General features: G+C 71.5%; 48 protein-coding genes and 1 riboswitch (1 of these 49 running past the window's edge). Of the genes, 31 read left to right on the top strand and 17 right to left on the bottom strand.

Features of this window, described 5'->3' with window-relative positions; genetic code table 11:
- Positions 1 to 210: 210 nt before the first annotated feature.
- The 4 genes from QFW96_RS12440 to QFW96_RS12455 all read left to right on the top strand — a co-directional run bounded on the left by QFW96_RS12440 (position 211) and on the right by QFW96_RS12455 (position 6,040).
- On the top strand, positions 211 to 1,098 hold the full coding sequence (locus QFW96_RS12440; RefSeq protein ID WP_281455761.1) for a mycobacterial-type methylenetetrahydrofolate reductase: 888 nt from the start codon (positions 211 to 213) through the stop codon (positions 1,096 to 1,098).
- A 608-nt stretch (positions 1,099 to 1,706) separates the two neighbouring features.
- A complete protein-coding gene (locus QFW96_RS12445) occupies positions 1,707 to 3,056 on the top strand; it encodes a wax ester/triacylglycerol synthase family O-acyltransferase (RefSeq protein ID WP_281455762.1) in 1,350 nt (449 codons plus the stop codon).
- Between the two features lie 3 nt (positions 3,057 to 3,059).
- Positions 3,060 to 4,571 (top strand): carboxylesterase/lipase family protein, encoded by a 1,512-nt coding sequence (locus QFW96_RS12450; RefSeq protein ID WP_281455763.1) that lies wholly within the window; start codon positions 3,060 to 3,062, stop codon positions 4,569 to 4,571.
- A gap of 68 nt (positions 4,572 to 4,639) precedes the next feature.
- Positions 4,640 to 6,040, top strand: coding sequence for an FAD-binding oxidoreductase (locus QFW96_RS12455; RefSeq protein ID WP_281455764.1), 1,401 nt, complete (start codon positions 4,640 to 4,642; stop codon positions 6,038 to 6,040).
- 146 nt (positions 6,041 to 6,186) lie between these two features.
- On the opposite strand, the gene QFW96_RS12460 is transcribed toward QFW96_RS12455, so the two are convergent.
- Positions 6,187 to 7,035, bottom strand: coding sequence for a DMT family transporter (locus tag QFW96_RS12460; protein WP_281455765.1), 849 nt, complete (start codon positions 7,033 to 7,035; stop codon positions 6,187 to 6,189).
- A gap of 61 nt (positions 7,036 to 7,096) precedes the next feature.
- Here QFW96_RS12460 and QFW96_RS12465 point away from each other — a divergent pair, with 61 nt between their 5' ends.
- Positions 7,097 to 8,473 carry an aminotransferase-like domain-containing protein gene (locus QFW96_RS12465; protein ID WP_281455766.1) on the top strand — a complete coding sequence of 459 codons (1,377 nt, stop codon included), beginning with the start codon at positions 7,097 to 7,099 and terminating at the stop codon, positions 8,471 to 8,473.
- A gap of 25 nt (positions 8,474 to 8,498) precedes the next feature.
- Positions 8,499 to 9,953, top strand: a complete 1,455-nt coding sequence (locus tag QFW96_RS12470) for a carboxylesterase/lipase family protein (protein WP_281455767.1) — start codon at positions 8,499 to 8,501, stop codon at positions 9,951 to 9,953.
- On the opposite strand, the gene QFW96_RS12475 is transcribed toward QFW96_RS12470, so the two are convergent.
- Genes QFW96_RS12475 through QFW96_RS12495 form a run of 5 tightly spaced genes read right to left on the bottom strand, consistent with a single transcriptional unit; the run spans position 9,943 to position 16,927 of the window.
- The gene (locus tag QFW96_RS12475) at positions 9,943 to 12,126 is read right to left on the bottom strand and encodes a thiamine pyrophosphate-dependent enzyme (RefSeq protein WP_281455768.1); all 2,184 of its coding nucleotides are present in this window, start codon (positions 12,124 to 12,126) and stop codon (positions 9,943 to 9,945) included. The genes QFW96_RS12470 and QFW96_RS12475 overlap by 11 nt on opposite strands.
- The gene (locus QFW96_RS12480) at positions 12,123 to 13,037 is read right to left on the bottom strand and encodes a LysR family transcriptional regulator (RefSeq protein WP_281455769.1); all 915 of its coding nucleotides are present in this window, start codon (positions 13,035 to 13,037) and stop codon (positions 12,123 to 12,125) included. The genes QFW96_RS12475 and QFW96_RS12480 overlap by 4 nt, the downstream gene beginning before the upstream one ends.
- A 9-nt stretch (positions 13,038 to 13,046) precedes the next feature.
- Positions 13,047 to 14,198 (bottom strand): Glu/Leu/Phe/Val family dehydrogenase, encoded by a 1,152-nt coding sequence (locus QFW96_RS12485; protein WP_281455770.1) that lies wholly within the window; start codon positions 14,196 to 14,198, stop codon positions 13,047 to 13,049.
- A gap of 12 nt (positions 14,199 to 14,210) precedes the next feature.
- Entirely contained in the window at positions 14,211 to 15,347 is a 1,137-nt protein-coding gene (locus QFW96_RS12490) for an NAD(P)/FAD-dependent oxidoreductase (protein ID WP_281455771.1), read from the bottom strand.
- Positions 15,347 to 16,927: an aldehyde dehydrogenase family protein gene (locus QFW96_RS12495; RefSeq protein WP_281455772.1), complete on the bottom strand. Its 1,581-nt coding sequence runs from the start codon at positions 16,925 to 16,927 to the stop codon at positions 15,347 to 15,349. Before QFW96_RS12495 ends, QFW96_RS12490 begins: the two co-directional genes overlap by 1 nt.
- A 167-nt stretch (positions 16,928 to 17,094) precedes the next feature.
- Here QFW96_RS12495 and QFW96_RS12500 point away from each other — a divergent pair, with 167 nt between their 5' ends.
- From QFW96_RS12500 to QFW96_RS12515, 4 genes are all read left to right on the top strand, one after another.
- Positions 17,095 to 18,033: an ornithine cyclodeaminase family protein gene (locus QFW96_RS12500; RefSeq protein ID WP_281455773.1), complete on the top strand. Its 939-nt coding sequence runs from the start codon at positions 17,095 to 17,097 to the stop codon at positions 18,031 to 18,033.
- Between the two features lie 102 nt (positions 18,034 to 18,135).
- Positions 18,136 to 18,336, top strand: coding sequence for a hypothetical protein (locus QFW96_RS12505; protein WP_281455774.1), 201 nt, complete (start codon positions 18,136 to 18,138; stop codon positions 18,334 to 18,336).
- Positions 18,333 to 18,842: a DUF6879 family protein gene (locus QFW96_RS12510; RefSeq protein ID WP_281455775.1), complete on the top strand. Its 510-nt coding sequence runs from the start codon at positions 18,333 to 18,335 to the stop codon at positions 18,840 to 18,842. Before QFW96_RS12505 ends, QFW96_RS12510 begins: the two co-directional genes overlap by 4 nt.
- Before the next feature lie 208 nt (positions 18,843 to 19,050).
- Positions 19,051 to 19,824 carry a serine hydrolase gene (locus tag QFW96_RS12515; protein ID WP_343231379.1) on the top strand — a complete coding sequence of 258 codons (774 nt, stop codon included), beginning with the start codon at positions 19,051 to 19,053 and terminating at the stop codon, positions 19,822 to 19,824.
- On the opposite strand, the gene QFW96_RS12520 is transcribed toward QFW96_RS12515, so the two are convergent.
- From QFW96_RS12520 to QFW96_RS12530, 3 genes are all read right to left on the bottom strand, one after another.
- Positions 19,785 to 21,965 carry a terpene synthase family protein gene (locus QFW96_RS12520; protein WP_281455777.1) on the bottom strand — a complete coding sequence of 727 codons (2,181 nt, stop codon included), beginning with the start codon at positions 21,963 to 21,965 and terminating at the stop codon, positions 19,785 to 19,787. The genes QFW96_RS12515 and QFW96_RS12520 overlap by 40 nt on opposite strands.
- A gap of 131 nt (positions 21,966 to 22,096) precedes the next feature.
- Positions 22,097 to 23,695 carry an amidohydrolase gene (locus QFW96_RS12525; protein ID WP_281455778.1) on the bottom strand — a complete coding sequence of 533 codons (1,599 nt, stop codon included), beginning with the start codon at positions 23,693 to 23,695 and terminating at the stop codon, positions 22,097 to 22,099.
- Positions 23,696 to 23,752: 57 nt separating this feature from the next.
- On the bottom strand, positions 23,753 to 24,601 hold the full coding sequence (locus QFW96_RS12530) for a hypothetical protein (protein ID WP_281455779.1): 849 nt from the start codon (positions 24,599 to 24,601) through the stop codon (positions 23,753 to 23,755).
- Between the two features lie 513 nt (positions 24,602 to 25,114).
- On the opposite strand from QFW96_RS12530, the gene QFW96_RS12535 reads away from it, so the two are divergent.
- The 3 genes from QFW96_RS12535 (at position 25,115) to QFW96_RS12545 (ending at position 27,927) form a co-directional block, all read left to right on the top strand.
- Positions 25,115 to 26,308: a Glu/Leu/Phe/Val family dehydrogenase gene (locus QFW96_RS12535; protein ID WP_281455780.1), complete on the top strand. Its 1,194-nt coding sequence runs from the start codon at positions 25,115 to 25,117 to the stop codon at positions 26,306 to 26,308.
- A gap of 311 nt (positions 26,309 to 26,619) precedes the next feature.
- A complete protein-coding gene (locus QFW96_RS12540; protein WP_145739725.1) occupies positions 26,620 to 26,823 on the top strand; it encodes a cold-shock protein in 204 nt (67 codons plus the stop codon).
- 165 nt (positions 26,824 to 26,988) lie between these two features.
- A complete protein-coding gene (locus tag QFW96_RS12545) occupies positions 26,989 to 27,927 on the top strand; it encodes an NAD-dependent epimerase/dehydratase family protein (protein ID WP_281455781.1) in 939 nt (312 codons plus the stop codon).
- A 160-nt stretch (positions 27,928 to 28,087) separates the two neighbouring features.
- Here QFW96_RS12545 and QFW96_RS12550 read toward each other — a convergent pair whose 3' ends face one another.
- The gene (locus QFW96_RS12550) at positions 28,088 to 30,985 is read right to left on the bottom strand and encodes an FAD-binding and (Fe-S)-binding domain-containing protein (protein WP_281455782.1); all 2,898 of its coding nucleotides are present in this window, start codon (positions 30,983 to 30,985) and stop codon (positions 28,088 to 28,090) included.
- A gap of 169 nt (positions 30,986 to 31,154) precedes the next feature.
- Between QFW96_RS12550 and QFW96_RS12555 the strand changes: the two genes are divergently transcribed.
- From QFW96_RS12555 to QFW96_RS12565, 3 genes are all read left to right on the top strand, one after another.
- Positions 31,155 to 32,345 carry a pyridoxal-phosphate-dependent aminotransferase family protein gene (locus QFW96_RS12555; protein WP_281455783.1) on the top strand — a complete coding sequence of 397 codons (1,191 nt, stop codon included), beginning with the start codon at positions 31,155 to 31,157 and terminating at the stop codon, positions 32,343 to 32,345.
- Positions 32,346 to 32,347: 2 nt separating this feature from the next.
- On the top strand, positions 32,348 to 33,295 hold the full coding sequence (locus tag QFW96_RS12560) for an SLC13 family permease (RefSeq protein WP_281455784.1): 948 nt from the start codon (positions 32,348 to 32,350) through the stop codon (positions 33,293 to 33,295).
- Positions 33,296 to 33,487: 192 nt separating this feature from the next.
- Positions 33,488 to 34,858: an FAD-binding oxidoreductase gene (locus QFW96_RS12565; protein ID WP_281455785.1), complete on the top strand. Its 1,371-nt coding sequence runs from the start codon at positions 33,488 to 33,490 to the stop codon at positions 34,856 to 34,858.
- Between the two features lie 48 nt (positions 34,859 to 34,906).
- Here the strand turns inward: QFW96_RS12565 and QFW96_RS12570 are convergent, their stop codons facing one another.
- From QFW96_RS12570 to QFW96_RS12585, 4 genes are all read right to left on the bottom strand, one after another.
- A complete protein-coding gene (locus QFW96_RS12570; RefSeq protein WP_281455786.1) occupies positions 34,907 to 35,074 on the bottom strand; it encodes a hypothetical protein in 168 nt (55 codons plus the stop codon).
- Between the two features lie 65 nt (positions 35,075 to 35,139).
- Positions 35,140 to 36,579, bottom strand: a complete 1,440-nt coding sequence (locus tag QFW96_RS12575) for an amino acid permease (RefSeq protein WP_425524753.1) — start codon at positions 36,577 to 36,579, stop codon at positions 35,140 to 35,142.
- Positions 36,580 to 36,743: 164 nt separating this feature from the next.
- Positions 36,744 to 37,226 (bottom strand): VTT domain-containing protein, encoded by a 483-nt coding sequence (locus QFW96_RS12580; RefSeq protein ID WP_281455788.1) that lies wholly within the window; start codon positions 37,224 to 37,226, stop codon positions 36,744 to 36,746.
- A 107-nt stretch (positions 37,227 to 37,333) separates the two neighbouring features.
- Positions 37,334 to 38,035 carry a FadR/GntR family transcriptional regulator gene (locus QFW96_RS12585; protein ID WP_281455789.1) on the bottom strand — a complete coding sequence of 234 codons (702 nt, stop codon included), beginning with the start codon at positions 38,033 to 38,035 and terminating at the stop codon, positions 37,334 to 37,336.
- A 171-nt stretch (positions 38,036 to 38,206) separates the two neighbouring features.
- Here QFW96_RS12585 and QFW96_RS12590 point away from each other — a divergent pair, with 171 nt between their 5' ends.
- The 7 genes from QFW96_RS12590 (at position 38,207) to QFW96_RS12620 (ending at position 45,839) form a co-directional block, all read left to right on the top strand.
- Positions 38,207 to 39,649, top strand: a complete 1,443-nt coding sequence (locus QFW96_RS12590; RefSeq protein ID WP_281455790.1) for an acyl-CoA synthetase — start codon at positions 38,207 to 38,209, stop codon at positions 39,647 to 39,649.
- A complete protein-coding gene (locus QFW96_RS12595; protein ID WP_281455791.1) occupies positions 39,642 to 40,991 on the top strand; it encodes a carboxyl transferase domain-containing protein in 1,350 nt (449 codons plus the stop codon). The genes QFW96_RS12590 and QFW96_RS12595 overlap by 8 nt, the downstream gene beginning before the upstream one ends.
- Before the next feature lie 177 nt (positions 40,992 to 41,168).
- Positions 41,169 to 41,954: a 2,3-dihydro-2,3-dihydroxybenzoate dehydrogenase gene (locus QFW96_RS12600; protein ID WP_281455951.1), complete on the top strand. Its 786-nt coding sequence runs from the start codon at positions 41,169 to 41,171 to the stop codon at positions 41,952 to 41,954.
- A gap of 27 nt (positions 41,955 to 41,981) precedes the next feature.
- Positions 41,982 to 43,238, top strand: a complete 1,257-nt coding sequence (dhbC, locus tag QFW96_RS12605) for an isochorismate synthase DhbC (RefSeq protein WP_281455792.1) — start codon at positions 41,982 to 41,984, stop codon at positions 43,236 to 43,238.
- 13 nt (positions 43,239 to 43,251) lie between these two features.
- On the top strand, positions 43,252 to 44,877 hold the full coding sequence (locus QFW96_RS12610; RefSeq protein WP_281455793.1) for a (2,3-dihydroxybenzoyl)adenylate synthase: 1,626 nt from the start codon (positions 43,252 to 43,254) through the stop codon (positions 44,875 to 44,877).
- A 39-nt stretch (positions 44,878 to 44,916) separates the two neighbouring features.
- Entirely contained in the window at positions 44,917 to 45,570 is a 654-nt protein-coding gene (locus QFW96_RS12615) for an isochorismatase family protein (protein ID WP_281455794.1), read from the top strand.
- Between the two features lie 32 nt (positions 45,571 to 45,602).
- Positions 45,603 to 45,839 (top strand): phosphopantetheine-binding protein, encoded by a 237-nt coding sequence (locus tag QFW96_RS12620; protein ID WP_281455795.1) that lies wholly within the window; start codon positions 45,603 to 45,605, stop codon positions 45,837 to 45,839.
- Between the two features lie 57 nt (positions 45,840 to 45,896).
- On the opposite strand, the gene QFW96_RS12625 is transcribed toward QFW96_RS12620, so the two are convergent.
- Positions 45,897 to 47,504, bottom strand: coding sequence for a beta-N-acetylhexosaminidase (locus QFW96_RS12625; protein WP_281455796.1), 1,608 nt, complete (start codon positions 47,502 to 47,504; stop codon positions 45,897 to 45,899).
- Positions 47,505 to 47,622: 118 nt separating this feature from the next.
- On the bottom strand, positions 47,623 to 48,477 hold the full coding sequence (locus QFW96_RS12630; protein WP_281455797.1) for an NAD(P)H-binding protein: 855 nt from the start codon (positions 48,475 to 48,477) through the stop codon (positions 47,623 to 47,625).
- A gap of 119 nt (positions 48,478 to 48,596) precedes the next feature.
- On the opposite strand from QFW96_RS12630, the gene QFW96_RS12635 reads away from it, so the two are divergent.
- Positions 48,597 to 49,178: a TetR/AcrR family transcriptional regulator gene (locus tag QFW96_RS12635; protein ID WP_281455798.1), complete on the top strand. Its 582-nt coding sequence runs from the start codon at positions 48,597 to 48,599 to the stop codon at positions 49,176 to 49,178.
- A gap of 12 nt (positions 49,179 to 49,190) precedes the next feature.
- On the opposite strand, the gene QFW96_RS12640 is transcribed toward QFW96_RS12635, so the two are convergent.
- On the bottom strand, positions 49,191 to 51,071 hold the full coding sequence (locus tag QFW96_RS12640; protein ID WP_281455799.1) for a propionyl-CoA synthetase: 1,881 nt from the start codon (positions 51,069 to 51,071) through the stop codon (positions 49,191 to 49,193).
- 334 nt (positions 51,072 to 51,405) lie between these two features.
- On the opposite strand from QFW96_RS12640, the gene QFW96_RS12645 reads away from it, so the two are divergent.
- From QFW96_RS12645 to gcvP, 7 genes are all read left to right on the top strand, one after another.
- Positions 51,406 to 51,651 carry a hypothetical protein gene (locus tag QFW96_RS12645; protein ID WP_281455800.1) on the top strand — a complete coding sequence of 82 codons (246 nt, stop codon included), beginning with the start codon at positions 51,406 to 51,408 and terminating at the stop codon, positions 51,649 to 51,651.
- 150 nt (positions 51,652 to 51,801) lie between these two features.
- Entirely contained in the window at positions 51,802 to 52,485 is a 684-nt protein-coding gene (clsA, locus tag QFW96_RS12650; protein ID WP_281455801.1) for a cardiolipin synthase ClsA, read from the top strand.
- A gap of 100 nt (positions 52,486 to 52,585) precedes the next feature.
- Positions 52,586 to 52,969 (top strand): glycine cleavage system protein GcvH, encoded by a 384-nt coding sequence (gene gcvH / locus QFW96_RS12655; RefSeq protein WP_281455802.1) that lies wholly within the window; start codon positions 52,586 to 52,588, stop codon positions 52,967 to 52,969.
- A 118-nt stretch (positions 52,970 to 53,087) separates the two neighbouring features.
- Positions 53,088 to 53,555: a glycogen accumulation regulator GarA gene (gene garA / locus QFW96_RS12660; RefSeq protein WP_281455803.1), complete on the top strand. Its 468-nt coding sequence runs from the start codon at positions 53,088 to 53,090 to the stop codon at positions 53,553 to 53,555.
- A 398-nt stretch (positions 53,556 to 53,953) separates the two neighbouring features.
- Complete coding sequence (locus QFW96_RS12665) at positions 53,954 to 54,430, top strand: bifunctional nuclease family protein (protein WP_093422794.1); 477 nt, start codon at positions 53,954 to 53,956, stop codon at positions 54,428 to 54,430.
- Positions 54,431 to 54,711: 281 nt separating this feature from the next.
- Positions 54,712 to 55,287: a MerR family transcriptional regulator gene (locus QFW96_RS12670; protein ID WP_281455804.1), complete on the top strand. Its 576-nt coding sequence runs from the start codon at positions 54,712 to 54,714 to the stop codon at positions 55,285 to 55,287.
- Positions 55,288 to 55,383: 96 nt separating this feature from the next.
- Positions 55,384 to 55,486: riboswitch (glycine riboswitch) on the top strand.
- Positions 55,487 to 55,650: 164 nt separating this feature from the next.
- Positions 55,651 to 57,671: the 5' portion of an aminomethyl-transferring glycine dehydrogenase gene (gene gcvP / locus QFW96_RS12675; protein ID WP_281455805.1), read on the top strand. The gene runs 865 nt beyond the window's last position; 2,021 of the gene's 2,886 nt are visible here — the first part of the coding sequence; its start codon is at positions 55,651 to 55,653; its stop codon lies off the right edge, out of view.

Genomic DNA, 57,671 nt, shown 5'->3' on the forward strand with positions numbered 1-57,671 from the left:
GTCACCGCCCTCGTGCGGTGACCACCCCCGGTTCCCGCGAAAGTCGGTGAGCCCGGGGACGTTCCACATCGGACGTTCCCGGGAACGCCGGCCTCGTCGGAAAAACCTTCCTGAAATGAAAACGGTCCCTGCCGCAAGGTGCAGGTTCGCAGGCGTGTCTAGCGAGCGCTGCGGTGACCGAAGTCGACAGAAGGAATACCTGAGGCCGACATGACCACCATCGCACTCGAACTGGTTCCGCCCGACCTCGACGGCGGTGTGCAGAGGGCCGTTGAAGAAGGACAGAAGATCGCCGAGCTCAGCCGCCAATTCGGGCTGACCGGCCGCATCCGGCACGTGATGATCCCCGGGATCATCCAGGAGGACAGCGACCGCCCGGTCGACTTCCGCCCCAAGATGGACACCATCGACTTCTGGCGCACCATCCGCCCGGAACTCGGCGGCGACGTCCGCGGCCTGTGCACGCAGGTCACCGCCTTCCACGACGAGCCCGCCCTGACCGAGCGCCTGCAGGCCCTGCGCGACGCCGACATGGACGGCATCGCCTTCGTCGGCGTCCCGCGCACCATGGCCGATGGCGAGGGCCCCGGCGTGGCGCCCGTCGACGCGCTCACCAAGTTCCAGGACGTCGTCCCGCACCGCGGCTCGATCCTCATCCCCACTCGCGAGGGCGAGCAGGGCCGCTTCGGGTTCAAGTGCGAGCGCGGCGCCACCTACGGCATGACGCAGCTGCTCTACTCCGATGCGATCGTGGACTTCCTCGAGGAGTTCGCGCGCACCACGCCGCACCGCCCCGAGATCCTGCTGTCGTTCGGGTTCATCCCCGGCGTGGAGAGCAAGAAGAAGCTCATCCAGTGGCTGATCCAGGACCCGGGCAACGCGGCCGTGGCCGCCGAGCAGGAGTTCGTCGCCCGCACCGCCGAGCTCGGCTTCGAGCAGCGCAAGCAGGCGGTCGTCGACCTCTACAAGCGGGTCATCGACGGCGTGCACGACCTCGGATTCCCGATCAGCGTCCACCTCGAAGCGCCCTACGGCTACAACGCCCCGGCGTTCGAGACCTTCGCCGCCCTGCTCGACCACTGGGAGCCCGGCGAGTAACGACCACCCGGCTGGGAATCGCGGAGCCCCGCCACCGCAGCGCGACACGCCTGCGGCGGCGGGGCTTCGTGCTGCCCGGACCAGCGTTCGAGTGAGAATCCGAAGACGTAGTCGCCACCGGGCCGGTGCGGGGCGTCATCGCCGTCCGCTACACGAGTCCACCGGAGAGACGTCAGCATCCGTTCGGGTGATCGCGAATGTCGGAACAGGTACCGAACGAAGCGATCAAAACCCTTCCGAGTTTCGGCGTGGCCGATCGCGGTCGTTCTCAACCGATCATTTCTTCGCTAAGGTCGATGCGCTGGTCAGCGGTTACCCTGACCCATTGTGCAACGGTGCACCGGTTTGCGAATAAACCACACGTGCGCCGACCCGAAAACACTCACTGCTGCGGTGATCGGTGCCCGCACGCCGACTGCCGGCAGCACCGGAAGGAACCCGTCGATGTCCTTGTCACCTGCAGGTTCGGGCCCGCTCGCGGGGTCGCCGATTCACCGGAACGTCCGATTGCGAACCGGGTTCGGATTGGATTCCAGTGCGCTGCGAGAGCAAATCGGAAACTGATGCGTAACGCGAACGACCAATTCGTCGTTGACGGGAAATAGGCGATGAACGGAACCGAAACGTCCACCCGGAGTGAACTCACACCGCTCGACTGGGCATTTCTGTGCATGGAGCAGGAGGACACGCCCATGCACGTCGGCGCGGTCGCGGTGTTCCGCGCCGACGGCCCGGTCGACCGCGACCGGCTGCGGCGGCTGCTCGCCGAACGCGCCCAGCGCATCGGCCGGCTGCGGATGCGGCTGGAACGCTCGTGGCTGCAACCCCACTGGCGCGAAGCCCGCGACTTCGACGCCGCCGAGCACGTCCACGACCACGAGGTGCCCAGCCCCGGAGGCCGCGAGGAACTCGCGGTCCTGACCTCCGAGCTGATCGCCGACCCCCTCGACCAGCGGCGCCCGCTGTGGGAGCTGCACCTGATCACCGGCCTGGCCGACAACCGGTTCGCGGTGCTGATGAAGTTCCACCACTCGCTGGTCGACGGGCACGACGCCGTCGAGGTCGGGGTGCGGCTGCTCGACGAGTTCACCGACCTCACCGACACGCCCGCGACACCCCCGGGCCACCCGATCGAGGAAGCGCTCGGACTCCTCGGCAAACCGGACAAGCTGGTCGGGGCGCTGCGCGGCACGCTGGCGAAGTCCGGTGAGTCGCTGGGCATCGCCGCCTCGGTGGTGCGCAACATGCGGATCCCGGCGCAGTCCTCCCCGATGCACGCCCCGACCTCACCGGCCCGCAGGCTCGCGCTGGTGCCCGTCGACCTGGCCGACATCCGCCGCATCCGCTCCCGGCACGGCGGCGGCACCACCAACGACGTCGTGCTCGCGGTGATCACCGGAGCCCTGCGCCGGTGGATGGCCGACCGCGGCACCGACGTCGCCGAGGTGCCGGTGCGCGTGCTGATCCCGGTGTGCCGACGGCGCCGCAACCAGCCGCGCACCGGCAACAACCAGCTCTCCGGCTACCTGTGCGGGCTGCCGATCGACGAGCCCGACCCGGGCGCGCGCCTGAAGTCCCTCCGCGACGAGATGAGCGCCAACAAGAGCGGCGGTCCGCTGCGCGGCCCGGGAGCGTTCCCGGTGCTGGCGGGGAGGCTGCCGCAGCTGCTGCACCACGTCGCCACGCCGCTGGTCTCCCAGGGCGCGCCGCTGCTGTTCGACACGATGGTCACCAACGTGCCGCTGCCGAGGTTCCACGCGGCCCTCGACGGCGCCGAGGTCACCGAGCTGTTCCCGCTCGCACCGCTGGCCGCCGGCCACTCGCTGTCGATCGCCGTCTCGCAGTTCCGCGACACCGTGCACATCGGGGTCCAGGCGAACCGGGCCGCGCTGCCCGACATGGAGAAGCTCGCCGAGGCGCTGCCGCAGGCGGTCGCCGAACTCTGCGACGGGACGTGAGAGATGGTCGAGGAGAACTCGTCCGCGTTATCCGGTTTCCAGTGGCTCTACGGTGGCGTGGACCTCATCGTCCGCACCGAGCACGGCGCCGTCCGGGGCGTCGCCGACGGCGACGTCATGGCGTTCAAGGGAATCCCGTACGCGGCGCCGCTGGACGGCCCGCGCCGGTTCCAGGCGCCGGTGGCGCCGCCGAGGTGGGACGGGCTGCGCGACGCCTCCCGGCACAGCGCGTCGGTGCCGCAGGCGCCGATCCCGCCGCTGCCCGCGATCTGGCGTCCCGGCGACGCGACCGACTGCCTGACGGTCAACGTCTGGACGCCGGATCGCGGCGGGCACCTGCCGGTGATGGTGTGGTTCCACGGCGGCGCGTTCCTCGGCGGAACGGCCTCCACCGACGGTTTCGACGGCGCGGTGCTGGCGCGCGACGGCGTGGTCGTGGTGACCGTCAACTACCGCGTCGGCTACGAGGGGTTCGGCTGGGTCGAGGACGCGCCGTCCAACCGCGGCATCCTCGACCAGCTCGCGGCGCTGCGCTGGGTCCGCGACAACATCATCTCCTTCGGCGGGAACCCGGACAACGTCACGATCTTCGGCGAATCGGCCGGGGGAGTGTCGGTGGCGACGCTGGTCGCCGGTTCCGGGCGACGCGGGCTGTTCCGCCGCGCCATCGCGCAGAGCCCGGCGGCGATGTACGTCGACGAGGACGAGGCCCGCAAGCTCGGCGAGCTCATCACCGGCCCGCTCGGGATCCCGCCGACCGCGAGCGGGCTCGCCGGGATCCCGCCCGAGGCCCTGCACGCCGCGCAGGCCCCGGCGATGGCCGAGATCAGCGCGAACCGCGAGGTGTGGACCAACAACCTGCCCTACAACGTCGTCCTCGACGGCGAGGTGCTCGCCGAACTGCCGTGGGTGGCGATGCGCGGCAGCGCGGCCCACGGCATCGACGTGATCGCCGGGTTCAACCGCGACGAGGCGACGAGCTTCACGGCCGACCTGCCCGCCGAGGCCCGCGACGTCGAGAGCTTGGCGCGCGCCCTGCACCTGCCGGGATCGACGGCCGCCGAGTACCGCTCGGCCTACCCGGGCGCGTCCGACTCCGATTTGCACACGATTCTGCTCAGCGACCAGCTGTTCCGGATGCCCGCCGTCTGGATGGCGGAAGCCGTGGCGACCGCCGGTGGGCGCGGGTTCCTCTACGAGTTCACCTGGGAGACCCCGCAGCGCGACGGGGTGCTCGGCGCGACGCACGGGCTGGACGTGCCGTTCACCTTCGGCCGGTGCGACGACCCGCTGGCGGTGCAGATGCTCGGCGAGGAGCCCGCCGGGTTCGACGCGCTGTCGGCGGAGATCCGCCGGTCCTGGACGGCCTTCGCCGCGACCGGCGACCCCGGGTGGCCGCTGTACCGCCTGGCGGAGCGGCAGACGCGGATCTTCGACGACCCGGTCTCGGTGGCCGCCGACCCGATCCGCGGGTCCCGGCAGATCTGGGCGCACCGGTTCCCCGAACTTGGTTGAGGCCTCAAGCTGTTCGGCTCGTCCGCCGGGTTAGTGTGTGGGCGGTTCGTGCAGCGGGAGGTAGAGCGATGGTGGACAACTCGGACAACGCGGCGCTGCGGGCCCTGCGGGCCGCTCTGCCGGACGAGGTGCTGCTCACCGATCCGGACTCCACCGGGCGCTTCTCCCACGACGAGGCCGAGTGGGCGCCCTACGGCAAGCCGCTCGCCGTCGTGCGCGCCCGCGGCACCGACGACGTCGTCGCCGCGGTCCGGGTCTGCGCCGAGCACCGGGTTCCCGTCGTGCCGCGCGGCGCCGGGACCGGCCTGTCGGGTGGCGCGAACGCCGTGGACGGCTGCGTGCTGATCTCGCTGGAGGGCATGAACGAGATCCTGGAGATCAACCCGCGCGAGCAGCTGGCCGTGGTGCAGCCCGGCGTCGTCAACGACGACCTGCGCGCCGCCTGCCGCGAGCACGGCGCGTGGTACCCGCCCGACCCGGCGAGCTCGCCCTGGTCGACCATCGGCGGCAACGTCTCCACCAACGCCGGTGGAGTGTGCTGCGTGAAGTACGGCGTGACCAGGGACTACGTGCTCGGTCTCGAAGCCGTCGTGGGCTCGGGCGAGGTCGTGCGGCTCGGGAGGCGCACCGCCAAGGGCGTCGCCGGGTACGACCTGTGCGGGCTGTTCGTCGGATCCGAGGGCACGCTCGGCATCGTCACCGAGGTGACGGTGAAGCTGCTGCCGGGCCTGCGCGCGCCCGAGCGCACCGTGGTGGGCTACTTCGACTCGCTGGTCGCCGCCGGGGAGGCGGTGGCCGCCGTCGCGGCCTCCGGCGTGGTGCCCTCGGCGCTGGAACTGCTCGACCAGCACTGCCTGCGCGCGGTCGACGACTGGAAGAACATGGGCCTGTCCGCCGAGGCCAACGTGCTGCTGCTGGGCCGCTCCGACACACCGGGGCAGGCGGGCGAGCAGGAGGTCGACACCCTGGTGCGCTGCTTCGACGAGGCCGGCGCGACCTGGAGCGCCCGCTCCACCGACGAGCAGGAGGCCGACGCGCTGTTCTCGGCCCGCCGCCTCGCCTACCCGGCGCTGGAGCGCCTCGGCCCGCTGCTCACCGAGGACGTCTGCGTCCCGCGCGCCCTGGTTCCCGACATGCTCGCGCGCATCGAAGCCGCGGCGCAGCGGCACGACACCCAGATCGCCAACATCGCCCACGCCGGCGACGGCAACCTGCACCCGCTGATCATCACCCCGCCCGGGGACGACGACGCCCGCCTGCGCGCCCAGCGCGCCTTCGACGACATCGTCACCGACGCCATCGAGCTCGGCGGCACGGTCACCGGTGAGCACGGCGTCGGCCTGCTCAAGCGCAAGGGCCTGCACGCCGAGCTCTCGCCCAAGGTCATCGACATGCACCACGACGTCAAGAACGCCCTCGACCCCACCGGAATCTTCAACCCCGGCAAGGTCTTCGGCGACCCCTCCTGATCCGAGGCCGCCTCACGCGAGGTGGGGCTCCGGGAACGGGACAGTTCTAGCCATAATTGACCGGACAAAAGGGACGCCAACCCCGGGTGATTCTGGCTAAAACTGTCCCCCTCCAGGAACTCCTCGCCCAGGAGCGCACCTCGGGGCTAGTGGGGGAGGCGGGTGCGGACCGAGAGGGCGGCGAAGGCCACGACCGCCAGGCCGCCGAGCAGCGTCGACCAGGTCAGCGGTTCGGCCAGCAGCAGCGCCGCCCAGAGGATGGTCATCACGGGTTGGGTGAGCTGGATCTGGCTGACCTGGGTCATCGGCCCGATCGCCAGCCCCCGGTACCAGGCCAGGAACCCGGTGTACTGGCTGACCACCGCCAGGTAGCCGAAGGACGCCCACTGGATCGGCGTCGCGGCGGGCGGCTGCTCGGCCAGCGCGGCGGCGGTGAGCGCGATCATCACCGGAGCGGCCACCACCAGGGACCACGAGATGGTCTGCCACGCGCCGAGTTCCCGCGCCAGCAGGCCGCCTTCGGCGTAGCCGATCGCCGCCGACACCACCGCTCCGAACAGCAGCAGGTCCGCGAGGTGCAGCCCGCCCAGGCCCTGCAGCGCGGCGAAGGACACCGCGGCGACCGCTCCCAGCGCGGCCAGGACCCAGAAGGCCTTCGGCGGGCGTTCGTGCCCGCGCAGCACCGCCATCACGGCGGTGGCGGCGGGAAGCACGCCGATCACGACCGCGCCGTGGGTGGCCGGCGTGGTGGTCAGGGCGTACGAGGTGAGGAACGGGAACCCGACGACCACCCCGCCCGAGACCACCGCGACCCGCGCCCACTGGGTCCCTCGCGGCAGCCGCTGCCGCAGGGCCAGAAGCGCTGCGGCGGCGAGGATCCCGGCGACGGCGCCGCGACCGGCGGCGATGAGCAGCGGCGAGAGCCCGCCGACGGCGATGCGCGTGAACGGGACGGTGAAGGAGAACGCCAGGACGCCGAGGAACCCCCAGCCCAACCCCGCCCGAGACGGTGATAGCGCCGGTGGTGCGACTGCGATAGCGCTACTATTGTTTCTCATGGTCGACGATAGCAGTGGCCGGATCGTGGCGGAACTCCGCGCGTGGATGGCGACCGCGAAACCCGGGGCGAAGCTGCCCTCCACCCGCGAGCTGGCCGCGCGGCACGGGGCTGGTCCGGTGACGGTCCAGAAGGCGCTGCGCACCCTGAGCTCCCAGGGTTTGGTCGAAAGCAGGCCGGGCGTGGGCACTTTCGTGCGCTCGACGAGAACGGCCCGACCGAACGACTACGGCTGGCAGACCGCAGCGCTGGGGTCGCCGCGGAACACGCGGCCCACGTTGCCCGCCGCGATGCGTCCCGCGCCCAACGACGTCATCGCGCTGCACTCCGGGTACCCGTGCCGCGAACTGCTACCCGAGCGGCTGGTCCGCTCCGCGTTCACCCGCGCCGCGCGCAGCGACGCGGTCGTCGACCGTCCCCCGTCAGCGGGCGTTCCGGAGCTGCAGGCCTGGTTCGCCGCCGAGCTCGGCACGGCTGTTCCCGGTGACGTGGTCGTCTTCCCCGGCAGCCAGAGCGGTTTGAGCGCGCTCTTCCGGGCGCTCGTCGGAGCCGGTCGGCCGCTGCTGGTGGAATCGCCCACCTACTGGGGTGCGATCGTCGCCGCCGCCCAGGTGGGGGTGCGGACGGTGCCCGTGCCGACCGGTCCGGACGGGCCGGACCCGGAGCAGCTGTCGCGGGCCTTCGAGACCACCGGTGCGCGCGCCTTCTACGCCCAGCCGAACTACGCCAATCCCACGGGGGTGCAGTGGTCCTCGCGGCTGGCCGAGGAGGTGCTCGACATCGCGCGCCGGCACGGCGCGTTCCTGATCGAGGACGACTGGGCCCACGACCTGGGCATCACCACCGATCCGACCCCGGTCGCCGCGCGCGACGAGGACGGGCACGTCGTCCACCTGCGGTCGCTGACCAAGACCGTGGCGCCGTCGGTGCGCGTGGCCGGGGTCATCGCGCGCGGACCGGCGCGCGAGCGGATCCTCGCCGACACGCAATCGGAGGCGGTCTACGTCAGCGGCATGCTGCAGGCCGTGGCGCTCGACGTGGTGACCCAGCCCGCCTGGCGCACCTACCTGCGCGATCTCCGCGAGCAGCTCGCGGCCCGGCGCGACCTGCTCGCCGAAGCCGTCCGCGAGCACGTGCCCGGGGCGCACCTGGAGGTCCCGGCGGGTGGGCTCAACCTGTGGGTGCGCCTGCCCGACAGCACCGATCTGCCCCGGCTCGTGCGCGACTGCGAGGACCGCGGGGTCGTGGTCGCCCCGGGTGACGAGTGGTTCCCCGCCGAGCCGACCGGGCGCTTCCTGCGCTTGAACTACGCGGGGCCGAACCCCGGGGCCTACCCCGAAGCGGCGCGGATCATCGGTGCGGCGGTGGTCGGATGACCCCGTCTGATGGTTGTATGGATACATGCAATTCGTGGTGCGGGCCGAGAGCGGGGCGGTGCAGGGCGCCGCTGCGGGTGATGTGCAGGTGTTCAAGGGGATCCCGTTCGCGGCCCCGCTGGACGGGCCTCGGCGGTTCCAGGCTCCGGCCGAGCCGGAGCGCTGGGACGGGGTGCGCGACGCCACGCGCTTCAGCCCGGCGGTCCCGCAACCGCCGATGGCCGACGGGCTGCCGTCGTCGTGGAAGCCGGGTGACGGCACCGACAGCCTCACGCTCAACGTCTGGACACCCGACCCGTCCGCGAACCTGCCCGTCATGGTGTGGTTCCACGGCGGCGCCTACCTGGCGGGCAGCCCGTCGGAGAGCAGCTACGACGGGGCGCGGCTGGCGAGCTCCGGCGTGGTCGTGGTGACCGCCGGGTACCGGGTCGGCTACGAGGGGTTCGGCTGGGTCGACGACGCGCCCGCCAACCGCGGCATCCTCGACCACCTCGCCGCGCTGCGCTGGGTGCGGGAGAACATCGCCGCCTTCGGCGGAAATCCCGACAACGTCACCATCTTCGGCGAGTCCGCCGGGGGCACCTCCATCGCCACCCTGGTCGCCGGGTCCGCGCGCACCGGGCTGTTCCACCGCGCGATCGCGCAGAGCCCGGCGGCGATGTACCGGGGTGAGGACGAAGCGCGCAAGGCCGCCGAGCTGATCACCGGTCCCGTCGGGGTGCGCCCGACCGTCGCCGAGCTCGCGAAGGTCCCGGCCGAGCAGCTGCACGCCGCGCAGCGCGACGCCGCGGCCGAGATGACCCGCAACCGGGCGGCCTGGTCCGACACCACGCCCTACGGCGTGGTCCTCGACGGCGAGACGCTCGGCGAACTCCCGTGGGTCGCGCTGCGCGGCGGCGCCGCCAGGGGAGTGGACCTCATCGCGGGCTTCACCGCGGAGGAGGCCACGCTGTTCACGGCGATGATGCGCCGCGAGCGCCTCGACCCCGATCGGCTGGCCGCCGACCTGCACCTGCGCGACGGCGTGATGGACCAGTACCGCGCCGCGCACCCCGATCTCGACGACGCCGGGCTCTACAACACGCTGCTCAGCGACAAGCTGTTCCGGGTGCCCGCGCAGTGGATCGCCGAGGCGCACGCGGCGGCGGGGGAGCGCAGCTACCTCTACGAGCTCACCCTCCAGGCTCCCAACGGGCTGGGCGCCTGCCACGCGCTGGACATCCCGTTCACCTTCGGCAACACCGACGGCCCGCTGCTGGAGCTGCTGCTCGGCGGCGTGCCGGACGGGTTCGAGGAGCTCTCCGGCGAGTTCCGCCGCTCCTGGACGTCGTTCGCCGCCACCGGCGACCCCGGCTGGGACCGCTACCAGCCCACCGACCGCCGCACCCGCGTCCTGGACATCCCCAGCTCCACCGTCTCCGACCCGATCGCCGCCTCCCGGGAGATCTGGGCGCACCGCTTCCCGGAGCTCACCGCGTGAGCTTGAGCGCGGCGGCTTCGACCGCGTCCTCGTCGAGCAGCACGTGGTAGGCCGCCGCGCCGAGCGGGATGAAGCTGTCCTCGCTGGTCACCCGACTGATCGGACCGGTGAACCCGGCGTCCACCAGTGAGGTGATCACGGGCTCGGACACGCCTCCGCTTCGGCGGGTCTCGTCGACGACGAGCACCCGGCCGGTGGCCTCGGCCGCGGCCAGCAGGTCCTCGGCGGGCAGCGGTGCGAGCCAGCGCAGGTCGAGGACGCGAGCGGCCACGCCGTGCCGCCGGAGCCGTTCGGCGACGCGCAGGCTCATCGGAACGCCGTTGCCGAAGCTCACCAGCGTCAGGTCGGTGCCGTCGCCGTAGGTGCGGGCACGGCCGATCGGGACGCGGTGCTCGCCCGGCACCGGGTAGTCGGCCAGCCAGCCGTCGTCGCCGGGTTCGTGCAGGTCGCGGGTGTGGTAGAGGGCGATGGGTTCGAGGAACGCGCACACCCGGCCGTCGACGCGGGCCGCCGCGACGCAGGTGCGCAGCATCGCCGCCGCGTCGTCGGGGCGCGACGGGGAGGCCAGGACCACGCCGGGCAGGTCGCGCAGGGCGGCGACGCTGTCGTCGTTGTGGAAGTGCCCGCCGAACCCCTTCTGGTAGCCGTAACCGGCGATGCGCACGACCATCGGGTTGGTGTAGCGGCCGTCGGAGAAGAAGCTGAGCGTGCTCGCCTCGCCGCGCAGCTGGTCGGCGGCGTTGTGCAGGTAGGCGAGGTACTGGATCTCCGGGATGGGCAGCAGGCCGGCCAGGCCGGCGCCGAGCGCGGTGCCGAGGATGCTCTGCTCGTCGAGCAGCGTGTCGAAAACCCTGCTGCCGCCGTACTTCTTGCGCAACCCCCGGGTCACGCCGTACACGCCGCCCTTGCGGGCGACGTCCTCGCCGAAGACGACGACGCGGTTGTCGCGGCCGAGCTCGTCGGCCAGCGAGCGGTTGATCGACTGCGCCAGCGTCAGCGGACCGCCGGAATCCGCGCGGCTCGGCGAGTTCTCGGCTGCTGCGGCGGCGATGGCGTCGGGGGAGTGGCGGTGCAGGGACGCCATGACCTCGCCCGCGCTGCCCAGCTTGCGGCGGCCCAGCGCCTCCTCGGCGAGCGCGTCGACCTCGGCCCGCTTGGCCTCGTAGCGGTCCAGGACCTCCTGGGCGGTGAGGGTCCCCCGTGAGATCAGTGCTCTCGCGGTTCCGAGCAGCGGGTCGCGGTCCTGGTCGCCGGTGATCTCGGTGCGCGACCGGTACGCCGACTCGACGTCGGACCCGGCGTGACCCATCAGCCGCACCGTGCGCAGGTGCAGGAACGCGGGCGCCCGGTGTTCCCGGACCCAGTCCGCCGACTCTCGCGAAACGCGAAGGCACTCAACGGGATCGGATCCGTCAGCGGTGAAGTAGCGGAGTCCCGGGCGGTTCCCGTAGGCGGTGGCGATCCAGCCGGACGGCGTGCGCACGCTGATGCCGATCCCGTTGTCCTCGCAGACCAGCAGCAGCGGCATCGGCAGGTCCTGGAAGGCGCAGTGCAGCGCCGAGTTGATCGCGCCGGTGGCCGTCGAGTGGTTCGCCGAGGCGTCGCCGAAGCTGCACACCACCACCGAATCCGCCGGCCACTCGGCCTCGACGCCGAGCCGCGCGCCCCGCTCCAGGGCGAACGCCAACCCGACCGAGCGCGGCAGGTGCGAGGCGATCGTCGAGGTCTGCGGGATCACCGCGAGGTCGCCGTGCCCGAAGACCTTGTGCCGACCGGCCGAGATCGGCTCGTCGGCAGAGGCCACGATCCCCAGCAGCACGTCCAGCAGCGGCGTGCTCCCGGCGACCTGCCGCGCCCGCTCCAGGTAGAACGCCCCGGACCGGTAGTGCAGCAGCGCCGGATCGCTCGACCGCAGCGCCGCCGCCACGGCCGCGTTCGACTCGTGCCCCGACGACCCGATGCTGTAGAAGCCCGCACCCCGCTTCCCCAGCTCACGTGCCTTGAGGTCGAGATGCCGACTCCCGATCTGCGAGTCGAACAACCCCACCAGATCCGCGGCCGAGGCCGGGTCCGACCCGATTTCAATGGAACTCGGAGATCCGACTTCCATTGAAATCGCGGTACCGAGGTCGGGGACGGTGCGGACGAAGTGCTCGTCGACGGGTTCGGTCATGACTGCTCCCACTCGGACGCGGCCGCTGTGCAGGACGAGGCCAGGAATTCCAGGGCGATCGGTAGCAGCGGGTTGGTGTTCTGCTTGCGGTAGAGGACCTTGACCCGGCGTCGCGGCTGGAAGCCGGAGATGCGGACGATGCCGGGCTGGTCCCGGGGGATGGCCAGCGCGGGCAGGACGGCGACGCCGAGCTCCCGGGAGACCAGGTCGCGGATCACGGTGTAGTCGTTGCTGCGGAAGGTGATGCGCGGGACGAACCCGGCCGCGGCGGCGAGCCGGATCAGCGACCGCGCGCCCGCGGTGTCCTCGCGGGTGCAGATCCAGTTGTCGTCGGCCAGGTCCGCCAGCTCCACGCGGTGGCGCCCGGCGAGGCGGTGCGAGGCGGGCAGGACCACGTGCAGCGGTTCGGCGAGCAGCTCCTCGGCGCACAGGTCGAGGGGCCACTGGCGCGGGTCCAGGTCGTACTCGAAGACCAGCGCCGCGTCGAGCACCCCGTCGAGGACGCCGTCGACGACCTCGTCGGGTTCGCCCTCGTCGAGTTGCACCTCGGCGTGCGGGCGCTGCGAGATCACCGCCGCCAGCACGTCCGGCAGCACCCGCGAGTTGGCGGTGGCGAACGAGGCCAGCCGCAGGCTGCCCTCGTCGCCGACGACCATCGCCCGCACCTCGCGCTCCAGCGAGTCCAGGGCGCCGAGCGCGTCGCGGCTGCGCTCGGCCAGCCGCAGCGCGAGCGCGGTGCTGCGGGCCGACCGGGCCGAGCGCTCGAACAGCGGTGCGCCGATCGCCCGCTCCAGCAGCACCATCTGCTGCGACACCGCCGAGGCCGTGTAGCCCAGCGCGCGCCCGGCCTCGGCGAACGAGCCGGTGCGCACGCACTCCTGCAGCGTGCGCAGGTGAATCGGGTTGAGCACGCCGCCTCCTCAGGCGGGGACGGGCAGCCGGCCGCGCAGCCGCATCGCCTCGCGGACCCGCTGCTCGGCCATCGCCAGCGCCGCCGCGTGCGGCAGCACGCCCTCGCGCGCGGCGGCGTCGAGCACCAGCAGGGTGTTGCGCCGGGTGCGGGCCGCGACCTCGTCGAGGATGCGGGCCGGTTCGGGCCGGAACGCGGAGCGCCGGGCGTCCATCGCGAACCCGGCCGCGATCGCCCCACCGGCGTTGGCGATGAAGTCCGGCACGATCTCCACCCCCCGCGCGCCCAGCGCCTCCCGGGCGCGCGGCGTGGTCGGCAGGTTGGCGCCCTCCACGATCAGCCCGGCCCTGATCCGCTCGGCCACCGTCGGGTCGATGACGTCCTGCCGGGCCGCCGGGATCAGCACGTCGCAGTCCACGGTGAGCTCCTCGCCCTGGGCGATCCGCTGCGCGGGTGCGGCTTTGGCGACGCAGGCGTCGCCGAACTCCGCCCGCGCGGCCAGCCACTCGGGCACGTCGAGCCCGTTCGCGTCGTGCACCGAACCGTCCACGGTGGACAGCGCGACGAGCTGGGCGCCGAACTCGTGCAGCCGCGCGGCGGTGGCCGCGCCGACCGCGCCGAAGCCCTGCACCGCGATCCGCGCCCCGGCCACCGGTTTCCCGGCGCGCTCCAGCGCGGCCAGCGCCGCCTCGGCGACACCGTGCCCGGTCACCCCGAGCTGGTCGTAGGGCACCCCGCCGAGGGCTTCCGGGACGCCGACGGCCGCGCCGCGATCGGCGAGCTCGTCCTGGATGATCGCCGCGTCGTGCTCGGTCATCCCCATGTCCAGCCCGGCGACGTAGCTGGCCGGGATCTGGTCGGCCAGCCGCCGCGCGAACGCGCGCACCACGGCTTCCTTGTCGGGCGAGTCCGGGTCGGCGACGATCCCGGCCTTCGCGCCGCCGTGGAAGAGGTCGACCGCCGCCCACTTCCAGGTCATCACGCGCGCCAGCCGCGCGACCTCGCCGACGGTCACCGTCGGCGCCATGCGGGTGCCGCCCTTGCCGGTGCCGCGCGCGGTGTTGTCGATGACCAGCACGCCCCGCATCCCGGTGCGAGCGTCGGAGACGCAGACGACCTTCTCCGGGCCCCACTCGTCGATCTCCTGCAACAGGTCGACCACGGTTGTCCCTTCCTAGACGCAGTTGTGCTCGGGCCGGACCTCGGCGCCGTCGAAGCGGCGCACGTCGAGACCGGAGACGTCGATCGGTGGTGTGCGGCCCAGCACCAGGTCGCGCATCACCTCGCCGACCGCCGGGCTCTGCAGGAAGCCGTGCCCGGAGAAGCCGGTGGCGTAGAAGAACCGGCCGGAGTTGCCGATCAGCGCGTTGTGGTCCGGGGTGATCTCGTAGAGCCCGGCCCAGCCGTGCGCCACGCCCGCCTCGGCGACCCGCGGAGCCCGCCGAGCGACGGCTTCGCTGAGCCGCCCCAACCAGCGGTCGTCGGTGCCGAGCCGGAACCCGAACTCCTCGTCCGGATCCGACATGCCCACCAGCAGGCCGGGTCCTTCCTCGTGGAAGTAGAAGCTGGTGGCGAAGTCGATGGTGAACGGCAGCTTCGGCGGCAGGTCCGGCATCGGCTCGGTGACCAGGATCTGCCTGCGCAGCGGGCGCACCGGCAGCCGCACCCCGGCGAGCTCGCCGACCTCCGCCGACCAGGCCCCGGCCGCGCACACCACCGTCGAGGTGCGCACCTCGCCCTGATCGGTGAGCACACCGCTGATCTCACCGCCGTGCGTCTCGATGCCGGTCACCGAAACCCCGCGCCGCAGCACCGCCCCGTGCTCGCGGGCCGCCCTGGCGTAGCCCTGCACCACGCCCTCGGGCGTGCAGTGCCCGTCGGTGGGGGAGAAGGCCGCGGCCAGCAGGCCCTCCGGCGACACCAGCGGCGACAGCTCGCACGCCTCGGCGACGGTCAGCATCCGGCTCGGCACGCCCAGCGAGTTCTGCAGCGCCACGCTGCCCTCGAACGCGGCGACGTCGGCCGGATCCGACAGCAGGAACAGGTACCCCTGCTGCTTGAGATCGATGTCGCCACCGGGCCGCCGCGCGAAGTCCTCGAAGGCCCGCAGACTGCGCTGCCCGAGCTCGATGTTGACCGGATCGGAGAACTGCGCCCGGACACCGCCGGCCGCCTTGCTGGTGCTGCCCGAACCGAGTTCGTCGCGCTCCAGCAACAGCACGTCCGCGCCGGCTTCGGCGAGGTGGAAGGCGGTGCTCACGCCCACCGCCCCGCCGCCGACGACCACCACTTCCGCAGCGGCCGGGAGCACTAGTTCCCGCCCAATTCCGGGGGCAGCCGGTAGTCGAGCTCGGGCTCGACGGTGTCGACGTCCATCTGGGCCTTCTGCAGCTTGCCGGAGAAGTCCCAGTTCAACGACTGCCAGCGGGTGAACTGGTCGAGCACCCAGATGCCCGACTGGCGACTTCCGTTGCCGGACTTGCCGTTCCCGCCGAACGGCAGGTGCGCCTCGGCACCGGAGGTCGAGTTGTTCACGCTGAGCATGCCCGCCCCGATACCCTGCCGGAACCGGAACGCCTTGGCCGGATCGGTGGTGTAGATCGCCGCCGACAGCCCGTAGCCGGGCGCGTTGCCGAGCTCGATGGCCTCGTCGAGCGTGTCGTAGGCGGTGATGCCGACGATCGGGCCGAAGGTCTCGTTGCGGAAGATGTGGTCGTCGGTGCGCATCCCGTCGACCAGCACCGGGTGGTAGTACAGCCCGGTGGCCGGATCGCCGTGGAAACCCTTGCGCGGCTTGTCGTTCCCGATCCGGCCGACGGCGTCCGAGCCCAGCGTGGTGTGGTGCGGCTGCAGGGTGTCCAAGATGGACTCGAAGTTGTCGGCGAACTTCTGGTCCAGCATCGGCCCGTAGAGCACGTCGCCGCCGGGCTCGCCGACGGTGGCCGCGCGCAGCGCCTCGTCCAGGCGCCGGGTGAACTCGTCCTTGACGTCGCGGTGCACGATCAGGTTGCCCAGCGAGGTGCAGCGCTGACCGGCCGTGCCCCAGCCGGAGAACAGCGCGCCCTCCACGGCCAGGTCCAGGTCGGCGTCCTCGGTGACGATCATCGGGTTCTTCCCGCCCAGCTCCAGGCACGGGTTCTGCAGGTGGCGGCCGCACAGCTCGCCGACCCGAGTGCCGACGGCGCTGGACCCGGTGAAGCCGACCTTGTTGACCGTGCCCGCTTCGAGCGAGGCCTCCAGGCCCTTGAAGGTCGCCTCGCCGTCGGTGTAGACGAGGTTGAGGACGCCCTTGGGGACCCCGGCCTTCCACGCGAGCTCGGCGACCGCGCGGGCCGCACCGGCCGCGTACTCGGCGGGCTTCCACACGACCGCGTTGCCGCACAGCAGCGCCGGCACCAGGTACCAGGACGGGACCGCCACCGGGAAGTTGCCCGCGGTGATCACCACGGCCACGCCGACCGGCACGCGGAAGGTGAACAGCTGCTTGTCGGGCATCTCCGAGGGCACGGTCTGCCCGTAGAGCCTGCGGCCCTCGCCGAGGAAGAAGTCGCAGGTGTCGACGATCTCCTGGACCTCGCCGAGCGCTTCGGCGTACGGCTTGCCGATCTCGCGGGTCACCAGCTTCGCGAGGGATTCCTTGTTCGCCTCGACCAGGCGGCCGAGCCCGGCGATGACGCGACCGCGGACCGGCGCGGGCACCTGGGACCACTCCTTCTGCGCCCGCTGGGCCTGCTCGGTGGCGGCCACCAGCGTGTCGGGGGTGCCCAGGGCGACCTTGGCGACGACGTCGTCGAGGTTCGCGGGGTTCTTCGAGAGGTACTCGCCTCCGCCGTCGACCACCTCCGGGGCGTCCGGGCCGATCACGGAGCTCAACGTCGCCTGCACCGCCATGCACCTCTTCCAGGTCGGGGATCACCCTGCTCGGGAATAACGCTGAGATCACCGTAGAACGACGGAGCGTGTTCTGTTGAGGATCAGAAGAGTGATTTCTCGTCGGGCTGAGCACCAGTGATGCTGGGGCTTCCCGTGAGGCGGGTGGTGTGCCACCGTCGATGCGCATGGAGCTGCTCACCGACGCGGACGTGGCCGCCGTCCTCGACTACGACACCGCGATCGCCTCGCAACGCCTGGCCTTCGAGTCCCTGGGCAGGCGAGAGGCGCAGCAGGCCGCGAAGACGGCGATCCGCACAGGTCAGGACACCGCCCTGTCGTACCTGTGCCGACTCTCGCCTCGGCACGGTCCGGTCGCCAAGCTGGTCTCGGTCAACCCCGGCAACGCCGAGCGCGGACTGGCTTCGATCAACGCCACGGTCCTGGTGCTCGACGCGGAGACCGGGGCGTTGGCCGCGACGATGTCGGGCACCGCGCTCACCGAGATCCGCACCGCCGCGGGCAGCGCCGTCGCGATCGACGCCCTCGCCCGGGCTGAGGCGGACGTGCTGGCGGTGATCGGCTCCGGCGTCCAGGCCCGCGCCCACGTCCGCGCGATCTCCCGGGTCCGCCCGCTGGCCGAGGTCCGCATCCACAGCCGCGACGCGACCCGCCGCGAGACCGCGGCCGCCGAGCTGTCCAGCGAACTCGACCTGAACGTCCGCCCGGCCGCCACGCCCGCCGACGCGGTCCGGGATGCGGCGATGGTCGTCGCCTGCACCCTCAGCCCGGACCCCGTCGTCCCCACCTCGGATCTGGCCCCGGGTGCAACGGTGGTCAGCGTCGGCAGCTTCGAACCGCACCGCCGCGAAGTCGACGCCGACCTCCTGCGCACCGCCACCACGATCGTCGTCGACGACGTCGACACGGCCACCCACCACGCAGGCCCGATCATGACGGCCCTCGACTCCGGCGACCTCACCCCCGACGCCCTGATCCCGCTCGGCGCAGTCCTCACCGGCGATCACCCGGCCCGAGAATCCCCGCAAGACCGCATCTTCTACAACAGCGTCGGCATCGCAGCCCAAGACGCAGCAGCAGCCCTCGCGGTCCTGGGAAGGCTGTAATGCGCCTTCCGAGCGGCTCAAGCGGGTGATCGTTACCCAACATCGTGCATAAGACGCGTACGAGCTTGATCGATAGCGTCACCTCCGCAAATCTGTGGAGCCATGAAGCTATCCAAGGTTGCGGGATGCGAGTTCGACAACTGTCCGGTGGTGTACCTCTCCGATGCGGGAATGGCGGTTGTGCAGGGATTCCCCGTGCGCGCTGCTGACGGACTCGAACTCGGGGTGGGCGAGATCGCCGTCGAAGTGCCGCCAGAGATCGTCCTCGCGTCGGTAGAAGCACTCCAGGGAGCCAAGAAATGATCGTGCCCGACCTGCTGCAGAACTTTGACGAGTGTGAGCGCACCGCGTGGCGGTTCGAGTGCCAGCCGACTTACACGATGCCCAGGGAGAGAGCCGGTTTCGATCGGTGGAAGGCCGGAGAGCCCAAACCCGAGGGCCACAACTCCGCCTGGCATGAGCGAGTCAGGGGTTACCTCGCGGCTGGTAAGGCACTTGGGCGCGTCCGCGTGGTGCGCCGACCGTTCACCATCTACCAGCGATACCAGATGGCCTGGGGCATCCCCGGCAACATCGAGGCCGGAGAAGACATCCGGATGCTCGACTCGACCGATCTTGAGCTGGATCTGCCGAACCAGGACTTCTGGTTGTTCGATGATAAGACCGTCGTCCATCTCAACTTCGAAGAGGATGGAACTCTGATCAACCTGGAGCAGCTGGAGGACCCCGACCTGTCGTTGTACCGGAAGTGGCGGGACACGGCGCTCGCTCATGCGGTGCCGTTCAGCGAGTTTGATGCTCGAAGCTGATGATGAGCGGCGTGACCGCCAGGATCTGGCGTGGGACGCGCTTGAGGTGCACGTGGAGAACCACTTGTCGGCGTGCGCGTGTCCGTGTTGCGGGCGTTGAGGTCGGGGTCCGTGTGCTTTGCTGGTGGGAGAGTCGGTCAGGAGGTCATGAGTGGGGTTCGCGGCGCGGTTCGAGGCCGAGTTGGCGGGAGTGGAACTTCCCGGGCGGGTGGGGATCGCCTGTTGGGATCTGCGGGAGGACGTGCCCGTGCTGCGGGGGGCCGAGGTCGAAGTGCACTCGGCGAGCACCATCAAGGTGCTGGTGATGATCGCGGCGTTGCGAGCCGTGGCTGACGGGCGGCTCGACCTGGATCGGCTCGTGGAGCTGCCGCGCGAGCGGACCCGGGGGACCGGGGTGCTGTTCGAGATGCCCAGCGTCGCTTCGGTTTCCTTGCGGGACCTGATCGCGCTCATGATCGTCGTCAGCGACAACGGGGCCACCAACGCCGTCATCGACGAGGTCGGATTTCCCGCGATCGCCGAGTGCATCGCGGATCTGGGCTGCGCGGGAACGCGCGTCGAACGGCACATCATGGACACCGAGGCACCCGGCGTCCTGCGGACCACCGCGCTCGACCAGGCGCGCGTCATGGCCGCCCTCGCCGCAGGCGATGCCTTGCCCCCGACCGAGACCGAGCACGCGCTGGGCGTGCTCGCGCGCCAGCAGGTCGTGGACCGAATCCCGTTGCGGCTGCCCGGGAACGCGCGCTGCTGGAACAAGACCGGCGAGATCAAGGGACTGCGCCACGACGTCGCGCTGCTCAGCACCGACGACACCCCGCAGGTCGTGCTCGCCGTGCTCATCGACCAGCTCACCGACCCGGTGTCCACGAAGGGCTACCGAGGCGGCGACGGCGTCGAAGCCGCCGCCGCCATCGGAGAAGCCGCCTGGCGGGCCCTCGCTCAGCCCAGCACGGGATCCCACGGCGTCGAAGGCGCGTAGAGCGACCGGATCCCGCTCAGCGGGGCGTTGTGCCGCAACTCCTCGTCGCGGTAGCGGGCCACCTGCTCGTGCCAGTTGAGGATGCCGGCCAGCCAGTCCTGGAGCTCCTCGGCGTGCTCGTTCAACGCCTTCTGCGCCTCCGGCGAGACCTGGCGCTCCTCGTACAGGGCGGGCAGTTCCACGTCGATGACGTGCCGGAACTGCTCCATCCTGGCGTTGAACAGCTCGTGCACGATCTCGAACGCGCGGTCCTGGTCGCAGTCCAGGAAGTTCTGCACCACCAGGACCGCGTTGTGCACCTCGCCCTCGAACTCGATCTCCTTGCGGTAGGAGAACACATCGTTGAGCAGCGTCGCGCAGTCGATCGCCGAGTTCTCCAGGTTCTGCACCGCGCGGGTCTCGTACAGCTCCGGCGGCACCACGTCACCGTGCGAGAAGCGGGCCAGGCTGATCGTCATGTCCGAACCGAACGTCGCCCGCCGCATCTCCACGTAGTCCACCGGATCCGGGATGTGGTTGAGCGCCTGGTTGTCCAGCTCCCACACCCAGCTGTCGATCATCACCTCGACCGCGTCCCGCAACGACGCCCGCTCCCGGGCGTTCATCGGTGCCGTCGTGCGCCGCCACAGGTCCGCCAGACCGCGCTCCATCATGTTCACCGGCACGATCCCGGGCTCGCCCGAGTCGGTCATGATCTGCTTCAACCGCTGGTTCTGCGCCTTCGCGCCGGTGATGTCGCGGGCGTGGCCGTACCGCTGCGGGTAGAGGTCGTCGCCGTAGGTGCCCCACACCAGCCAGTGCGAGGCCAGGTCCAGCTCCTCCAGGCTCGCGTCCGGGTCGAGCCCGGCGGCGCACAGCGGCAGGTCGTTGAACCGCACCGCCGCCTCGTCCCACACCGGCTGGACCTCGGTGAACATGCCCATCTCGCGCGACCAGTCCACCGCGTGCTCGCGGGCGACGTCCAGGTGCGAGCACAACCGCAGCTCGAACGGCACCTCCAGCTGCGGCCGCCGCACCGGGCCCACCGGTTGGTACGGGACGTGGTTGAAGCTCCGAAAGCGTTGCGGCGCGGTCGATGCCAGCGACTTGGCGATGTAGGCCCCCGCCGTCCCCAAGCCCGTCGGCCCGCCCAGCACCGCCGTCGACCCACCGCCCTCGGGGTAGCGGCCGGAGGCCATGTGCCACTCGTGCCCGCCGGACTGCCAGTCCTGCAAGCCCTTGGCGTAGCCCAGCACCGCGAACCGCCCGGCCGGATCCACCCCGTGCTCCTCCAGCAGTCTCGGGATCTCGGTGACCGCGGTGTGCTCGAACTGGTGCATCCGCGAGGTCAGCAGGTCGTTGACGATCTCGGCGGCCTCCTGCGTGTCGATGCCCAGGAACCGCTCGAAGACCAGCACGCCGTTGCTCAGCTCGCCCTCGTCGGTGACCTCGCGCTCGTAGGAGAACAGGTCGTTGCGCAGGTGCACCGCGTCGGAGAACGTGTCCCGCAGGACCTTCAGCGGCCGGGTCCCGGCGAGTTCCGCCGGGACCTCCATCCCCACCGCGTGCTCGACCAGGTTCGCCGACCACGGGGCGCCGCCGACCTTGCGGCGCATCTCGATGTACTCGATGGGGTTGGACAGCCGGCCCTCGCTGATGTTGTGCAGCTCCCACAGGGACTCGTCCAGCAGCGCCTTGGTGCTCTCGGCGAACCGGCGGCGCCAGTCGACGCTCATCGACGGCACCGTGCGCCGCCACAGATCCGCCAGACCCGCCTCCACCGGGTTCGTCGGCTCCTCGGTGATCTCCCCCTCCACCGGCATGAACGCGCGCAACCGGTCGAGGTGCTCGCGCGCCGCGGTGAGGTCCGGATCGCGCTTGTAGAGCTCGACGAAGTGGTCGTCGAAGTAGAACACCCACACGTACCAGTCGGTGACCAGGTCCAGCTCGTCACCGTCGCAATCGGGGTGGGTGTAGGCGCACAGCAGCGCGTAGTCGTCGCGATCCAGGTCGGCCTCGGTCCAGATCTCCTTGCCCTGCTGCGGGACGTCGATCATCTCCATGCGCCGGGCCCACTGCTTGGTGTGCTCGCGCGCGCGTTGCAGGTTCGGGTTCAGGCGGGCCGGGTAGGACAGGTAGAACTCGGGCAGTCGGAACGACATGGGTCAGCGGCCTCCCAAGGGATGTGCACCGTCGCCGCAGACGCAACCAGTCCCGCGCAGCGCGGCCAATGCCTGCCCGCGGTTGGCACACGATCGGGATGTGACATCGCCCGGCCGGCCCAGTCCCAAGATCACCGATGGTGCACGATCACACCGTCCACCATCGTCAGATCCACCCCGCAGGACGCGATCTCCGCCGCAGGCAGCGCGAACGGATCGGCGTCGAGCAGCACCAGGTCGGCGGCCTTGCCGACCTCGATCGTGCCGGTGCTGCCCTCGACGTGGTTCACCCACGCCCCGCCCGCCGTGCAGGCCGCCAGCGCGTCGACGAGCTGCAGCGATTCGCCCGGGCAGAGGGCATCGTCCGAGCCGGGCTCGCAGCGGTTGACCGCCACGTGGACGCCCAGCATCGGATCGGCCTCCGACACCGGCCAGTCGCTGCCCACCGCCAGCACCGCGCCCGCCGCGCGCAGCGAGCGGAACGGGTACTGCCACGAGGTGCGGGTGTGGCCGAGCCGGGGCGCGGTCAGCTCTGTCATCGCCGCGTCCTGGACCGCCCAGCGCGGCTGGATCGTCGCGGCCACCCCGAGTTCCCGGAAGCGGGGGAGATCGCCCGGATGGACCACCTGGACGTGAGCGATCTGGTGACGCAGCGCGGGATCGCTCCCGCGGACCGCGTCCAGCGCGTCGCGCACCGCTCGATCGCCGACCGCGTGGAAGTGCAGCTGGAAGCCCTCGGCGGTCAGCGCGGGCACCACCTCCGCCAGCGCCTCCGGGGACACGAACGACAGACCACGACCATCCCGCCCCAGGTAGGGCAGGCGCAGCGCGGCCGTGGCGTTCTCGCACACCCCGTCCTGCATGATCTTGACCGTCTCGGCCCGGAACCGCTTGCCCCGCGCCCGCTTGCGGCGCTCCACCAGATCCGGCACCTGCTCCGGGCCGCGATCGCGGTCCCACCACAGCGCGCCCCGCACCTTGCCGGTCAGCAGCCCCCGCTCGTCCGCGGTGACGTACGTGCTCAGCAGGTCGTCGTAGCCCAGGTAGCGGCCGATGATCGCGTCGTGCCACGACGTCACCCCGCGCGCGTGCAGGTGCCGCTGCCCCTCGGCCAGGGCGTCGAGGTGCTCCTGGGCGCCGGTGACCGGCAGCACGTGCTCCATCAGGCGGGTCGCGCCCTCGTGCAGGGTGCCGTCGGGACGCCCGGCCGGGTCGCGTTCGATGCGCCCGTCCGGCGGATCCGGCGTGTCCCGGCCGATGCCGGCCAGCCGCAGCGCCACCGAGTTCACCCACGCACCGTGGTGATCGCGGTTGACCAGGTACGCGGGCCGGTCCCCGGTCACCGAGTCCAGCGCCCGCCGCGTCGGCGTCCCGCCCGGGAACTGCGCCACGTCCCAGCCGCCGCCGAGCAGCCACGGCGAGTCCGGGCGGGCGGCGAGGTGCTCGGCGATCAGCCGCAGGCAATCGGCCGCCGACTCGGCCCCCGAGAGGTCGCAGCGCCCGTGCAGCAGGCCGCCGAAGACCGGGTGCACGTGCGCGTCGTGGAACCCCGGCAGCAGCAACCGGCCGCGCAGCGAGATCACGTCGGTGCGCGGGCCGATCCGCTCGCGCACCGCCTCCGCACCGACGGCCGCGATCCGGCCGTCGCGCACCAGCACCGCATCGGTGAACGACCGCGCGGCGTCCATCGTGGCCACCGGGCCACCCAAGAACGCCACCTCACCGACCATGAGCTGATTGTCGCAGCAGGTCGGTGCGGTGGCGCCGGTCAGTTCCGGACAGACGGCCTAGACGCGCTCGCCGGTGATGGCGGCGACGGCGCGTTCGCGCTGCGGTTCGGTGACCTCCGGGAGCTGGAAGCCCCGGGCGCGGATGTGGTTGAGCAGGTCGGGCTCCGGCGCCACGCCGTGCTGACGCAGGTAGTAGGCCACCGCGCCCGGCCAGATCCAGGTCCCGTCGGTGTGGAAGGTCATCGGCACCGCGCCGGTGCGCTGCCGGTCCAGCCGGTCGTCGTCGTAGCTGCGCGCGGCCAGCACGACCGGGGCCGTCTCCAAGTACTCCGCCACTCGATCGGCCTCCGCGCGACCGATCTCGGCACGCTCGGTGATCGGGTTGCCGCGGTCGTCGAAGACCTCCGCGGTGCGCAGCTGCGGGCCACCGGCCTGCGGGGGCCCGGGTTGCGGCGATCCGACCTGCGGGGCGGCCTCGCCGGCGAGCCACTGCGGGGTGGCGGCCGCCGGGCGCGGGTGCAGCCGCAGCTCCTCCGCGCGGGCTGAGGGTGGGGGAGGGGTCTGCCATTCGGGTTCGCGGTCGCCGTTGAAGTCGACCGCGTAGCTGCCGGGCCGCTGCAGCCGGTAGACCGCGCTGACCCAGGTGCCCCGATCGGGCTGGTACATGCCGCGCCGCAGCCGCTCGAACAGCGGACCCGCTTCCGGGGGCGCGGCGAGCGGGATCGCGCTGCCGTTGGGCGCGATCAACCGGCACACCGTCTCGACGTGGCCGCCGAGGGAGCGGTACTCCGTCGTGGACTCGTGCCAGCCGGGTGGAAGCGCGCGCACGATCACCCGGCCGATCTCCTGGATCAACTGCTGCTGCGTGGCTTCATCCAGCGATCCCGGCGGCTCAGGTTGGCTCATGACTCCCATCCTTCCAGTCGTGCAGCGAGGCGGTGCACGCCGTTCCCCGAGTCCGGATTCGACCCTTCCGCTCCGGGATGTCGGATTCGCGGAATCGGGGGCGAAGGCATCACGAGCGCCTTCGGGGGGAAGCTTAGGACCAACGCGGCGCCAGCGGGGGCCGGTTGAGTTGATCTCGTTACGCAGCAACCGGATACGCCCGTTTTACCGGCCGTCATGCACCCGTTCCGACGTCGTAACGGTTGTCCGAACCGACGATTGTTGACAATCTCTCACCCCCGGCCTTAGCTTCGAGCCATTGGGCGGACGCGGGAGGTGGACTCATGCGAACCGAGTTGAAGAGCTTTCCGCGTCCGACCCGGTCTGCGGACCTTCTCCTCACGATCAGACTCCTCGAATTAGCACGTAGCTGATCGGCTTCGACGAACCACACAGGGCGGATATCCGCCCTATCTCGTCGTTGCCCGATCGCGTTACCCCGTCTCGTATGCGCTCTGAAAGGAGGTATCGCCCATGGGACTCGTCGGCGGCGAACCGCTCATGAAGGTGACCTGGACGGATCCGGTGACAGGCAGCAACGGCTTCCTCGTCGTGCACAGCCTGGTGTCGGGTCTCGCCACCGGCGGGACCAGGATGCGTGCCGGTTGCACGATGGAAGAGGTCGAGCACCTGGCGCGCGGCATGGCCCGCAAGACCGCTGTCTTCGAGTTGCCCGTGGGCGGGGCGAAGGGCGGCATCGACTGCGACCCGAAGGACCCGCAGGCCAAGGGAGTGCTCCGGCGCTACCTCCAGGCGATGCGCCCGTGGCTGGACGCGCACTGGGTGACCGCCGAGGACCTCGGCGTGCCGCAGCACCTGATCGACGACGCGTTCGAGGAGCTGGGGATGCACCAGTCCTACCACGCGGCCATCCGCCGGTCCCCGGACGTGGAGCGCACGCTGCGCCGGGTGCGGGCCGGGCTCAACGCACCGGTGCCGGGCGGACTGCTGCTCGGTGACGTCGTCGGCGGTTACGGCGTCGCCCAGTGCTGCCTGGGCGTGGTGCACGCCCGCGACTGGGCCGCGGAGGAGACCACCGTGGCCGTGCAGGGCGTGGGCACGATGGGTGGCGGCGCCGCCTTCTACCTGCACGAGGCGGGGCTGAAGGTGGTGGCGATGGCCGACGCGGCCGGAACCCTCTACCACCCGGACGGGCTGGACGTCCCGACGCTGCTGGAGGCCCGCGACCGGTTCGGCGAGATCGACCGCGACCAGGTCCCGGCCGGTGTGGAGCTGCTGCCGCGCGACGCGGTGCTCTCCCAGGAGGTCGACGTCCTGATCCCGGCGGCGGTGTCCTTCGCGATCGGCACCGACCGGGTGCCGGACGTGGCGGCGCGGGTGATCGTCGAGGCGGCCAACAACCCGGTCACGCCCGAGGCGGAGGAACTGCTGGCCACCCGCGGGATTCCGGTCATCCCGGACTTCGTGGCCAACGCCGGTGCCGCGGCGTGGGCGTGGTGGCTGCTGCTCGGGCGGGTCGACGCCGATCCCGTGCTGTCCTTCCAGGTGCTGCGCGAGGAGATGCTGGCCAAGATCCCGCTGCTGCTGGCGGCCTGGGACACCGAGGGGCACACGCCGCGCGACGCGGCGCTGATGCTGGCCGAGCAGCGCACCGAGCAGAACCGGGTCGCCGAGGAGAGCGGGGAGGCCCTGCTGAGCATTCCGTGACGACCAGCGGTGCGGTCCCCGGGTTCACGCGACCCGGGGACCGCGTCGTTCGAACTCGAAAAGTCTTGTGGCGGACCGGGTACGGTCTCATGCTGACCGCCTGCGATCAACGTGTGACAACCTGCTACCACGGTGCTAGCGTGACTCGTGGTTGCGGTTTTGGTCCTTGCAGTACTGGAAGAGTGCCTGCCAGAACGCAGGCGCTTTTTTTGTGCCGCGGTGCCTGGCTCCGCGCGCTGCCGGTGATCAGCACTGCCAACCAGGGGTCTGCGCGGTGTTGACCCCGGCCAGCAGAAACGGGAGAACAAGGAATGGCTAGCGGTACGGTCAAGTGGTTCAACGCTGAGAAGGGCTACGGGTTCATCACCCCCGACGGCGGTGGCTCTGACGTCTTCGCCCACTACTCCGCCATCGACGCCACCGGTTTCCGCACGCTGGAGGAGAACCAGCGCGTGGAGTTCGAGATCGCGCAGGGCCCCAAGGGTCCTCAGGCGGCGGGCATCCGCACCGTCTGACTCGCTGCAGTCCTCGACGAGCGGCGGGCCGTGACCGCCGGTCCGCCGCTCACCGCAGATGATCTTCCTCTCGCCGATCACCGGCGAGTTTCACCCGATGGGGCAGGGTGTCGCGGGGTAGCCTCGGGGCTCGCTGACGTTTGACCAGATGCGAGGTTCCGGGGAATGCCCCTGCGTGTGGTTGTCGCCGGTGCGTCCGGTGTGGTCGGAAGAGCTCTGCTGCCGCAGCTGCGGGAGCGCGGTCACCACGTGACGGCGCTGGCGCGCAGAGCCGACCGGCTGAACGAGCTGTCCGCCGACGAGGTCGTGGCCGTCGACCTGCTCGAACCCGATGCGCTGCGGATCCAGCTGCGCCGGTGCGCTCCCGACGTGGTGATCGACCAGACCTCGGCGTTCGGCGCCGCCGATCCGCAGGAGGCGTTGCGGCGCACCGCGAAACTCCGCGAGCGCGGCTGCAAGAACCTCCTCGACGCCGCCGTGGCGGCCGGGGCCCGCCGGTTCATCGCCCAGGGCATGACCGCGGCCTACCGCGCGCACGGGCACGACGTGCTCGACGAGGAATCCCCGCTGTGGATCGACGCCCCCGGAGCCTGGGGCGAGCTGGTGCGGGCGCTGGCCTCGATGGAGGAGGAGCTGTTCACCCGCTCCGGCATCGAGGGCGTCTCGCTGCGCTACGGCGCCCTGTACGGCCCGGACACCCAGTACGCGCCCGGTGGTGATGTGCACGCGCGGGTCGTCGGCAGCGAGCTGCCGCTGGTCGGCGACGGGGTCGGGCTCACCTCCTTCACCCACGTGGAGGACGCCGCAGGGGTGATCCTGGAACTGCTCGAAGGCGGCGATCCGGGCGCCTACAACGTCGTCGACAACGAGCCGGCCGAGTCCTGCGAATGGCTGCCGGCCTACGCCCGCATGGCCGGAGCCCCGGCCCCGGTCGCGCTGACCCTGGAGCAGGCCCAGTCCCAGCTGGACTGGCTGACCGTCCACCAGCTCACCGAGCAGCGCGGCGCGACGAACTTCCGCCTCCGCGAAACCCTGGGCTGGAAGCCCACCTGGCCCAGCTGGCGCGAAGGCTTCGCCGCCCTCTTCGGCCTCTGGCCCTCCTGACCCACGACACCACCGCGACGCCGCCGCTCCGACGACGCCGCTGCGGAGCTCTCGCGCGGGGGTGGTGCTCGGCAGAGGGCGGTATTTCCTCGAATCACCCGAGATCCATGTCCGTTTTGTCCGGACGGTTCGAGGAAAAATGGTCCCCTGCCGGGGCGGCTCACCCGAAGACGGCGTCGTGGAGGAGTTCCACGGGGTGCCGTGCCTGGCGCCCGGTTCCGTGGGCGACCTGCTGGCGGCAGGAGACGCCGGTGGCCGCCACGGTCGCTTCGGGAGCGCCCTCGATGGCCGGGAACAGGCGTTGGCCGCCGATGGTCATCGACAGCTCGTAGTGCTCGGTCTCGAAGCCGAACGAACCCGCCATCCCGCAGCACCCGGCGTCGAGCACCTCGACCTCCGACAGCGACCGCAGCAGCCGGGCCGACGACGCCGTGCCCAGCACCGCCTTCTGGTGGCAGTGCCCGTGGAACAGGACCTTCTCCGGTCCGCGCCGGGGCGTGAGCGTGCCGTCGTCGAGGGCTTCGGCCAGCAGGTCCTCGACGAGGCCCGCGCTGCCCGCCACCCGGGAATCGCCCAGCAGCTTCGGGTGCTCGTCGCGCAGCGTCGACACGCACGAGGGCTCGCAGCCCACGATCCGCACGCCCCGCTCGGCCTCCGGCGCGAGCGTCGACACCAGCTTCCCGGCGACCTTCTCCGCCCGGGGGAGAAGGCCTTTCGAGATCTGCGGCCGCGCGCAGCACACCCCCGACTCGACCCGGACCCGCCACCCGGCGTGCTCCAGCAGCCGGATCGCCGCCCGCCCGATGTCCGGCTCGGTGTGGCTGGTGAACGAGTCGGCCAGGAACACCACCTCGCCCCGCTCGCCCGGGGTGACGCCCGCAGCGGTGGGCGTGGCCGGCCGGGAGCGGTTCCAGCGCAGCAGGTCGTCCCGGCGGAAGGAGGGGAGCGGACGGCGGCCGTCGATGCCGACGACCTTCTGCATCAGCGCCCGCACCGGCCCGGGCCGGGCGAGCAGGTTGGTCAGCGGTGCGGCCATCGCGCCCAGCCGGTAGAGCCGCCGGGTGGCGCCGAAGGCCCGGCTCCGCAGGTCGGTGCCGTGCTGGGCGTGGTGGTGGGCCAGCGCCTCGCTCTTGAGCGTCGCCATGTCCACCGACATCGGGCACTCGTGCTGGCAGGCCTTGCACTCCAGGCACAGGTCGAGCACCTCCTTGAGCCGCTCGTCGCCCAGCGCCGCGCGCGGATCGGGTTCCGACAGCGCCAGCACCAGCGCGTTGGCGCGGCCCCGGGTGGAGTGCTCCTCGTCGCGGGTGGCCATGAACGAGGGGCACATCGCCCCGCCCGAGGTCTCGGGCTTGCGGCAGGCGCCGATGCGCTGGCAGCGCTCGGCCTCGCCGCGCATCCCGCCGTAGCGGGTGAAGTCGAAGTGGGTGTCCAGCGACGCGGCCACCGGGATCGTGGGCTCGCGCAGGTTGTCGGTCATCGGCGGCGCGTCGACGATCTTGCCCGGGTTCATGATGCCCTCGGGGTCGAACAGCGCCTTGACCTCCCGCATCGCCTCGTAGACGGTGTCGCCGAAGATCTTGCGGTTGAACTCGCTGCGGGCGTAGCCGTCTCCGTGCTCGCTGGAGTTGACCCCGCCGTAGGACAGCGCCAGGTCGCAGACCTCCTCGGCGACCGCGCGCATGGTGGCGACCTGGTCGGGGCGGGTGAGGTCCATGAACGGCCGCACGTGCAGGCACCCGGCGGAGGCGTGGCCGTAGAACCCGGCGCGCAGCCCGTGGTCGTCCAGGATCTGGGCGAACTTGGTCGTGTACTCGGCGAGGTGCTCCGGCGGCACGGCGGTGTCCTCGACGAAGGCCACCGAGCGCTCGGTGGAGCGGCCCGCGGCCATCAGCAGGCCGAGGCCGGACTTGCGCAGCGCGCGCAGCGGGGCCAGTTCGGCGTCGGTGGCGGCCAGCCGGGTGGCGTAGCCGTGGCCCTCGGTGCGCCAGGTGGCCACGAGCGCCTCGGCTCCCGCGCGGGCCTCCTCGATCGTGTCGCCGTAGAACTCGGCGAACATCAGCGCCCGCGGATCGCCGTCCAGCGCGTCGAAGAGGTGCGCGTGCTGCGGTGATTTCCGGGCCAGGTCGAGGATGAAGTTGTCCACCATCTCGATCCCGGCGGCGCCGGTGCGCATCGCCGCGTCGGTCCCGGCGATGCAGGTGGCGGTGGAGTGGAAGTGCCCGACGACCATCACGGTCGCCTTCGGTTTCGGGGTGAGCCGCACCAGCGCCTCGGTGACGGTGACCAGCGTGCCCTCGGCGCCCACGACGAACTTCGCCAGGTCGAACGGTCCCTCGGCCAGCCGGTCGAGCCGGTAGCCGCCGGCGCGGCGCCAGAACTGCTGGGACTGCTCGGCCAGGCCTGGGCGGGCGGAGTCGACGATCTCCGGGAGCCGCCGGTGGATCCGGCCCTCCAGGGTGTCCGAAGTGGACTTGGCCAGTCGGTCGGACTCCGAGATCTCGCCCAGCCGCACCGGGTTTCCGTCGGAGAGCACGACTTCCAGACCTTCGACGTGGTCGATGGTCATGCCGTAGCGGGCCGAGCGCGAACCGCAGGAGTTGTTGCCGATCATGCCGCCGAGCGTGGCCCGGTTGCTGGTCGAGGTGTCCGGCGCGAAGAACAGGTCGTGCGCGCCGGCCGCGAGGTTCAGCTCGTCCTGCACCAGCCCGGGTTGCACCCGCGCCACCCTGCGTTCCGGGTCCAGCTCCAGGATTCGGTTCATGTGGCGGGAGAAGTCGAGCACCACGGCCTCGCCGACGGTCTGCCCGCAGTGGCTCGTCCCGGCACCGCGCGGGAGCACGGCGACCCCGGCCTGCGCGCACAGCCGCACGGTGGTCGCGACGTCCTCGGCGTGGCGCGGGAACACGACGCCGAGCGGCCGGACCCGGTACATGCTGGCGTCGGTGGAGTAGAGGTGGCGGGAGTAGTCGTCGAACCGGACGTTCCCGTCCAGGTTCCGGGCCAGTTCGGTGGCCAGCCCGGAAGCGGCTGTCCGGGTGGTGGCTTCGTTGCGCACTGCGTGTCCTTCCCGCGTTTTCCTGCCGATTTCGCGGCGGTGGCCAGCTGGAACAGGTGTCAAGGCGGAAGTGAGCCACTTGACATGATCGGCTCGCTGTCTACAGAATTCAACCCACTGGAACGCGGTTTTCACATGCCGGAAGATCGTCCTCACCGTGGAGGATCGAATGTCCGTTGCCAGCAGTCGCCACTTCCTGCAGATCCCGGGGCCGAGCAACGTTCCCGACCGGGTGCTGCACGCGATCGCCAACCCCACCATCGACCACCGGGGGCCGGATTTCGCCGACCTCGCCCTGGAGGTCTTCGACAAGCTCCGCGCCGTGGCGCGCACTTCCGCCGACGTCGTGCTCTACCCCTCCTCGGGCACCGGGGCGTGGGAGGCCGCCCTGGTCAACACGCTCTCGCCAGGCGACGAGGTGCTGATGTACGAGACCGGGCACTTCGCCGATCAGTGGTCCGAGCTGGCGAGCTCGCTGGGCCTGCGCCCCGAGGCGATCCCGGGCGACTGGCGCAGCGGCGTCGACCCGGGCGCCGTCGAGGAACGGCTGCGGGCCGACGCCGAGCACCGGATCAAGGCCGTGGCCGTGGTGCACAACGAGACCTCCACCGGCGTGGTCAGCGACATCGCCGCGGTGCGCGCCGCCCTCGACGCCGCCGACCACCCGGCGCTGCTGCTGGTCGACACGATCTCCTCGCTGGGCTCGGTCGACTACCGGCACGACGAGTGGGGCGTGGACGTCACGATCGGCTGCTCGCAGAAGGGCCTGATGCTGCCGCCCGGCATCGGCCTCAACGTGATCAGCGCCAAGGCGCTGCTGGCCTCGCAGTCGGCGACGCTGACCAAGTCCTACTGGGACTGGCAGCCGCTGCTGGCCGCGGGAAAGCAGGGCTACTTCCGCTACACCCCGCCGACCAACATGCTCTTCGGGATGCGCGAAGCCCTGTCGATGCTGCTCGACGAAGGGCTCGACGAGGTCTACGCGCGCCACGCCCGGCACGCCGCCGCCACCCGCGCCGCCGTGCGCGCCTGGGGGCTCGAAATCCTGTGCCGCGACCCGGGAACCGCGCCCGGCACCGACTACAGCAGCGTGCTGACCGCGGTGCTGATGCCCGGCGAGCACGACGCCGACCACCTGCGGGAGGTCATCCTGGAGCGCTTCGACACCTCGCTCGGCGCCGGACTGTCCAAAGTGGCCAAGAAGGTGTTCCGCATCGGGCACCTCGGCGCGTTCAACGACGCCACGCTGCTGGGCACCCTCGGCGTCGTCGAAGCCGGGCTGGGGCTGGCCGGGGTGCCGCACCGGCCGGGCGGGGTCACCGCCGCGATCGCCGAGCTGACCGGCAGATCGGGGGCGTGACCATGTCCGCCGAACTGATCTCGATCCTGGCGCTGGTGGCCATCTTCGTCGTCACCGGCGTGTTCTCGGTCAACATGGGGGCGCTGGCCTTCGCCGCCGCGTTCCTCGTCGGCACCCTCGCCGGCGGCATGACCTCCGACGACATCCTCGGCGGATTCCCCGGCGACATCTTCATGGTGCTGGTCGGCGTCACCTACCTGTTCGCCATCGCGCGCGCCAACGGCACCATCGACTGGCTGGTCTACCGATCGGTGCTGTTCGCGCTGCTGAGCAGGCGCAGGAGCGTCGAGGCACCGGTTCCCGCCGATGCTCCCGGGGCCGCTCGCGACGACGCGCTGCTGGAGCGGGTGGAGCTCAGCCGCGACAAGGTGCTGACCCTCGTCGGCATCCTGACGATGGTCGTGCTGACGCTGTTCCTGGAGCTCGACATCGGTCTGGTGGCCATCACCGTGGCCGTGGTGCTCGGCGTCATCTCCCCGCAGGCGCACCGCGACGCGGTCAAGAACGTCACCTGGCCGACCGTGCTGCTCATCTGCGGCGTGCTCACCTACGTCGGCGTCCTGCAGGAGCTGGGCACCGTCGACTACGTCAGCCACGCGGTCAGCAGCATCGGCGTCCCTCTGCTGTCGGCGTTCCTGCTGTGCCTGATCGGCGCGGTCGTCTCGGCGTTCGCGTCCTCCACCGGCCTGCTCGGCGCGCTCATCCCGCTGGCGGTCCCGCTCATGGCGGGCGGTCAGGTCGGTGTCGCGGGCATGGTCGCCGCTCTGGCGATCGCCTCCACGGTCGTCGACATCAGCCCGTTCTCCACCAGCGGCGCCATCATGCTCGCGAACTCCCGCGAGTCGGAACGGGACTCCGTCTTCAAGGGCCTGGCCCTCTACGGCGGCACCATGGTCGTCATCGCCCCGGTCGTCGTCTGGCTCACCATGATCGCCCCGGGCATCACCTGACCCGGGTGCGGACGATTTCGATGGAAGTCGGGTACCGGATTTCGATGGAAATCGGGGACCCGACTTCCATCGAAATCCGGTCTCCGAGGGCGGGAGGAGCGGAGAAGGTCACTCCGGGGTGGGATGCGGACGTTCGGCGGTTTAGGTTTGCCGTGGTAAGAGCCCTGTTCGAAGCCTGGGAGAGACGAGGCGATGATCCCCACCGACGCACTGCGGGAGCTGCTGCCCGAGGGGCGGGTGTTCGACGATCCGGACGTGCTGGCGGCGCACAGCCGGGACCGGGCCACGTTCTGCCCGGCCGGGACGCCGGCGGCGCTGGTCCGGGCGCGCGACACCGACGACGTGGCGGCGGTGCTGAAGTGGGCCCACGCCCACCGGGTTCCGGTGGTGCCGCAGGGCGCGCGCTCCGGCCTGTCCGGCGCGGCCAACGCGCTGGACGGCTGCGTGCTGCTGTCGCTGGAGAAGATGGACGCCATCGTCGACATCGACGTCGACGAGCAGCTGGCCGTGGTGCAGCCCGGCGTGGTCAACGGGGTGCTCGCCGCCGCCGTCGCCGAGAAGGGCCTCTTCTACCCGCCGGACCCCGGCTCGCGCAGCATCTCCACCATCGGCGGCAACGTCTCCACCAACGCGGGCGGCATGTGCTGCGTGAAGTACGGCGTGACCGGCGACTTCGTGCGCGGCCTGGAGGTCGTGCTGGCCGACGGCAGGGTGATGCGCACCGGGCGCCGCACCGCCAAGGGCGTCGCGGGCTACGACCTGACCCGCCTGATCGTCGGCGCCGAGGGAACGCTCGGCGTGGTCACCGAGGTGACCGTGGCGCTGCGCCCGGCCTCCGCCCAGCCGCTGACCGCCGTCGCGTTCTTCCCGCGCGTCGCCGACTCGGCGCGCACCGTCTCCGGCTACCTCGCGGAAGGGCACCGGCCCTCGGTGCTGGAGTTCATGGACGCCTCCTCGGTCGCCGCCGTCCAGCAGATCGCCGACCTCGGCTTCCCCGACGGCATGGCCGCCATGCTGCTGGTGCAGTCCGACCGCGGCGACGAGGCCCCGGCCGACCTGGCCGCCTTCGAGAAGGTGGCGCGCGCGATGGGCGCGGCCGAGGTCGTGGTCTCCGACAGCCCCGCCGAGGGCGAGATGCTCATGCAGGCCCGCCGGCTCGTCGGCGACGCCCACGAGAAGCTCGGCAAGGCGCTGCTCATCGACGACGTCTGCGTCCCGCGCCGCCACCTGGTCGACCTGGTCGACGGCATGGAGCGCATCGCCGAGCAGCACCGGGTGCAGGTGCTGTGCTCCGGGCACGCCGGTGACGGCAACATGCACCCCGTCGTCGCGTTCGACGACTCCGACGCCGAGGAGACCGAACGCGCCCAGCAGGCCTTCGACGCGATCATGCAGCTGGGCCTGGACCTGGGCGGCACGATCACCGGCGAGCACGGCGTCGGTCAGCTCAAGCGCGCCTGGCTCGGCCGCGAGCTCGACGAGGCTGGGCTGTGGGCCTCGCGCGCGATCAAGGACGCGCTGGACCCGCACCACGTCCTCAACCCCACCCGCGTCCTGCCGTGAACGCGAACGCGCCGGGCCCCGAAGCGGAGCCCGGCGCGTTTCAGCAGGTCAGCGGTCGTACTCGTCGTCGACCGGGACCGTGCGGTACTGCTCGGAGACGTCGGCCGGATCCGCGTCGAGCGGGATCTCGACCGCCGCGGACTCGTCCTCGTCGGGCAGGTCCTCGGCTCGGCGCGCCTGCTCGACCGCGTCGGCTTCGGGCGTCTCGGGATTCATCGAACCTCCCGTGATGGTGGGTTCCGGTACCAGCGACCGTAGCTCCGATTGTGCCCGCGCGTCGGTCAGCCCTCGACCCGCTGCGCGTCGCGCCGCCCCAGCAGCGCGTGCCCGCGCCCGTAGCCGAAGTAGATCAGCAGGCCGATGAGGAGCCACGCGGCGAACCGCAGCCAGGTCACCACGTCCAGGTTCGCCATCAGGTACAGGCAGGCCAGCGCGGTGATCACCGGCAGCACCGGGGACAGCGGCATCCGGAACGGGCGCTCCAGCTCGGGCTTGGTGCGGCGCAGCACCGGCACCGCCAGCGCCACGATGAGGAACCCGGACAGCGCGCCGATGCTGACCATGTCCGACAGCTCCGAGATCGGGATGAACCCGGCCAGCAGCATGATCACCACCGCACCGCCGATGGTCATCCGGTGCGGGGTGCCCCAGCGCGGGTGCACCTGGGAGAGCTTGGGCGGCAGCAGCCCGTCGCGGCTCATCGCGAAACCGATGCGGCCGATGGTCACCAGCTCCACCATCATCACCGAGGTCAGGCCGGTCACCGCGCCCAGCGAGATCACCGCGGCCACCCACGGCTGGCCGACCGACTGGAACGCCGCCGCCAGCGGTGCGCCCTCGTCGATCTGCCGGTAGTCGACCATCGCGGCCAGCACGAACGCCACCAGCACGTACAGCAGCGTGCAGACGATGAGACTGCCCAGCAGGCCCACGGGCAGGTCCCGGCGGGGCCGCCTGGTCTCCTCGCCGAGGTTGGCCAGCGCCTCGAAACCGGTGTAGGCGAAGAACACGATGGCCGCGGCCGTGAGCACGCCGCCGAAGCCGTACACCGACTGCTCCATGCCCAGCACCGCCGACACCAGCGGCTGCTCCAGGGCGCTCGCGCTGCTCTCGGCGGGCTGCGCCGGCGGGATGAACGGGTGCAGGTTCGCGCCGGTGACGAAGAACAGCCCGGCGACGATCACCAGCACGCACACCGCGACCTTGACCACGACCAGCGCGTTGGTCACCCACGAGGACTCGCGGATGCCGACCACCGCCACCACCGTGAGCACCGCGATGATGAGCACGGCGCCGACGTTGACGGTCGCGTCCTCGCCGAACCAGGCCTGCGGCAGACCCAGCAGGTTGGCGATGTAGCCCGACCAGCTCCGCGAGACCACCGCGGCGCCGAGCGCGAACTCCAGCAGCAGGTCCCAGCCGATGATCCAGGCGAACAGCTCGCCCAGGGTCGCGTAGGCGTAGGTGTAGGCGCTGCCCGCCGTGGGGACCGAGGAGGCCAGCTCGGCGTAGGCCAGCGCCGCTAGGGCGGCCACCACACCGCCGATGACGAAGGACAGCACCACGGCGGGCCCCGCGTGGTCCTTCGCCTCGATGCCGGCGAGGGTGAACACACCGGTGCCGATGATGATGCCGATGCCGAACCCGATGAGGTCCTTGCCGGTGAGCCTGCGGACCAGGCCGCTGCGCTCACCCCGGGAGAGGATGTCCTCGACGGGCATCGTTCGCAGAAAGTTCACGGGTGGGCACGTTAGAAGATCTCATCCGCGACAGCTCACCCACCTCGCGGAGTGTGACCTCACCGGTACTCAAAGTGACTCTGGGTGCACGGCGGACTCGGCCGGGTGATCATCGCAGAACGCCCGAATCGGGTGAGAACCGCAGATCAGGAGCCCAGCCAGGTCACCAGCTCCGGCGCTCCGGCGACGAGCAGGAAGTGCCCGATCCGGCCGACGAGGCTCGCCGCGAGGTAGCCGAGCAGGGGGAGTCCGGCCGCGCCGGACAGCAGCGACATCAGGCTGAACGGCGGGATGCCGGGAACCGCGCTGACCGCCAGCACGGCCATGCCCCACCACGGGTGCTCCTGGGTGCGCTGGTGGAACCGCTCGACCCAGGCGGCCCACCGGCCGGTGCGCTCCTTCTGCACCCGCTTGGTCAACCGCTCGCCGAGCGCGAAACCGCCCTTGCCCGCGAGGAAGAACAGCGTCTTGGCGGCGACCTGGCCGATCGCGGCGGCGAGCGCGAACGCCCACCACGGCACCGAGTGCACGGTGGGGACGACGCCGAGCAGGTAGAGCTCGATGTTCACCAGCGGGAAGACCGCGCCCAGCGCGGCGGTGCCCGCCGTGCCCAACAACCACCCGATCACTGCAGCGCCGACCCCCAGGAGAGAAAACCTGCGGCAGCCTATCGGGGGATGGCCGGATCAGGCCCCCGGGCCCCGTTCAGGCGGTCCTGCTCAGGCGTCGGTCCTGCTCAGGCTTCGGGGTCCCAGTCCAGCAGCCGCACCCGGCTGACGGTGCGCAGGTGCCGCGCCATCGCGGAGGCCGCGGCCTTCGCCTCGCCGTTGCGGATGGCCTCGGCGATGCGTTCGTGCTGGGCCAGCGACTTCGGGGGCCTGCGCGGCTGCCGCAGCGATTCGCTGCGGCTCTCGGCGATCTCGCGGGCGATGGTGCGCATGAACTCCGCCAGCAGCGCGCTGTGCGCGGCGGCGGTCACCGCCGCGTGGAAGCGCCGGTCGCCGTCCTCGCCGACCTCGCCCGCCTCGATCTCGGCGCGCATCGCGTCCAGCGCCGCGTCGATCTCGGCCATGTCGGAGTCGGTGCGCCGCTGCGCGGCCAGCTCGGCGAGCTTGGTCTCCAGGCCCTCGCGGGCGTCGAGCACGTCGGGCAGCCGCCGCTTGCGCTCCACCAGCTCCTCGACCGGCTCGACTTCGAGGGATTCGCGCAGCAGGTAGGTGCCGCCGCCGTGGCGCACCTCGACCAGGCCCTGGACCTCCAGCACCACGATCGCCTGCTTCACCGAGGCGCGGCTGACGCCGAGCTGCTCGGCGAGGGTGCGCTCGGGCGGCAGCCGGTCGCCCGCGCGCAGGCCCGAGTCGGCGACGTGCTCGCGCAGCCGCTGCACGACCTGCTCGTACAGGCGCGGGCGGTTCAGCGGTCGGAGGGAGTCGGACACCGGCGCGCTCCAGGATCGTCAAGAGGCAAACTGGCTGAGCCAATTCTGCCACATTCCCTTGACGCCCCTCGTTCCGGACGGCAAAAGTTGGCTCAGCCAGTTGACCACTGCCGTCCGGCGGTGGCCTGCGGGCGGTGAGAGATTTGCCCGGAGAGAACCCGGAGGTAGCAGGTGCTGTTCCCGAAGTTGCGCGAACCCGACGACACCGAGGCGCTGCGGTTCGGAACCCGCGCCCTGACCTACCGGGAGCTGGCCGGTCTCGCCGGTGCGATCGCCGAGCGCGTCGCGGGCAAGAGCCGCGTCGCGGTGTGGGCGACCAACACCCTGGAGACCGCCGCCGCCGTGATCGGCGGACTGGCCGCCGGCGTCGCGGTGGTGCCGGTGAACCCGAAGGTGGGGGAGCGGGAGCTCGCCCACATCCTCGGTGACAGCGCCCCCGAGCTCCTGCTCGCCGCACCGGGTTTCGCCCCGCCCGCCGGGCTCGACGGCGTGGAGATCGCCGAGGTCGACCTGGCCGCCCGCGGCGGCGCGCTGCCGCCCGAGGCGCCCGCCGACGCGCCCGCGCTGATCGTCTACACCTCCGGCACCACCGGGCCGCCCAAGGGCGTCGTGCTGCCGCGCCGCGCGCTGAGCGCGAACCTCGACGCCCTGGCCGAGGCCTGGGAGTGGACCTCGGCCGACGTGCTCGCCCACGCCCTGCCGCTGTTCCACGTGCACGGCCTCATCCTCGGCACGCTGGGCCCGGTCCGGCTCGGCGGAACGGTGCACCACCTGGGCAAGTTCTCCTCGCAGGCCATCGCAGACGAGCTCTCCGGCCCGGCCACGATGATGTTCGGCGTGCCGACCATGTACCACCGGCTCGCCGAGGACGCCGAGGCCGACCCGAAGATCGGCCAGTCCGTCGGCAAGGCCCGGCTGCTGGTCTCGGGCTCGGCGGCGCTGCCCGCCGTGGAGCACGAGCGCATCGAGCGGCTCACCGGTCAGCGGGTCGTGGAGCGCTACGGCATGAGCGAGACGATCATGAACTGCGGCGTGCGCGCCGACGGCGACCGCAGGCCCGGCTACGTCGGCAAGCCCTTCGCCGGTGTCGAGCTCAAGCTCGTCGACGAGCAGGGCGCCGAGATCACCGTCAGCGACGACGAGACCGTCGGCGAGATCCTGGTGCGCGGCGACAACCTGTTCAGCGGGTACCTCAACCGCCCGGACGCCACCGAGGCCGCCTTCGCCGACGGCTGGTTCCGCACCGGTGACGTGGCCACCCGCGCGCCCGACGGCTACATCCGCATCGTGGGTCGCAAGGCCACCGACATCATCAAGAGCGGCGGCTACAAGATCGGCGCGGGCGAGATCGAGAACTGCCTGCTGGAGCACCCGGCCGTGGCCGAGGTCGCCGTCACCGGCGAGGCCGACGTGGACCTGGGCGAGCGGATCATCGCCTGGGTGGTGCGCGCCCCCGGCGCCGAGGTCGCCGACGCCGAGCTGGTCGACCACGTCGCCCGGTTGCTCACCCCGCACAAGCGCCCGCGCGAGGTCCGCTTCCGCGACGCGCTGCCGCGCAACGAGATGGGCAAGGTCCAGAAGAAGGCACTCCAGGCCGGGCCGGGCAATGGGTGAGCCCAGCCCGGCGAGCGAGTCCAGCGCCGTGCGAGAGCTGGTCGAGGCGATCGGCTCGGACTTCGCCGAGTTCGACCCGCCGCCGCGGCGCACCGCCGCCGACGGCCCGCTCGGCTGGCCCGGCTACGCCGACCAGCGCGCCCGCGCGCACGACCGCACCGACACCGGGGAATCGGTGCTCTGCGGTCGGGCGCGCCTCGGGGGTCGGGAGGCGGTGCTCATCGCCTTCGACTTCGCCTTCCTCGGCGGTTCGGTCGGCGAGGAGGCCGGGGCCCGCGTGGTGGGCGCCTTCGCCCGCGCCCGCGAGCTGCGGCTGCCGGTGATCTCGCTGGTGGCCTCCGGCGGCAGCCGGATGCAGGAGGGCATCCGCGCCCTGCAGCAGCTGCAGGCGATCACCCGCGCCTGCCTGCTGGCGGGGCAGGACGGCATCCCGCACATCACGGTGCTGCGCGACCCCACCACCGGCGGCATGTGGGCCGCGTTGGGCGCCGCCGCCGACGTCGTGCTGGCAGCGCCCGGCGCCCGCGTCTCCTTCGGCGGCGCGCGGGTGCGCTCGGCGGGCGAGGACGGCGACGACTTCCGCGCCGAGGGCAAGTTCGCGGACGGCCAGGTGGACCGCATCGTCGAGGAGTCCGCGCTGCCGGAGGTGCTCGCCGAGCTGGTCGCGCTGCTGCACCCGGACCGGAGCGGGCCGGAAGCCGCTCCGGTCCCGGCCGCGCTCGGCGCTCGGACCCCGCCGGAGACGGGGATGCGGGCAGTCGAGCGCGCCCGCGCGGCCGAGCGGCCTCGTGCCCGGGACTACCTCGACGCCCACTTCAGCACCCGGTTCGAGATCAGCGGCGATCGCGCCGGGGGCCGTGACGAGGGCATGCTCTGCGGTTTCGGCGAGCACGACGGCCGCGTCACGGCGTTCGCCGCCCAGACCGGAACGGCCAACACGCCGGCTGGATTCCGCACCGCCGCGCGGCTGATCCGGCTCGCGGACCGGCTGGGCCTCCCGGTGCTCACCCTGGTCGACACCCCCGGCGCCGCCAACGATGCCGCCGCCGAGCGCGGCGGCGTCGGACCGGCCATCGCGGAGGTCTTCGGCGCGGTCGCGGCCGCCCGGGTCCCGGTGACCACCCTGGTCATCGGCGAAGGGGGCTCCGGCGGCGCGCTGGCGCTGGCGGCCCCGGAGGACACCTGGGTCACCGCCGACGCCTACTTCGCGGTGATCGCCCCCGAATCGGCCGCCGCGATCCTCAAGCGCGCCCCGGCCGAGGTCCCGCGACTGGCCGACCACCTCAAGCTGCGCCCACAGGACCTGGTGGAACTCGGCTTCGCCCGCGGAATCGTCCGCTGATCGCCGGTTCGCCCGGGTCCTGCCGCTACTCCTGTGCGAGCAGCGGATTCGTCCGATGACCGTGCGTCGTCGGTGATCAATGCCACCTCATCAGCGGGAGATTCGCGTCCACTTCATGTTCTAAACTCAGGCTCGCCTGACAAAGGTTAGGCTAGCCTCAGTTGAGTGAAGGGCGAGATGAACCGGACGGGGATCAGCGGCGAGGTCGCCATCGTGACCGGCGCCGGCCAGGGGATCGGCGCAGCCGTGGCGAGAGCGCTCGCCGAGGAAGGCGCCGAGGTCGCGGCCGTGGACCGCAACGGCGACAAGGCCACCGAGACGGCCGAGGGGCTCGCCGCCGAAGGGCACCGGGTGCGCGCCTACCGCGCCGACGTCGCCGACCCGGCCGCGGTCACCGAGGTCGTCACCCGGGTCGAGGCCGAGCAGGGCCCGATCGCGGTGCTCGCCAACGTCGCGGGCGTGCTGCAGGTCGGCACCGTGCAGGAGCTCACCGACGCCGAGTGGCAGCGCACCTTCGCCGTCAACACCACCGGCGTGTTCAACGTCTGCCGCGAGGTCTCGAAGCACATGATCTCGCGGCGCCGCGGTGCCATCGTCACGGTCGGGTCCAACGCCGCGGGAGTGCCGCGCCATTCCATGGCCGCCTACGCCGCCTCCAAGGCCGCCGCCACGATGTTCACCAAATCCCTCGGCCTGGAGCTGGCCGAGCACGGCATCCGCTGCAACATCGTCGCGCCCGGGTCCACCGACACCGACATGCAGCGCGGGATGTGGACCGACGGCAACGGACCCGAGCGGGTCATCGCCGGCACGCCCGAGACCTACAAGACGGGCATCCCGCTGCGCAAGCTCGCCACCCCGGAGGACGTCGCCCACGCCGTCGTCTTCCTGGCCTCCGACGAGGCCGGGCACATCACGATGCACGACCTGTACGTCGACGGCGGCGCGACGCTGCGCGCCTGACCTCCCGCGATTCGCCGAAAGGTTGTCATGACCACGATCGAGACCGACGGGCACGTCGACGCCGTCGACGACGCTCTCGCCGACGACGCCGCGGCACGCCTGCTGGCCGCCTACGAGCAGGGCCGGTCGTTCCTGTTCTCCAGCCCGCGCGGGGTGCTGCTGGCCCGCGGCGTGGCCGCGACCATGTCCAAGACCATGTGCGCGCGCTCGGACTTACCCGCGCGGATGCAGGAATTCCTCGACGGCGCCGTCGAATTCGGTCGTCGCAACCCGATGGTCGTCGGAGCGGTTCCCTTCGGCGGCACCCTGCCCGCGCACCTCGTGCTGCCCGAGGAGGTGGTGCGCGCCGAACCGCTGAACGTCCTGGTCCCGCAGCGCACACCGGTCTCCACCCCGACCTACTCGGTGCGCCCGGTGCCCGCCCCCGAGGAGTACGAGCGCGGCGTGGCGCGAGCGCTGCGCCGGATGGACGACGGCGATCTCACCAAGGCCGTGCTGGCCCGCAGTCTGGAGCTGACCTCGACGGAATCGATCGACGTCCGCGAGGTGCTGCGGAACCTGGCGATGGCGGACCCCGCCAGCTACACCTTCGCCGTCGACCTGCCGCGCCGCGGCGAGGACGGCACCCGCGACAGCTACGGCCCGCAACCGGCGCTGGACCGCACCTTCCTGGGGGCCAGCCCGGAACTGCTGGTGTCCCGGCGCGGCACGCAGGTCCGCTCCAACCCGATGGCCGGATCGCGGCCGCGCAGCAGCGACCCGGCCGAGGACCAGCGCCGCGCCGCCGAACTCGCCGCCTCCGAGAAGGACCACCGCGAGCACGCGATGGTCGTCGAGGCCGTGGCCGACGCGCTGCGCCCGTTCTGCACCGACCTGCACGTGCCGCAGGCGCCGAGCGTGATCAGCACCAACGCCATGTGGCACCTGGCCACCGAGATCACCGGCGAGCTGCGCGACGCCGCCACGACCTCGCTGCACCTGGCCGACGCGCTGCACCCGACCCCGGCGGTGTGCGGCACGCCGATCGACCGGGCGCGCGAGGTCATCGCCGAGACCGAGCCGTTCGAGCGCGGCTACTACGCGGGCATGGTCGGCTGGTGCGACGCCGCCGGTGACGGCGAGTGGGTCGTGGCCATCCGCTGCGCCGAGGTCGAGGACGACGCGATGCGCCTGTTCGCCGGCGCCGGCATCGTGCCCGGCTCCGACCCGGCCGACGAACTCGCCGAGACCTCGGCGAAGTTCCGCACCGCGCTCACCGCGATGGGCCTGGACCAGGCCCTCTGAGGGGACAATCACCATGATCGCGAATCTGCCAGGCGTGACGCTCTGGCCCGACGAGTTCGCCGAGCGGTACCGCGCCGCAGGGTACTGGCAGGGCTACACCTTCGGCCAGATGCTGCGGGTGCGCGCCACCAAGCACCCCGACCGGGTCGCCGTCGTCGAGGGCGAGCGCCGGATCACCTACGGCGAGCTGGACTCCCGCGCCGACCGGCTGGCCGCCGGGCTGCGCGAGCGCGGCATCGGCAAGGGCGACCGGGTCGTCGTGCAGCTGCCCAACGTCGCCGAGTTCTTCGAGGTCTGCTTCGGCCTGTTCCGGCTCGGCGCGGTCCCGGTGTTCGCGCTGCCGTCGCACCGGATGACCGAGATCTCCTACTTCTGCGAGTTCAGCGAGGCCGCCGCCTACATCACCGTCGACGCCGAAGCCGGGTTCGACCACCGCGCGCTGGCCGCCGACGTCGTCGCCAAGCAGGAGGGCCTGCAGGTGTTCGTCGTGGGCGACGCGGGCGAGTTCACCGCGCTGTCCGAAGTGGACGCAGATCCGGCCGAGCTGGACGAACCCGTCCCCGGCGACGTCGCGTTCCTGCAGCTCTCCGGTGGCAGCACCGGCGTGCCCAAGCTGATCCCGCGCACCCACGACGACTACATCTACTCGTTCCGCGCCAGCAACGACCTCTGCGGCGTCACCGAGGACACCGTCTACCTGGTGGCGCTGCCCGCCGCGCACAACTTCCCGATGAGCTCGCCCGGCACCTTCGGCGTGCTGCACGCGGGTGGCCGCGTCGTGCTCGCCCGGCGGCCCAGCCCCGACGAGGTGTTCCCGCTCGTCGAGAGCGAGCGGGTGACGCTGACCGCCGCCGTGCCGCCGCTGGCGCTGCTGTGGCTCGACGCCGCCGCCGAGACCTCGCACGACCTGTCCAGCCTGGAGGTGCTGCAGGTCGGCGGCGCCAAGTGCAGCGAGGAGGTCGCCCGCCGGGTGCGCCCGGTGCTCGGCGCGACGCTGCAGCAGGTGTTCGGGATGGCCGAGGGCCTGGTCAACTACACGCGGCTGGACGATCCCGAGGACGTCATCGTCAGCACGCAGGGACGGCCCATCTCGGCCGACGACGAGGTGCTGGTCGTCGACGACGAGGACAACCCGGTCCCGGCGGGCGAGACCGGGCACCTGCTGACCCGCGGCCCTTACACCATCCGCGGCTACTACCGGGCCGACGAGCACAACGCGCGCGCCTTCACGCCCGAGGGCTTCTACCGCACCGGTGACGTCGTCCGGTTCACCGCCGAGGGCAACATCGTCGTCGAGGGCCGCGCGAAGGACCAGATCAACCGCGGTGGCGAGAAGGTCGCCGCCGAGGAGGTGGAGAACCACCTGCTGGCCCACCCCGCCGTGCACGACGCCGCCGTGGTGTCCATGCCGGACGACTACCTGGGGGAGCGGACCTGCGCGTTCGTCGTGCCGCGCGGCACCGCGCCCAAGGCGCGGGAGCTCATCAAGTTCGTCCGCGAGCGCGGCCTGGCCGGGTACAAGGTGCCCGACCGCGTGGTGTTCGTCGAGCAGTTCCCGCAGACCGGCGTCGGCAAGGTCTCCAAGCGCGACCTGCGCGAGGCCATCAGCCGCGAGCTCGTGCCGAAGCTCGGCCGCTGACAACGACTTTCCACGCAACAGATTGTGAAGGGGGAGCCCGTGGCGCTTCCGAGCATCGCACCCTACCGCGTTCCGCAGGCCGAGGAGCTGCCCGCCAACAAGGTCTCCTGGCGGCCGGACCCGGCACGCGCGGTGCTGCTGATCCACGACATGGAGCGGCACTTCGTCAACGCCTTCGCCCCCGGCACCGACCCGCTGATCCAGGTCGTGCCGAACATCGCGCTGCTGCGCGAACGCGCCCGCGCCGCAGGTGTTCCGGTGGTCTACTGCGCCCAGCCCGGCGGGCAGACCCCCGAGCAGCGCGGGCTGCAGCTGGAGTGGTGGGGGCCCGGAGTCGCCGATCCCGCGATGGAGGCGATCATCGACGAGCTGGCGCCCGGCGCCGGTGACGTCCAGCTGACCAAGTGGCGCTACAGCGCCTTCCAGCGCACCGACCTGCGCGAGCGGATGCGGGAGTGGGGCCGCGACCAGCTGATCATCACCGGCATCTACGCCCACATCGGCTGCCTGATGACGGCCTCGGAGGCCTTCCAGCAGGAGGTCCAGGCGTTCTTCGTCGCCGACGCGGTCGCCGACTTCTCCCGCGCCGACCACGACATGGCCGTCTCCTACGCGGCCCGCAACTGCGGTGTCGTCGACACCACCCGGAACCTGGTCGGCGACCTCGTCGCGCCGGAATCCGAAGTCGCCTGAAACCGACCACCACAGCAGGAGAATCCCGGAAGATGCCCGACAAACTCACCCTCGAAGCGGTCCGCGAGCAGGTCGCCGAACTCCTCTACGAGGACCCCGCCGAACTGGCCGACGACGAAGACCTCATCGACTGGGGCCTGGACTCGGTCCGGATCATGACGCTGGTGGAGCAGTGGCGCAAGCAGGGCGTCCAGATCACCTTCGCCGACCTCGCCGAGCGCCCCACCCTGGCCGACTGGTGGCAGGTCATCGAGCCGAAGATCGGCTGACCGCGCTCGCGGGAGTCGGCGGGGAGGAGGCCGACTCCCGCGGCGGTGCCGCTGGGCCTACTGGGCCCAGGGGATCTGCGGGCTCCGGTAGAAGTCCTGGCCGGCGGCCTGCCAGCGCGGGCCTTGCGCGGCCAGCCTGCCCCGGAACGACTCCCAGTTCAGGGATCGCTTCGGGGACCAGCCGAGCTCTGCGATGGCCGGGAGGCGCGGGAAGGCCATGAACTCGATGTGCTGCGAGGTCTCCAGGGTCTCGCTGAACATCGGCGCCTCCACGCCGAGGACCGACTCCTCCGGCACGCCCAGGTGGTCGGCCGGGTCCCAGCCGTAGGCGTCGGCGACCTCGATGAACCCGGCCCACTCCAGGCCCAGCGGCGTGTTCTCGTCGTACTTCATGTCCATGTAGGACTTGTTCGCCGGCGACGCCAGGACCTTGTTGCCGCGCGCCACCGCCTCGTCGAGCAGCGGATCACCGTTGGTGGTGCCCCAGAACTGCAGCGCCGCGTCGCCCCGCGGGGCGGCCTTGCCGTACTCGTGCCAGCCCAGCGGCTTCTTGCCGTACTTCTCCACCAGCGGCAGCACCTTCGACATGAAGGCCACGTAGTCCTCGTCGGTGGTGGAGTGCGCCTCGTCGCCGCCGATGTGCAGGTACGGGCCGGGGGTCAGCGCCGCGACCTCGCGGATGACGTCCTCGACGAACCGGTAGGTCACGTCCTTGTTCACGCACAGCGAGCTGAACCCGACGTCGATGCCGGTGTAGGGCGGCGGTGCCACCCCGTCGCAGTTGAGCTCCGCGTAGGAGGTCAGCGCGGCGTTGGTGTGCCCCGGCATGTCGATCTCGGGGATGACGGTCATGTGCCGGGACGCGGCGTAGTCGACGATCTCGGAGTAGTCCTGCTGCGTGTAGAACCCGCCGGGCGTGCCGCCGACCTCCGTCCGGCCACCGACCTCGGTCAGCCGCGGCCAGCTGTTGATCTGCAGCCGCCAGCCCTGGTCGTCGGTCAGGTGCAGGTGCAGCCGGTTGATCTTGTACTTGGCGATCTGGTCGATGTAGCGCTTGACCATGTCGACGGTGAAGAAGTGCCGCGCGGGGTCCAGCTGCGCCGAGCGGTGCCCGAAGCGCGGCTTGTCGGTGATCTCGCCACCGGGCACCGTCCACGGACCCGGCTGCGCCGTCGCGCTCTCGACGCTCGCGGGCAGCAGCTGCCGCAGCGTCTGCACCGCGTTGAACAGCCCGTCCGGGCTGGTCGCGCGCACCCGCACGGCGTCGTCGGCGACCTGCAGCCGGTAGCCCTCCGGGCCCAGCGCCGGGTCGCCGTCGAGCGCCAGCGCGATGTCACCGGTGCCGGCCAGGGGGGAGTTGGGCAGTGCGGGGTCGGGCAGGGCGGGGTTGACCGGCACGGGGAATCCGGTCGAGGGCCGCAGCACGCCCGCCAGGTACTCGCCGACCTCGGCGGCCTCGCCCGGCGCCAGGATCGCGGTCCGCTCGGACAGCGCGAACTCGGCCGCCGGGTCCGGCGTCACCGATTCCGGCGCGGGCACGATGTTCTCCATCGCGGAGGGCGCCGGTTCGGCACCGGCCGGAACGACACCTCCCGCGGCCAGCAGAGCTCCGGCGACGACGGCCAGTCCGGCCCTCGCCGCCCTCGATCGGGGTCGTGCGCTCATCGTCGTGGCTCCATCCTCGGGGGAACGGTGACCACAAAGGTATAGACCAAAACAGACCGCGGAAGCGCCCGAACGGACGTATCGGACTGGCCGTACGCGCAGCGCCGGACGCGGCGGGTCACGCGGCGATGGTCTCCGCGAGCCGCTCGGCGACCGTGCGGGGTGCACGTCCGAGGAGTTCGGACAGCAGCGGATCGGCGTCCGCGAAGTGCCCGGCGCGGGCGGCCTCGTACCAGCTGAGCATGAACTCGGCGGCCTCCGGCGGCGTGCCGTTCGCGACCTGGTCGGCGATCCACTGCTGGTCGTCCAACACGACGCGCTCGACGGTGCGACCGGTGAGTTCGGAGGCGATCTCGGCCAGATCGTCCAAGGTGACGGCGGTCGGTGCGCTGAGCGTGACCGGGCCGTCGTGGTGGTGCTCGGCTGCCAGCACGATCGCGGTGGCCTCGGCGATGTCGGCCCGGTCGGTGTAGGGGACGGGGCCGTCGGCCGGCTGGGCGATCCTCCCGGTGCTCGACCACGGGCCGAGCACGTCGCCGAGCGGGCCGTAGGCGGCGTTGCGCAGGGAGGTCCAGGCGAGCCCGGAGTCGGCGAGCATCGCCTCGGTGGCGACGTGGATCTGCGACGCCGGGTAGGGGTTGTCCGGGGTGGCGGCGTGCTGACCGGTGTAGATCACCCGCTGGACGCCTGCGGCGACAGCGGCCTCGATCGCGTTGCCGTGCAGGTCGACGAGATCGGCCGTCGGGTCGTTGCCGGACACCACCAACACCTGTTCCGCGCCCTCGAACGAGTCCCGCAGCGACGCCGGGTCCTCGTAGGAGCCCCGCCGCACGCGGACTCCGCCGTCGGCGAGGTGGCCGGCCCTGCCGGGGTCGCGGACGCTGACGCCGACCCGCTCGGCGCCCAGGCGCTGGAGGAGGTGTTCGACGGTCGCGCCGCCCAACCCGCCGGTGGCACCGGTGACAACGATCATGGGCTTGCCCTTCCGCTCTCTAAGTTGACCACATGGGTCAATTTCGCCTCCGCCGCGACCGTAGGTAGATTGACCCATCGAGTCAACTTAGGGTCGCGACGGCGAGGGGCGGTGCGGGGATGAGCGGTGGAGCGCCTTCGACACCACGGCTGCGCGCCGACGCCCGGCGCAACGCCGACCAGATCCGGCGTGCCGCGATCGACTCCTTCCAGGGCCGTGGCCTCACGGTGCCGCTGGAGGAGGTCGCCAAAGCGGCCGGGGTGAGCAAAGCGACGATCTTCAACCGGTTCGGCGGGCGGATCGGACTCATCGACGCCGTCATCGAAGAGGTCGTCGCGGTCGAGCTGCAGGGCATCGTCGATCGGACGCGCGCCCTCGACGATCCCTGGGAACGGCTCGCGCACTACATCACCGCGATCCGCGACCTGCAGTACCGCCAACCCGCCTTCAACGACGCCATGCTGCAGGTCTACCCCGACGCGCAGAGCCTGGTGGAGATCTGCCGCATCGGAAGCGAGATCAACGACGAACTCATCGCGTCGGGCCGCGCTTCGGGGGCGGTGCGCGCGGAGTTCACCGCGGCCGACCTCCAAGCGCTGGTGCACGACAACGCGCTCGCCCTCAAGCACGGAACCCGCCCCCGCCGGGAGGACTACGACCGCCGCACCACCTTCCTGCTCGACGGGATCCGTGCGCGGTAGGGCCGGCCGGGACTACCCGTCCCCGCGCAGCGCCGGGCGCAGCTGGTCCAGCACCGACGGGTCCTCGATGGTCGAGGGGACGTTGGTGTCACCGCGGTCGGCGATCTCGCGCATCGACTTGCGCAGGATCTTGCCCGAGCGGGTCTTGGGCAGGCCGTCGACGACCGCCACGTCGCGGAACGCCGCCACCGGGCCGATCTGCTCGCGCACCGCCGCCACCAGCTCCTCGCGCAGCGTCTCGGTCGCGATGTCCACACCGGACTTGAGCACCACGAACCCGCGCGGCACTTGACCTTTCAGCTGATCGTGCACGCCGATCACCGCGCACTCGGCCACCGCCGGGTGCGCCGCCAGCACCGCCTCCATCGAACCCGTCGACAACCGGTGCCCGGCCACGTTGATCACGTCATCGGTGCGGCCCATGACGAACACGTAGCCGTCGGCGTCGACGTAGCCGTTGTCGCCGGTGAGGTAGTAGCCGTCGTAGCGCGACAGGTAGGACTCGCGGAACCGTGCGTCGTCGCCCCACAACGTCGGCAGGGTGCCCGGGGGCAGCGGCAGCTTCAAGCAGATCGCGCCGTCGGTCTCCGGCGGCAGCGGGTTGCCCGCCTGGTCCAGCACCTCGACCTCGAAACCCGGCACCGGCACCGTCGGCGACCCCGCCTTGACCGGCATCGGCTCCAGCCCGCGCAGGTTCGCGCAGATCGGCCAGCCCGTCTCGGTCTGCCACCAGTGGTCGATCACCGGTACGCCCAGCTGCTGCGCGGCCCAGTGGTAGGTCTCCGGGTCCAGCCGCTCACCGGCCAGGAACAGCGTCTCCAGGCAGGAGAGGTCGTGCTCGGCCATGAGGCTGCCGTCCGGGTCGACCCGCTTGATCGCCCGCAGCGCCGTCGGTGCCGTGAACAGCGCCTTCACCCGGTGCTGGGCGATGACCCGCCAGAACGCGCCCGCGTCCGGCGTGCCCACCGGCTTGCCCTCGTAGACCACCGTCGTCGCCCCGGTCAGCAGCGGCGCGTAGACGATGTAGGAGTGGCCGACCACCCAGCCCACGTCCGAGGCCGTCCAGAAGACCTCGCCGGGGGAGATGTCGTAGATGTTGGCCATCGACCAGCGCAGCGCCACCGCGTGCCCGCCGTTGTCGCGGACCACGCCCTTGGGCTTGCCGGTGGTGCCCGAGGTGTAGAGCACGTAGAGCGGATCGGTCGCGGCGACCGGAACGCACTCGGCCGGTTCGGCGTCGGCGATCGCGTCCTGCCAGTCGACGTCGCGCGCGCCCATCTCGGCGCGCGCCTGATCGCGCTGCAGCACGATCACCCGGCCCGGCTGGTGCTCGGTGAGCCGCAGCGCCTCGTCGACGATCGGCTTGTACTCCACGACCCGGTTCGGCTCCAGCCCGCAGGAGGCCGCCACGACCACGCTGGGCCGGGCGTCGTCGATGCGCGCCGCCAGCTCCCTGGGGGCGAAACCGCCGAAGACCACCGAGTGCACCGCGCCGATGCGGGCGCACGCCAGCATCGCGATCGCCGCCTCCGGGATCATCGGCAGGTAGAGGACTACCCGGTCACCCCGGTTCACGCCCTGCGCGCGCAGCGCCCCGGCGAAGCGGGCGACCGCGTCCAGCAGCTCGCGGTAGGTCCAGGTCCGCACCACACCGGTCATCGCCGAGTCCCAGATCAGCGCGGGCTGCTCGCCCCGGCCGTCGCGCACGTGCCGGTCAAGCGCGTTGAAGCAGGTGTTGAGCTCGCCGTCCGGGAACCAGCGGTACATCGGCGCGGCGGAGTCGTCCAGCGCTCGCGTCGGCTCGCGGTCCCACTCGATGGCCGTCGCCGCGTCGAGCCAGAAGCCCTCGCGGTCGGTCAGGCTCCGCCGGTAGTTCTCCGCGTACTCACCCATTGCCCGACTACCTCCCGAGCGCGTCCACTGTGACAACGCCTGTGTAGTACCCCAGATCGGATCACTGCGCCAGAGGCCCGGGCGTCCGTTCGGCCGAAACGCGTTCGTCACGAGCGAAACATCGACGTTCGGATGAACGGACGAACGGAGTTCGGTCGCGCTCACCCCCGCTGCGGTTCGGCGACGCCGCGCGGCCGCTGGGCGCGGCGGGTGCGTTCTCGGCGCGACAGCACGACTTCCAGACCCCACAATCGGCGGCGAGCCGATGGCCGGGCTAACACCGAGGTGTCCCGCGCCGACAAATGAATCGGAGGTGCTACGAACTATGGGCACGATGGAACCGGCAGAACCCTCCAAGACCACGCGGTCGGCGACCGCCACGCTCGACGGCGCGCCGACCGCTGAGGAGTCGCACGATCTCCCGACCGCGCCGTGCAGCGTGGTGTGGAGCGGCGGTCACTCCTACGTCCGCGAGGGGAGCGCGGGCGCCCGCTGGGCGGGCGTGGACGATCGCGGCAGAGCCCGGTTCCTCACCGATGCCGAGTTGCGACGGCGCGGCTGGAGCCGCACGCGGGACTGACGTGCACCGGATCTTCCCGCGTCGCGGGACCTCCGGGCACCGGCTGGCCGCCAGGTGGGTTGTGCTGCCGATATGAGACCCTGATCGGGTCAGGATGCACAGGTGTGCACCCGTTGCGGGACAGCGCGCACAACCATTCAGGGGAGGCTCGTGGTGCAGGACGCCGAGCGCACCACGGAAAACACCACGAGCGGCTCGCAGGCCGAGACGGGTGGACCCGGCGATCCGGGCCTGGACCGGATCCGCGAGGTCGCCCGCGGGGTGTGGGCCGATCCCTGGTGGACGCTGCCGAACCTGCTCAGCGTGATCCGCCTGGCCGGCGTGCCGGTCTTCCTCTGGCTGCTGCTCGGGCCGCAGGCCGACCTGCTGGCGCTGCTGGTCCTGGTGGTCAGCGGCGCCACCGACTGGCTGGACGGCAAGCTGGCCCGCTGGCTCAACCAGTACAGCCGCATCGGCGAGCTGCTCGACCCGGCCGCCGACCGGCTCTACATCGTCGCCACCCTGATCGCCTTCGTGCTGCGCGACGTCATCCCGTGGTGGGTCGCGGTCGCCCTGGTCGGCCGCGACGTCGTGCTCACCCTGTGCCTGCCGGTGCTGCGCTGGCACGGCTACGAGCCGCCGGAGGTGCACTACCTCGGCAAGGCCGCCACGTTCTGCCTGATGTACGCGTTCCCGCTGCTCCTGCTGGTGCAGGACGACTTCACCGGGGCCGACGTGGTCCGGCCCATCGCCTACGCCTTCACCGCCTGGGGCGGGGCGCTGTACGTGTGGGCGGGCATCCTCTACCTGGGCCAGGTCATCGCCGCCGTGCGGGGAGCCCGCACGCGGACCTGATCTTGCCTGCGCGTCGTCTTGCGGCCGTCGGCGGCCGGTGAATACGCTCGCCGCGTCGATCACTCGGCACCTTGCACACGGCGGACGAAAGGCGGGACCAGTGGCGGCCCCGGAGATCAAGTACACCGAAGAGCACGAGTGGGTCCAGCGCGTCGGTGAGGACACCGTGCGCATCGGCATCACCGACTACGCCCAGCAGCAGCTCGGCGACGTGGTGTTCGTCCAGCTTCCGGAGACGGGGCAGCAGGTCGCCGCCGGTGACTCGATGGGCGAGGTGGAGTCGACCAAGAGCGTCTCCGACATCTACGCCCCGGTGACCGGTGAGGTCACGGCGGGCAACACCGCGCTGGAGGAGCAGCCGGAGTTGGTCAACTCGGATGCCGCGGGTGACGGCTGGATGGTCGAGATCCGGCTCGCCGACCCGGACCAACTGGCGGGTCTGCTCGACGCCGAGGCCTATCAGAACCTGATCGACCAGGCATGATCGTCCGACGCGGCGGCGTTCGTGCGACGATGTCGGGAGTCGCTCGTCACGGGGCTGTCCAGGCACGGTACGTTGGGCGCATACTTGGCACGATCTATCCGCGTAGAGGAGAGCTCAGGTGAGCCAAAACAGCGGCTTCGGCGATGTTCCGCCGGAGCAGTCACCGGAGACCACCTCGGTCTTCAGGCCCTTCCTCTCGGAGCAGGAGAGCACCGAGAGCGCGGCCCCGGAGCCTGCCGCCGCGTCCGGGGTCGATGCGCTGCCCGCGGGTTCCGCCCTGCTGGTGGTCAAGCGCGGTCCCAACGCGGGTTCGCGGTTCCTCCTGGACCGCGAGACCACCAGCGCCGGACGCCACCCGGACAGCGACATCTTCCTGGATGACGTGACGGTGTCCCGGCGGCACGCCGAGTTCCGCCGCGAGGGCAACGACTTCGTGGTCGTGGACGTGGGCAGCCTCAACGGCACCTACGTGAACCGGGAACCGGTGGACACCTCGGTGCTCGCCAACGGCGACGAGGTGCAGATCGGGAAGTTCCGCCTGGTGTTCCTGACCGGGCCGATCGATGGGGGCCAGGGCGGCCGCTGAGGCCGCCGAACAGGGCTTTGTCAACCCGTCAGCGGGGCGGCGCCGAGCGGCGCCGCCCCGCTGACGCATGAGGCAACTGCGCCGCCCGCGCGCGGACGTCCTCCCCGCACCGGGAATTTCCCGGGACCACAAGCGGTTTCCACAGCACAGCGGGGGATTTCCGATGGAGTCGGTGATCTCCCGCGCGGTGTATCGTGCAGGGTAATGCTCGACGACGAGCTCAGCCGGCGGTCCGGGCCGCGAGCCCCGATTCGCAACGACCGCGACGGTGGGCGGTCCGCTGGGACCGCCGGTGGGAAAGGGCGTGTCCGCCGTATCGCGGGTAGCGTCGGAGGCGTCGGTGCGGGACCCTCGACGGGGAAGTCACGCTTCGGCGCGCTGGAGGAGGCGATGTGACGATGAGCAGCGAGATGCGCGTCGTCGGCGTGCGAGTGGAACTACCGGCGAACCAGCCGATCCTGCTGTTGCGCGAGGCCGAGGGCGAGCGCTACCTGCCGATCTGGATCGGGTCGGTGGAGGCGACGGCCATCGCCCTGGAGCAGCAGGGCGTGCGGCCCCAGCGGCCGCTGACGCACGACCTGCTCAAGGACGTCATCGGCGCCCTGGGTCGCGATCTGGAGCAGGTGCGGATCACGGATCTGCAGGAGGGCACGTTCTTCGCCGAGCTGGTGTTCGACGGCGATGTGCGGGTGTCGGCGCGACCGAGCGATTCGGTGGCGCTGGCGTTGCGGATCGGCGTGCCGATCCACGCCGACGAATCGGTCCTCGACGAGGCGGGGCTGATCATCCCGGACGAGCAGGAGGACGAGGTCGAGAAGTTCCGCGAGTTCCTCGACTCGGTCTCCCCGGAGGACTTCCGCGGCGCCGACACGTAGGCGCCGGCACGCAGCAGGACCAGCCCTGCTGGGCCGAACAGACCACCCCGGCCCCCGAGTTGCGCGAGCGGCTCGGGGGCCGGATCTCGTGCGAGGCGAACGCGGGCTCACGTCCCCCGCGCGTCGCGTTGACCCGCCTGCTGAGCGGGCCTACCTTCGGAAGTACGCGAATTGCCCCGGTGTGATTCAGCCGGTGTACGGCTTCGCGGCCCTGGATCAGAAGCGGTCCGGGAGCTGGTGATCGTCGTCGTCGGCTGCGGGCCGGACGAGGGGAGGCAGGCGTGGTGGAGCAAGCAGCGAACGCGGATGACGCTGCGGAGCAGGGTGAGCTGTTCCCCGACGCCTCGGCCCCCGACGAGCTGGTCGGTTACCGCGGGCCGGCGGCCTGCCAGATCGCGGGCATCACCTACAGGCAGCTGGACTACTGGGCGCGCACCAAGCTCGTCGGCCCGTCCATCCGCGGCGCGGCCGGATCGGGTTCCCAGCGGCTGTACTCGTTCAAGGACATCCTGGTGCTCAAGGTGGTCAAGCGACTGCTCGACACCGGGGTCTCGCTGCACAACATCCGGGTCGCGGTGGAGCACCTGCGCAAGCGCGGCGTGCAGGACCTGGCGAAGCTGACGCTGTTCAGCGACGGCACCACGGTCTACGAGTGCACCTCCGCGGAGGAGGTGGTCGATCTGCTCCAGGGCGGCCAAGGAGTGTTCGGCATCGCCGTCAGCGGCGCGATGCGCGAGATCAGCGGCACGATCCACGAGTTCCCGGCCGAGCGCGCCGACGGCGGCGAGAACATCGAGTCGTCGATGACCGACGAGCTGGCGGCCCGCCGCCGCGATCGCCAGGCCGAAACCGGCTGAACCCGGTCCGGTCGCGACCACCCTCGGCCATCTGTGCGGTAGACGACATTGATGGTCTGATAAGCGCGGTTGATCGGGTACTCTGAGCGCCATCGCCGACCCCGTGCGGGAGAGTCCGGTCCTGGCCTCGGCCAGGGCAGGCGCCGAAGGAGCAACTCTCCCCGACAACCTCTCAGGCCACCTGGACCGCACGGGCGAGATACCTCTGGAAAGCGGGCACACCCACCAGGTGCGCCCCGCCGACGGTGCAAGCCCGGTCCGCCGGGTGAAGCTCTCAGGCGTTCGCTTCGCGAACGGGGACAGAGGGGGAGAGCAGCGCAGAGCTGCCGCCCTTTGTTCGCCGCGATGAGTGAGGTTTTGGCGATGACCGACGCGACGCACGACCGCATCCCGCTGGCCGCGCTGGAGCACGGAAGGCCGTTCGCGGACCGCCACGTCGGGCCGATGCCCGCTGAGCTGGCCCGCATGCTCGACGTCATCGGCGTCGGCTCCCTGGAGGAGCTTGGCCAGAAGGCCGTCCCGGACACCATCCGCGAGTCCGACCTGCAGCTGGCCCTGCCGGACCCGGCCACCGAGACCGAGGCGCTGGCCGAGCTGCGCGACCTCGCCGGCCGCTGCACCCCGCACGCCGAGATGATCGGGCTGGGCTACTACGGCACGATCACCCCGCCGGTGATCCTGCGCAACGTGCTGGAGAGCCCCGCCTGGTACACCGCTTACACGCCCTACCAGCCGGAGATCTCGCAGGGCCGGCTGGAGGCGCTGCTGAACTTCCAGACGATGGTCGCCGACCTGGCCGGGGTGCCGGTGTCCAACGCCTCGATGCTCGACGAGGCCACCGCTGCGGCCGAGGGCATGACCCTGGTGCGCCGCGCGGGCAAGTCCAAGTCGCCGCGCTTCCTGGTCGACGCAGACACGCTGCCGCAGACCATCGCCGTCATCGAGACCCGCGCCGACCCGCTGGGCATCGAGGTCGTGGTGGCCGACCTGTCGGCCGGTGAGCTGCCCGAGGGCGAGTTCTTCGGCGCCCTGCTGTCCTACCCGGGCGCCTCCGGTGCGGTGCGCGACCACGAGGCGCTGATCAGCGCGATCCACGAGACCGGGGCGAAGGTCGTCGTGGCCGCCGACCTGCTGTCGCTGACGCTGCTGCGCGCGCCCGGTGAGATCGGTGCCGACGTGGTCGTGGGCTCCACCCAGCGCTTCGGCGTGCCGATGGGCTTCGGCGGCCCGCACGCCGGGTTCATGGCCGTGGCCAAGGGCCTGGAGCGGCAGCTGCCCGGTCGTCTGGTCGGCGTGAGCACCGACGTCGACGGGAACCAGGCCTACCGGCTCGCGCTGCAGACCCGCGAGCAGCACATCCGCCGCGAGAAGGCCACCAGCAACATCTGCACCGCGCAGGTGCTGCTGGCCGTGGTCGCCTCGATGTACGCGGTCTACCACGGCCCGGACGGGCTCAAGGCGATCGCGACCCGCGCGCACCGGATGGCGAGCGTGCTCGCCGAGGGCCTGCGCCGCGGTGGTGTCGAGGTCGTGCACGCGGAGTTCTTCGACACCGTCCTCGCGCGCGTCCCGGGCAAGGCCGACGAGGTGCTGGCCGCGGCCCGCCGGGCCGGGGTGAACCTGCGCCGCGTCGACGCCGACCACGTCGGCATCAGCTGCGACGAGACCACCACCCGCGCCCACCTGGCCGCGGTGTGGGACGCCTTCGGTCTCGCCGGTGACGTCGACGCCCTCGACGCCGAGACCCCGGACTCGTTGCCGGGCGCGCTGGCGCGCACCTCCGAGTACCTGACGCACCCGGTGTTCCGCACCCACCGCTCGGAGACCTCGCTGCTGCGCTACCTGCGGCAGCTGTCGGACAAGGACATCGCGCTGGACCGCAGCATGATCCCGCTGGGCTCGTGCACGATGAAGCTCAACGCGACCGCGGAGATGGAGCCGATCACCTGGCCCGAGTTCTCCTCGCTGCACCCGTTCGCCCCCGCCGAGGACGCGGAGGGCCTGCTCAAGGTCGTCTCCGACCTGCAGGAGTGGCTCGCCGAGGTCACCGGGTACGACGCGGTCAGCCTGCAGCCCAACGCGGGCAGCCAGGGCGAGTTCGCCGGTCTGCTCGCCATCCGCGCCTACCACCACAACCGCGGTGCGTCCGCGCGCGACGTGTGCCTGATCCCGGCCAGCGCGCACGGCACCAATGCCGCCAGCGCCGTCATGGCCGGCATGCGCGTGGTCGTGGTGCGCTGCGACGAGCAGGGCAACATCGAGATGGAGCACCTGCGCGAGCTGGTCGGCAAGCACGCCGAGGACCTCGCCGCGATCATGATCACCTACCCGTCGACGCACGGCGTCTACGAGGACACCGTGCGCGAGGTGTGCGGGCTGGTGCA

This window comes from Saccharopolyspora ipomoeae, assembly GCF_029952525.1.
Lineage (GTDB): Bacteria > Actinomycetota > Actinomycetes > Mycobacteriales > Pseudonocardiaceae > Saccharopolyspora > Saccharopolyspora ipomoeae.

Coding starts and splice junctions, on each gene's coding strand:
- QFW96_RS12440 (WP_281455761.1), top strand. CDS start 211: ATGACCACCATCGCACTCGAACTGGTTCCGCCCGACCTCGACGGCGGT.
- QFW96_RS12445 (WP_281455762.1), top strand. CDS start 1,707: ATGAACGGAACCGAAACGTCCACCCGGAGTGAACTCACACCGCTCGAC.
- QFW96_RS12450 (WP_281455763.1), top strand. CDS start 3,060: ATGGTCGAGGAGAACTCGTCCGCGTTATCCGGTTTCCAGTGGCTCTAC.
- QFW96_RS12455 (WP_281455764.1), top strand. CDS start 4,640: ATGGTGGACAACTCGGACAACGCGGCGCTGCGGGCCCTGCGGGCCGCT.
- QFW96_RS12465 (WP_281455766.1), top strand. CDS start 7,097: ATGGTCGACGATAGCAGTGGCCGGATCGTGGCGGAACTCCGCGCGTGG.
- QFW96_RS12470 (WP_281455767.1), top strand. CDS start 8,499: ATGCAATTCGTGGTGCGGGCCGAGAGCGGGGCGGTGCAGGGCGCCGCT.
- QFW96_RS12475 (WP_281455768.1), bottom strand. CDS start 12,126: ATGACCGAACCCGTCGACGAGCACTTCGTCCGCACCGTCCCCGACCTC.
- QFW96_RS12495 (WP_281455772.1), bottom strand. CDS start 16,927: ATGGCGGTGCAGGCGACGTTGAGCTCCGTGATCGGCCCGGACGCCCCG.
- QFW96_RS12500 (WP_281455773.1), top strand. CDS start 17,095: ATGGAGCTGCTCACCGACGCGGACGTGGCCGCCGTCCTCGACTACGAC.
- QFW96_RS12505 (WP_281455774.1), top strand. CDS start 18,136: ATGAAGCTATCCAAGGTTGCGGGATGCGAGTTCGACAACTGTCCGGTG.
- QFW96_RS12510 (WP_281455775.1), top strand. CDS start 18,333: ATGATCGTGCCCGACCTGCTGCAGAACTTTGACGAGTGTGAGCGCACC.
- QFW96_RS12520 (WP_281455777.1), bottom strand. CDS start 21,965: ATGTCGTTCCGACTGCCCGAGTTCTACCTGTCCTACCCGGCCCGCCTG.
- QFW96_RS12525 (WP_281455778.1), bottom strand. CDS start 23,695: ATGGTCGGTGAGGTGGCGTTCTTGGGTGGCCCGGTGGCCACGATGGAC.
- QFW96_RS12530 (WP_281455779.1), bottom strand. CDS start 24,601: ATGAGCCAACCTGAGCCGCCGGGATCGCTGGATGAAGCCACGCAGCAG.
- QFW96_RS12535 (WP_281455780.1), top strand. CDS start 25,115: ATGGGACTCGTCGGCGGCGAACCGCTCATGAAGGTGACCTGGACGGAT.
- QFW96_RS12540 (WP_145739725.1), top strand. CDS start 26,620: ATGGCTAGCGGTACGGTCAAGTGGTTCAACGCTGAGAAGGGCTACGGG.
- QFW96_RS12545 (WP_281455781.1), top strand. CDS start 26,989: ATGCCCCTGCGTGTGGTTGTCGCCGGTGCGTCCGGTGTGGTCGGAAGA.
- QFW96_RS12555 (WP_281455783.1), top strand. CDS start 31,155: ATGTCCGTTGCCAGCAGTCGCCACTTCCTGCAGATCCCGGGGCCGAGC.
- QFW96_RS12560 (WP_281455784.1), top strand. CDS start 32,348: ATGTCCGCCGAACTGATCTCGATCCTGGCGCTGGTGGCCATCTTCGTC.
- QFW96_RS12565 (WP_281455785.1), top strand. CDS start 33,488: ATGATCCCCACCGACGCACTGCGGGAGCTGCTGCCCGAGGGGCGGGTG.
- QFW96_RS12570 (WP_281455786.1), bottom strand. CDS start 35,074: ATGAATCCCGAGACGCCCGAAGCCGACGCGGTCGAGCAGGCGCGCCGA.
- QFW96_RS12575 (WP_425524753.1), bottom strand. CDS start 36,579: ATGCCCGTCGAGGACATCCTCTCCCGGGGTGAGCGCAGCGGCCTGGTC.
- QFW96_RS12595 (WP_281455791.1), top strand. CDS start 39,642: ATGGGTGAGCCCAGCCCGGCGAGCGAGTCCAGCGCCGTGCGAGAGCTG.
- QFW96_RS12600 (WP_281455951.1), top strand. CDS start 41,169: ATGAACCGGACGGGGATCAGCGGCGAGGTCGCCATCGTGACCGGCGCC.
- dhbC (WP_281455792.1), top strand. CDS start 41,982: ATGACCACGATCGAGACCGACGGGCACGTCGACGCCGTCGACGACGCT.
- QFW96_RS12610 (WP_281455793.1), top strand. CDS start 43,252: ATGATCGCGAATCTGCCAGGCGTGACGCTCTGGCCCGACGAGTTCGCC.
- QFW96_RS12620 (WP_281455795.1), top strand. CDS start 45,603: ATGCCCGACAAACTCACCCTCGAAGCGGTCCGCGAGCAGGTCGCCGAA.
- QFW96_RS12625 (WP_281455796.1), bottom strand. CDS start 47,504: ATGAGCGCACGACCCCGATCGAGGGCGGCGAGGGCCGGACTGGCCGTC.
- QFW96_RS12630 (WP_281455797.1), bottom strand. CDS start 48,477: ATGATCGTTGTCACCGGTGCCACCGGCGGGTTGGGCGGCGCGACCGTC.
- QFW96_RS12635 (WP_281455798.1), top strand. CDS start 48,597: ATGAGCGGTGGAGCGCCTTCGACACCACGGCTGCGCGCCGACGCCCGG.
- QFW96_RS12640 (WP_281455799.1), bottom strand. CDS start 51,071: ATGGGTGAGTACGCGGAGAACTACCGGCGGAGCCTGACCGACCGCGAG.
- QFW96_RS12645 (WP_281455800.1), top strand. CDS start 51,406: ATGGAACCGGCAGAACCCTCCAAGACCACGCGGTCGGCGACCGCCACG.
- QFW96_RS12665 (WP_093422794.1), top strand. CDS start 53,954: ATGAGCAGCGAGATGCGCGTCGTCGGCGTGCGAGTGGAACTACCGGCG.